The organism is Nonomuraea sp. NPDC054003 (genome assembly GCF_055585125.1).
Map to the genome: position 1 here is coordinate 673,392 of NZ_JBVJKR010000001.1, position 57,671 is coordinate 731,062.

The window sequence follows — 57,671 nt, forward strand, 5'->3', positions numbered from 1 at the left end:
GTGGGCCGACACCCGCGAGGCCTACCCGCCGCTGCTCGCCGCCGGGGTGCGGGTCTCCCGCTGCCACGACCTCGCACTCACCGAGGCCCTGCTGCTCGCGTACGAAGGGCGTCACGGGGAGCCGCGCTCGGCCAGGGCCGCGCACGCCAGGCTGCACGGCCGGCCCGTCCCCGACGACGCGCCGGAAGATCCCGGCACGCTCTTCGCGCCCGAGCCGCTGCCCCCGGAGGCGGTGGCCGAGGTGCTCGCCGACCAACTCGCCCGGATCGCGGCGCTGCCCGATCCCGGCCGGTTCCGGTTGCTGGCCGCCGCCGAGTCCGCCGGCGCGCTCATCGCCGCCGAGATGAGCCACGACGGCATGCCCTGGCGCAGGGACGTGCACGACGCGCTGCTCGCCGAGATGCTCGGGCCCCGGCCGGTCCACGGCATGCGGCCGGCCAAGCTGCAGACGCTGGCCGACCGGGTGTCGGCGGCGTTCGGCCATCCGGTCAACCCCGACTCGGTGCAGCAGCTGGTCAAGGCGTTCAAGGGGGCCGGGGTGGCGATCAAGTCCACCCGGTCCTGGGAGCTCAAGCAGGTCGGCCATCCGGCGGTCGAGCCGCTGCTCGCCTATAAGGAGCTGGCCAGGCTCCACAGCTTCCACGGCTGGGCGTGGGCCGACCAGTGGGTGCGCGGCGGCCGCTTCCGGCCCGAATACGTGGTCGGCGGCGTGGTCTCCGGCCGCTGGGCGACCAGCGGCGGCGGCGCCCTGCAGATCCCCAAGGTGCTGCGCAGGGTGGTGGTGGCCGACGACGGGTGGGCCCTCGTCGTCGCCGACGCCGCCCAGCTGGAGCCGCGGGTGCTCGCCGCGATGGCGGGCGACGCCGGGCTGGCCGCCGCGGCGGGGGAGATCGACCTCTACTCGGCGCTGGCCGGCTCGTTCGGCGGCCAGCGCGACCACGCCAAGATCGCGATGCTGTCGGCGATGTACGGCGGCACCAGCGGCGACGCCGCCCGGCTGCTGCCCGTCATGCGCCGGCGCTTCCCGAAGGCCTACCAGTTCGTCGAGGACGCCGCCAAGGCCGGGGAGGAGGGCCGGCTCGTGCGGTCCTGGCTCGGGCGCACCAGCCCGCCGCCGTCCGCGTCGTGGCGCGAGCTCGTCTCCGGCCCCGAGGGCGGCCGGGCGGCGCGCGACCGGGGCAGGTTCACCCGCAACTTCGTGGTCCAGGCCACGGCCGCCGAATGGGCGCTGTCGCTCATGGGGGTGCTGCGCGGCCTGCTGCCCGGCCCGGCCAGGCTGGTGTTCTTCCAGCACGACGAGGTCATCGTGCACTGCCCGCTCGACCTGGCCGAGCAGGTGGCGGACGCAGTGGGCGCCGCGGCGGCCGAGGCGACCCGGCTGCTGTTCGGGGCCACTCCGGTGCGCTTCCCGATGGAGGCGGTCGCGGTCAGCTGCTACGCGGACGCCAAATAGCGCCCGACCGGCGGGCCGCCAGCGCCAGCCACACCCCGGCCAGCGCCACCATCACGCCCACGCCCGAACCGAGCACCCCGTACGACAGACCGCCCACGATCACGCCGGCCAGCACCGTGCCGGTCGCCCCGCACACGTTCATGAGCAGGTCCGACAGCCCTTGGACGGCCGTGCGGCCGTCGATCGAGACCGACTCGCTGACCAGCGCGGAGCCGGCCACCAGCCCGCACGACCAGCCCAGGCCGAGCACGAACAGCGCCACCGTCACCTGCCACACCTGGTGGCCCGCCGTGGCCGCCAGCACGGCGGAGACCAGCAGCAGGCTCATGCCGAGCAGCAGCACCGGCACCCGGCCCGCCTTGTCCGCCAGCCAGCCGACCACCGGCGACATCACGTACATGCCGGCGATGTGCAGGCTGATCACGATGCCGATCACGTCCAGCTCGGCGCCGTCGTGGTGCAGCTTGACCGGGGTCATCGACATGATCGACACCATCGCGGTGTGGCTGACGGCGATCATCACCAGGGCCTGGCGGGCCATCGGCGTGGTGCGCAGGATCCGCCACGCGGTGCGGACCGTCCGGTTGCCCGCCTCCGTCGAGGGCTTCCTGCCGTCGTGCTCCCTGGCCAGCTTGAGCGGGTCGGGGCGCAGTCCGGCGAAGACGATCAGCAGCGCCAGCGCGAACGCCAGCGCGGCGAACGCGAACGGCCCGGCCTTCCCCACCAGCCCGGCCTCCATGCCGATCCGGTCGGCGGGCTCGGCCAGGTTGGGGCCGGCCACCGAGCCGACAGTCGCCGCCCACACCACCAGCGACAGGTGCCGGGCGGCGTGGTTCCTGGGCGACAGGTCGGTGGCCGAGTAGCGGGCCGCCAGGTTGCCCGCGCTGCCGCCGCCGACCAGCACCAGCCCGGCCAGCAGCAGCTGCCAGTTGCCGAGGTTGATGGCGACGACCGAGATGGCGCAGCCGAGCAGCGCCGCCAGGTACGCCAGCGCCAGGCCGGACCGCCTGCCGCCCTTGCTCGACGCCTTGGCCGTCGGCAGGGCGAGCAGGGCCGCCCCCAGCACCGTCGCGGTCCCCGCGAAGCCGCTGATCATCGTCGACCCGGAGAGCTGGTCGACCACCACCGAGCTGAGCGCCAGGCCGACGGCGACTCCGACGCCGCCCACGATCTGCGCGGCCGAGAGCACGATCAGAGTGCGGCGCTGGACGGCCCGGAGATGGGCGGAGGGCGAGGCGTCAGCGGTCGTGGGGGTGCTGGTCACCCGTGAAGTCTCGCATAGCCCCAGAGATCACCCCAAAACGTTGTTTTTGGGACTACAGCACTGTGACGGGGTCACCTCGCCTGATCACGCCCGTGCCGTCGGGGATCAGGTTGACGCCGAACCACACCTTGCCGTCCCACCTGCGGTGACGGCTCAGGGTGCGGATCGGCTCCTTGCCCTTGGCGTAGGTGTCCGGGTCGACGGTCGTCAGCACGCAGCGGTCGCATCCCTTGGCGGCCCGGAACTCCACCTCGCCGATCCGCAGCCGCCGCCATCCGTCCTCGGCGAACGCCTCGTCCGCGCCCTCCACCACCACGCTGGGCCGGAACCTGCGCATGTCCAGCGGCCGCGGGATCTCCTCGCCCAGCTCGGCCGCCGTCTCCGCGACCCAGTCGCCGAGCCGGGCCAGCGAGGCCGTCGTGGTGAGCAGCAGCGGGTAGCCGTCGGCCAGGCTCACCCGGTCGCCGGGCAGGCCGTACGCGGGATCGACCGGGCGCCGGGTGGGGTCGTCCAGCCAGGCCAGTCTGGCGGGCCGCCCGATCAGCGCGGCCATCCACGCGGCCGCGTCGTCCCCGCAGTCGGTCACCTCCACCGGCGTCCCCCAGACGTTCGCCGTGAACCTGCGCGAGGTGGGGACGACGCGCAGCGGGTCGGCGTGCGGGCCGGTGAGTTTGATCGCGGCGCCGTCGGCCAGGGCCACGCAGGCCAGCATGATCGGATGCTCGCGGGCGGTGATCGGCTCGCCGCGCTCGTCCACGACGAGGTAACGCCGGTCGCCGGCCAGCCCCCACGGCTGCACCTCGGCCTCGGCCACCTCGTGCCCAGAGGTGGATTTGATGGGATAGAAGAAGATGCTCCCCAGCCTCATGTGCAGACCGTACAACATCACGATCTGACTTCCGGGCCTTCCACCAGGAAGGACGCCGGGTCAGGTGGACTGGCGGAAGGTGTCGAAGAAGACCTTGCGGGCCCCGGACTGGTCGTCCCAGACGAGCTCCGGCATGTCGAAGGTGATCGTGAAGGCCGTCTTGTCATCGACGGTGACGAACCGGGTGAGCGCGTGCATGGGCACCTCGTTCTCGGCGGCGTAGGTGTACTCCCAGTCGGTCGCCTTCCAGCCGCGGTAGTCGGTCTCCTGCAGCTGCACCTGGATGTAACCGTCCCTGCCGCCGTCCGCCTCCTCGCGGGTCAGCTCCGACAGGCCGCCGTCGGCCTGGGGCGCCACCTGGGCGACGATCACCTCGATGCCCGAGTCCTTCGGCCCGGTGATCGTGGTCTGGCCGCCCGAGGTGCTCAGCTTCCAGCCCTCGGGCACGCCCACGCTGAACCCCGGCGGGGTCTCCTCGACGTACCCGTCGGGCACCGGGGAGGCCTCGGCCCGCGACGGAGCGCTGCTGGCGACCGAGAGCGGGGTCGTCACGGGCTCGACGGAACCGCTCGACGCGTAGATCATCAGCGCGGCCACCACGGCGACCACGGCCGCCACGGCGGCGACGATCAGCAGCGGCGTCGGCCGCCCGTCGCGCACCCAGGCGTTGCCGTTCTCGTCCGGGGTGCGCCGGCTGGTGGTGGGCCGGCCGGCGGAGGTCCGATGGGGACCGCCGGGCAGCTGGGCCAGGCGGCTGCGGCCGACGTCCTTGGACAGCCTGTGCGACTGGTCGCGCAGGTCGTCGTCGGTCGCCAGCGGCCACCGGCCGGAGGCGCTCACGCTGCGGCTGTCGCTGGTCAGCGGCAGGATGGGCGGCGCCGGTTGCTCACCGGAGTCACCCGGCCCCCGCGTGCGGCCCCCGCCGGGGAAGGACAGGCCGTCCGGCTCCGGGTAGGCGCCGGACGCCCCGCCCGGCGTCGCGTACGGTCCGGACGCGCCTCCCGGCGTCGCGTAGGGGCCGGACGCGCCTCCCGGCGTCGCGTAGGGGCCCGACGTCTCCTGTCCCGGCAACGGGTACGGGCCGGACGTGTCGTGTCCGGGCAGCGGGTACGGGCCGGACGTGCTGCCCGGTGACGGGTAGCCGCCCGGGGCCGGGTCCGACAGCGACCTCGGGGCCGCCGAGCCGCCGAGCCCCGGAAGGGAGTGCGGGCCCGAGGAGAACGCGTCGAACCCCGGCTGCCGCACCTGGTCGGTCCGGTGACCGGACGTCGTGTCGTAGGAAATGCCGTACCCGTCGGAAGGGTTGTTCTCCGGGTCGTACGGGACGCGCACCGGGCCCGAGGGGGTCTCCACGATCCGCGAGGGCAGCGGCCCCGACGGCGGCTCCAGCGGCGGCAGCAGCCCGGCGGGCGTCGAGTCGCCCAGCGTGGGCAGCGGCGCGGGCGTCTCCGGGGTGCGCGGCCGTACCGAGCCGTGCGCGAGCAGCACCCGCTCCAGCCGGTCGGCGACCTGGTCGGCGGTGAGCCGCGCGGCCGGGTTCTTCTGCAGCAGCCCCTCGATCACCGGCAGCAGCGCGCCGGCGCGCTGCGGCCTGGACGGCTCCTGCGTGAGCACCGCGCCCAGCACCGCGACCGCGTCAGGACCCTCGTACGGGGGACGGCCCTCGACCGCCGCGTACAGCGTCGCCCCGAACGACCACAGGTCGGCCGCCGCCGAGATCGGCTGCCCCGACAGGCGCTCCGGCGGGATGTACGCGGGCGAGCCCATGAGCAGCCCGGTCTGGGTGATCGTGACGTCGCCCTCGACGGCGGCGATGCCGAAGTCGGTCAGCACCACCCGGTCGGCGGTGAGCAGCACGTTGCCCGGCTTGACGTCGCGGTGCAGGATGCCGGAGGCGTGCGCGTGCCGGAGCGCGTCGAGCACCCGGATGGCGATCTCGGCGGCCTGGATCACCGGCAGCGGGCCGCTCTGCCGCACCGCCTGCTCCAGCGACCAGGCGCGGACCAGCTCCATGACGATCCACGGGCGGCCGTCCTCCTCCACCACGTCGTGCACGGTGACGATGCCCGGGTGCTGCAGCCGCGCGGCCGACCTGGCCTCGCGCAGCACCCGCCGGTGCGCCGCCTGCTTGCCCGCGTGGTCCAGGCCGAACGGCAGGATGAGCTCCTTGACCGCCACGTCCCTGTCGAGCAGCACGTCGTGGGCGTGCCACACCATGCCCATGCCGCCCCGGCCGACGGGCGACATCAGCCGGTAACGCCTGCCGACGAGCTTGCCCTGGCTCTGTGGAGTGCCGCCTTCAGCGCCGGGGCCGCTGAGCACGCGGTCGGCTGCCATGTCCCGCCCCCATCTCCAGCCTCAAAGGTCACACAAGTCACGCCGTGGTTTCACATCATGGGATTCGTCACCATATAGGCACGTGAACCGGGGCGAAACCATAGTGTCGCTTTTCGGGGGTTGACGTGCGGTTTCGCTATACCTCGAAAGGATCAGCCACCGCGTCCGACAGCGCCCGCAGAGCCGCCGTGAACGCCTCCGCGGGAGGGCTGACGAGCCCCGCGCCGACCTGCCCGGTGCCCGCGATCCTGCCCGCGATGCCGGTGTTCACCACGGGCAGCAGACCGGTCCTGGCGACGAGCGTGACGTCGATGCCGGTGGGCGTGCCGCGGAAGCCGAGCCCCGGGATCTGGTAGGCGGGATGCTCCGCCAGCGTGATCTCGTACATCGACCGCGTGGCGGCCACCGCGTCCGCGACCTCACCGCCCACGAACCGGACGATGGCCGGGGCCGCCGCCATCGCGAACCCGCCCAGCCCGGACGTCTCGGTGATGGTGGAGTCGCCGATGTCCGGGTTCGCGTCGCCGGGCCCGTACGCGCCCAGGTACAGCCCGTCCGGCACCCCGGCCGGCCCGGTGAACCACCGGCCGCCGAGCCCCGACACCTGCACGCCGAAGTCCGTGCCGTTCCGCGCCATGGCCACGACCAGGGTCGAACCCGGCACGTCCCGGGCCGCGTCGGTGCTCACCTTGGCCGCGGCCATCCCCGCGTTGAGGAAGAAGTGGTCGTTGCCGGCGATGAAGCGCAGCACCTCCGACGCGTGCCCTGGGGCCGCGTCCGAGATCGCCGGGGCCAGCTCGCGCAGCAGCAGCGAGGTCGCCGCCCGGTTGCGGTTGTGCAGCTCGTCGCCCATCTGCAGCGCCTGCGCGATGAGCGACCGCAGGTCCAGCGGCCCGGTCAGCCCGATCGCCGCCGACAGCGCGGGCCCGAGCACGCCGTCCATCCAGCGCAGCCGGTCGAGCACCTCGGGCCCGTACGCGCCGTAGCGCAGCACCTTGCCCAGGCCCTCGTTGAGCGAGCAGTACGCGGTGCCGCCGTGCTCGGTGTCGCGCACCTCGAACAGCCACATGGACGGGCTGACGACGCCCGCCATCGGGCCCACGGCCGCGTGCTGATGGCACGGCTCCAGCCGCACCTCCCCGGCGGCGAGCCTGGCCGTCGCCTCCCGCTCGTCGTCCGCGTACCCCTCGAACAGCATCGCGCCGATCAGCGCGCCGCGCATCGGGCCCGACGCCCGCTCCCAGGTGATCGGCGGGCCCGCGTGCAGGAACGTGCGCTCCGCCGTCCGCAGCACCTCCGACGCCCGCCGTACGCCGGCCAGCTCCGGGCGGGCCGAGACCAGGCGGCGCACCGCCAGGTCGTTGGCCGCCTGCCTGCGCGGGTCGGCGAGCACCCTGGCCAGGGCGTCCGCGGTGCCCGCCAGGGGCGGGCGCCAGGAGACGCCGGTGACGGCGGCGGCCTGCTCGCGCAGCGCGTCCGCGAGCAGGCCGGCGCCGGCCGTGATGACATGGGGCGGGCCGTCGAGCAGTGTCATAGCGAGTCCCTGGCGTGCCGGGCGGCTTGCGCGTTGGAGGTGAACACGACGGCGCCGGCGTCGCGGAAGGCCGCGGCCTGCCGGAGCAGGTCCTGCGGGTCGGCCTCGGTGCCGATCAGCGCGACCACCACGGCGGCGGGCAGGGCGGCGATCGCGGGGGCGAGCCGGGCGGCGGGATCGGGGTCGGCGGCGTGGCCGAGCACCACGTCCATGAGCACCACGCCGCCAGGCGGCACCTTGCCCAGGGCCTCCAGCCGCAGCGTGGGGTCGATCATCGGGTGCGCCCGGCCCCGGGTGTAGACGTCGTCCCCGTAGTCGGTGAACTCCCCGGCCCCGGCGATCAGCGCCGCCTCGGCGCACAGCGTCCCACCGGAGTAGATCCCGATCAGCGGCCCGGGATCTTCGCCTGCCACCGTCACGGTTCTCCGGGCGGAGCCGTCCCAGCAGGGCCAGGCGGGCACTGGGCGGCCGAGGGCGCGCAGGGCGGCCTCGGCGGCGGCGGTGAGGTCGATGCCGGAGCCGAGCAGCGCCTCCACGACCGGCGTGCGCAGCGACTCCACGACCTGCCGCACGGTCCCCGCCACGTCCGGGTCCGGCGGCTTGGAGACCAGCACGATCAGCTCCGTGGCCGGGTCCTCGTCCAGCATGCGCAGCGCCCGCACCGTCGAGAGCCCGCCGACCGCCGCCGACAGGTCCCTGCCGCCGACGCCGAGCACGTGGCTGACCCCCACGCCCGCGAGGTCCAGCAGGCAGCTCACCTGCTGGGCGCCGGTCCCCGACGCGGCCACCAGCCCGACGGGCCCGGGACGCAGCACGTTGGCGAACCCCAGCCCCACCCCGCCGACCACGGCCGTGCCGCAGTCGGGTCCCATGACGAGCACGCCGCGCTCGTCCGCGCGCTCCTTCAGCAGCCGCTCCGACCCGACCGGCACCCCGTCGCTGAAGACCATGACGGGCAGCCCGGCCTCGATCGCGTCCATCGCCTCGGCGAAGGCGTGCTCGCCCGGCACCGACACCAGCGCCAGGTCGGCGCCGCCGCCGCGCGCCGCCGAGCGGGTGGTCAGCGGCGGCTGCTCGGCCTCCCGCGCCGGCCCCGCCGAGGAGAGCTCCGCCAGGTGGCGGTCCAGCTCGTGCGCCGCCGCCGCGGTGTCCGGCCCGCGCAGCGCGACCAGCAGGTCGCCCGGACCGGCCGGAGGCAGCTCGAAGCCCAGGTCGCGGGCCAGCTCCAGGTTGAGCTCCGTGGCCATGGCGACGATCGCCACCGCCGTGCCAGGCAGCTCGGACAGCGCCCTGCTCACCCGCATCAGCGCCACCGAGTCGTGGTAGACGCCCTCGCGTACGAAGACCGTGTCGTTCATCCCCGTCCCCCCAGCGCGCGTACGGTCTCCAGCCCGATCGCGATGCCCTGCGCCAGGTCGGCGCCCGAGGTGTGGCCCAGCCCGCACAGCCGGCGCAGCGCCGGCCCCAGCGGCTGCCGCCCGGTCAGGCCGCGCAGCACCGCGAGCACCTCCGGGCACGCCTCGCCGCGCGCCGCGCAGTGCAGCAGCGTCGCGGAGATCGGCGTGGTACGGGTGCGCGCGTCGAACGTGACGGTCGCCCCCAGCCACCCGGCCAGGTCGACCGCCCGCGCGGTGCCGGTCGCCGCCCCCAGGTGGCGCAGCGTCACCAGCAGCCCCGCCAGCACGTCGTCGCCGCTCGGCGTCAGCCCGGGGCCGAGGCCGACCAGCCGCTCGGCCGCCGTCACCGCGCCCAGCAGCCACCCGGAGGCGCAACTGGCCGCGAGCAGCTCGACCGCGTCGTTGCCGTCCAGGCCCGGCGTGCCCCGCCCGGCCAGGGCCGACGGCGGCGGCAGCGTCGCGGGATCGACCTCGCCCAGCCGCGGAGACGGGTCCCACCAGCGGCGGGCGCGCAGGCTCAGCCCGCCGACGTCCACCGAGCCGTCGCCCACGAAGGCCTCGTCACCCATGGTCACGCGCGGCAGCGCTCCGGCGAGCAGCATCGAGTTCGGCAGCCGGGTGGCCGGTCCCGTCACCACGGCGATCACCGCGGGCTCCAGCTCGGTCCTGACCTCCAGGTAGATCCCGGCGGGGAACGCGGCGAGCACCCGGGCGGGCCGCCTCGAAGCCTCCAGGACCGGGCGCACCGCGGTGCTCGCGGCGCCCGTGACGTGCGCGCGTACCCGCCTCACGTGAGTACCGACCGTCACCGGACCTCCCTACCGACCCTGGACCTGACCGTAGAACGGGCCCGGCAACCGCCCGTACGGAGAAATTTGCCAACAGTCAGCGGGAAGACTGGCTCTTCCTGACAGACGGTATGTGGGGCCACAATCTGTACATGGAGCCCCCAGTTCGTCTCGCCAGCACGGGAACGATCATCCACGGCGTGTCCGTCGGAGAGTTGCTGGGCGTGTCGACCCTCGCGGAGGCCCGGCTGATCGCGGGGGAGAGCGGTCTGGGCCGTATCGTGCAACGCCTCAACGTCATGGAGGTGCCCGACATCCTGGCCTGGGTGAAGCCGCACGAGCTGCTGCTCACCACCGGCTACCCGCTGCGCAACACGCCGCAGTCGCTCGGCCGCCTGGTCGCCGACCTGGACGAGCGCGGGCTGGCGGCGCTGGCCATCAAGCTCGGACGGTACGTCGACGAGCTGCCGTCGGCGATGGCAGAGCAGGCGGACCGGCTCGGCTTCCCGCTCATCCTGCTGCCGAACGACGTCGGTTTCGACGACATCCTCAACCAGGTGCTCACCGACATCCTCAACCGGCAGGCGGCCGTGCTCGTCCGCGCCGAGGAGGCGCACCGGGCGCTGGTGCAGGTGGTACTGGCCGGCGGCGGGCTGGACGAGGTCACCACGGAGGTGGCGGCGCTGCTGGACGTGTCGGTGGCCGCCGTCGACGGCCGCGGCCGGGTGCTGGCGTCGGCGGGCCCGCACGAGGCGGCGCTGCGCGAGTCCATCACCCGCGACTGGCCGCCCGGCGCGGCCGCGTCGCCCGGCGCCCGGACCGCGGTGTCGGTGCCGGTGATCGCGGGCGGGCACCACCACGGCCGGATCGTCGCCTACAGCCCGTCCGGGGACATCCGCGACAGCGACGTCGGCATCCTGGAACGGGCCGCCACCGTGGCCGCGCTCGCCGTCACCCGGCAGGAGGCGGTGAACGCGGTCGAGAGCAAGTACCGCGCCGACTTCCTGCGCGACGTGCTCACCGGCCGGGCCGGCTCCGCCGAGCGGGTGGTGGTCAGGGCGCGGGCGTTCGGCTGGGACCTGGAGCGGCCGGTGACCGTGCTGGTGGCCGAGCTCGACCCCGACGGCGACGAGCGCACCGCCCAGGACCGGCTGGTGACCTGCTGGACGGCCGCGATGCGCCGGCACGACCCGCGCGGCGCGGTGGCCGGCTTCTCCCACGAGGTGGTGGCCGTGGTGGACGCCTCGGTGGACGCCTCCCGCATCGCCAAGGACGCCGCCTCGGCCTTCGCCGACACGCCGCCCGTGACGTTCTCCACCGGCACCTCCCGCCCCAGCCGGGGCCCCGAGACGTTACCGGAGGCGTACTCGCAGGCGCTGAAGGCGGCCCGGGTGGGCCGCCAGCTGCACGGGCCCGGCGCCGTCGCGCACTTCGACCAGCTCGGCGTCTACCGGCTGCTGTCCCTGGTCAACGACACCGACGAACTGCACGCGTTCGTCCGGGAGACGCTCGGCCCGCTGGCCTCCGACGACGACGCCGAGAACGCCGACCTGCGCCGCACCCTGCAGGTCCTGCTGGAGACCAACCTCAATGTGGCCGAGACCGCCCGCCGGCTGCACTTCCACTACAACACGCTCCGCTACCGCATCGGGAAACTGGAGCGGCTGCTGGGCAACTTCACCGACGACCCGCACCTGCGGCTCAACCTGACCCTGGCCCTGCACGTGCTGAGGATGCGCGGCATCTAGGGTTGGCAGGCGTGGACTTCGAACTGCGCTCCGACTACATCCCGCTCTGCGACCTGCTGAAGTACTGCGGGGTCACCGAGACGGGCGGCCTGGCCAAGATGCTCGTCGCCGAAGGCATGGTGGAGGTGGACGGCGAGGTGGAGCTGCGCAAGACGGCCAAGATCCGCTCCGGCCAGGTCGTCACCGGTGAGGGCTTCACCATCCACGTCCACTGACGATCACCGGCCCCGCCGGGCAGAAGTGCGCAACGGGACCACTGGTCAACCGGGCAGATTTGGCAGATCATGCCCGTGTACCAGCGCGCCTGCTGGCCTAATGTGCCCGCAAGCAGCGGCCCGGTGAAAAGGGGTTCACATGGCATTCGGGTGGACCAAGCACGGCGACGGCAAGCATCTGGCACCAGGCGAGGTCGTGAGGCCGGACGAACGGCTGAGCTGGCCCCGCATGGTGGGGTTCGGCGCCCAGCACGTCGTGGCGATGTTCGGCGCCACGTTCGTCTTCCCCCTGGTGATGGGGCTCAGCCCGAACATGGCGATCATGATGTCCGGGGTCGCGACGATCCTGTTCCTGCTGATCGTCAAGGGGAAGGTGCCCAGCTACCTGGGCACGAGCGCCTCCTTCGTGGGCGGCGTGCTGGCGATCAGGGCGCTGTTCGGCGGCGACTCGCCCGAGGCCAGCTCCGTCGTGGTGGGCGCGATCCTGGTGGCCGGGTTCGTGCTGGCGCTGATCGGCCTCGCGGTCCACTTCCTCGGCGTCCAGGTCATCAACAAGATCTTCCCGCCGCCGGTCACCGGCGCGGTGGTCATGCTCATCGGGTTCGGGCTCGCGTTCGTGGTCGCGGACGTCTACTGGCCGCAGGACCAGTGGATGGCCCTGCTCACGATGCTGATCACGTTCGTCGTCGTGGTGGCGTTCAAGGGCTTCGTCGGCCGCGTCGCCATCCTCGTCGGCCTCGTCGCCGGCTACGTGCTCTCCTGGGCCGCCGACCGGGTCTTCGGCATGGTGCCCGCCTACGACGACGGCGCCGTGCAGGTCGCCGCGCACTTCCGGGTCGACCTCAGCGGGGTGGCCGAGGCCGACTGGTTCGGTCTGCCGCCCGTCACCTGGCCCAGCTTCCACACCTCGGCCGTGCTGCTGGTCCTGCCCGCCGTCATCGCGCTCGTCGCGGAGAACATCGGCCACGTCAAGGCCGTCGGCGAGATGACCAAGACGGACCTCGACCCGTACATGGGCCGGGCGATCGCCGCCGACGGCGTCGCCACCGTGGTCGCCAGCTCGGTCGGCGGCTCGCCGACCACCACCTACGCCGAGAACATCGGCGTCATGGCCGCCACCAAGGTCTACTCGACCGCCGCCTACTACATCGCCGGCGTCATCGCGATCCTGTTCGGCCTGATGCCCAAGTTCGGCGCGCTGGTCTCGGCCACCCCGTCCGGCGTGCTGGGCGGCATCACGGTCATCCTGTACGGGATGATCGGCCTGCTCGGCGCCAAGATCTGGATCGAGAACAGGGTGGATTTCGCCGACCCGGTGAACATGGTCCCGATCGGCGCGGGCATCATCCTGGCCATCGGACCGGTGAAGCAGTTGATCAGCAGCGACTTCAGGCTTGAGGGCATCGCGCTCGGCACCATCGTGGTGGTGGGCGGCTGGCACCTGCTCCGGGTCATCGCCCGCCGCACCCCCGAACCCGTCAGGATCGAGGCAGGGTGAAGCCGCCGCCGTTCGAGTACCACGCCCCCCGCGACCTCGGCGAGGCGCTGGAGATCCTGGCCGGGGCGGGGCCGCGTGGCAAGGTGCTCGCCGGCGGCCAGAGCCTCATCCCGATGCTCAACATGCGGATCGCCGCGCCGGACCACCTGGTCGACATCAACAGGCTCGGCGCGCTGAGCTCGATCGACGCGGGCCCCGGCGGGGTCACCGTGGGCGCGCTGGCCCGGCACGCCGAGGTGGAGCGGGCCGGCCCGCACCCGCTCATGGTCCAGGCGCTCCGGCTGGTGGCCCACCCGGTGATCCGCAACCGGGGCACCGTGGTGGGCAGCCTCGTGCACGCCGACCCGGCCGCCGAACTGCCCGCCGTGCTCGCCGTACTCGACGGCTCGGTGCGCCTGGCACGCCGCGCGCCCGGCGAGCCGTCGGCGTCCGGCCTGCCGGACGGGGTGGTGACCAGGGACGTGCCCGCGGGCGCGTTCTTCACCGGCCCCATGGAGTCGGCGGCCGAGCCGGGCGAGCTGGCCGTCTCCGCGCTCTTCCCCGCGCTGCCGCCGCGCACCGGCACCGCGTTCCGCGAGATCGCCAGGCGCCACGGCGACTACGCGCTCGCCGGGGTGTGCGCGGTGGTGACGCTCGACGAGGACCTGCACATCAGCGCCGCCCGGGTCGGCTGCGTCGGCGTCGGCCCCGTCCCGGTCGTGGTCGACGTGACCGAGGCCTGCGAACGCCGGCCCGCCGCGACCGTCCCCTGGCAGCGGGTCGCCGGGGCCGTACGGGAGCGTGCCGAGCCGGACGGCGACGTGCACGCCTCCGCGGCGTACCGGCTCCACCTGATCGGGGTGCTGGCCGAGCAGGCGGTCAAGGACGCGGCCAGGGAGGCGGCTGGATGAGCACCGGGACGGATTCGAGCCACGAGATCACCCTCGGCGTGAACGGCACCGCCCGCCGCGTGCGGGTGCCGGGCAGGCGGCTGCTGTCCGACTGCCTGCGCCACGACCTCGGCCTGACCGGCACCCACGTCGGCTGCGAGCACGGCGTGTGCGGCTGCTGCACGGTGCTGCTCGACGGCCGGCCGGTGCGCTCCTGCCTGATGCTGGCCGTCACCGCCGACGGGCACGAGATCACCACCGTGGAGGGGCTGGCCGGGCCGGACGGGATGTCGCCGGTGCAGCGGGCGTTCGGCGAGAGCCACGCCCTGCAGTGCGGCTTCTGCACGCCCGGCTTCCTCTGCACGGTGACGGCGCTGCTGGAGGAGAACCCCGCGCCGACCGACGAGGAGGTGCTGGAGGGCATCTCGGGAAACCTGTGCCGCTGCACCGGCTACCAGAACATCGTCAAGGCCGTCCACCGCGCCGCCGAGCTGAGGGCGGAGGAGTCATGACCACCAGGCTGTTCGGAGAGCCGGTGCAGCGCCGCGAGGACCCCCGGCTGCTCACCGGGCAGGGCCGCTTCCTCGACGACCTGGGCTCCGGCGCGCTGGCCGCCGCGTTCGTGCGCTCCCCGCACGCGCACGCCCGCATCCGCGACGTCGACGTCACCGCCGCGCTCGACGTCGACGGCCTGATCGCGATCTACACCTGGGAGGATTTGCCCGAGCGGGTCGGCCGGCCGCTGCCGCTGCTCATCCCGCACCCGGCGCTCACCCACGGCCGGACCGCCTACCCGCTGGCCAGGGAGACGGTGCGGCACGTCGGCGAGCCCGTCGTCATGGTCGTGGCCACCGACCGCTACCTCGCCGAGGACGCCTGCGGGCTCATCGAGGTCGACTACGAGCCGCTCAAGCCGGTCGTCGGCCTGGAGGACGCCGTGCAGAGCGGCCACCTCGTGCACGAGGACGTGCCCGGCAACATCGGCGCCCACCTGGTGCAGGAGGTGCCCTCCGCGTCCGGGCTGAGCGCGGGGGAGGCGATCGACGCCGCCCCGCACACCCTGTCGTTCCGGCTCGACATCGAGCGCAGCGCCAGCACCCCGCTCGAAGGCCGCGGCGTGTACGCCCGCTGGGACGGCGCCGACCTGCGCGTCTACTCCAGCACCCAGACCTCCACCAGCGTCCGCATGGCCATCGCGGCCGCGCTCGGCCTGCCGCTGACCAGCGTCGAGGTCATCGCGCCCGACGTGGGCGGCGGGTTCGGGGTGAAGATCGTGCACCCGTGGCCGGAGGAGATCCTGGTGCCGTGGGCCGCCATGCTGCTCGGCCGCGAGATCAAGTGGACCGAGGACCGGCGCGAGCACTTCATCTCCTCCGCCCACGAGCGCGGCCAGGTGCAGCACGTGCGGGTCGGCTTCGACGACGACGGCCGGGTGCTCGGCATGGACGTGCGCATCCTGCACGACCACGGCGCCTACACCCCGTACGGGATCATCGTGCCGATCATCACCTCCACCCAGCTGCTCGGGCCGTACAAGCTCGGCGCCTACCGGGTCGAGTTCTCCTCCGTCTACACCAACACCGTGCAGGTCACCCCGTACCGGGGCGCGGGCCGCCCGCAGGGCGTGTTCTGCATGGAGCGGACGATGGACAAGATCGCCCGCCATCTGGGCAGGGACCGCACCGAGGTGCGCGCCGCCAACTTCATCCAGCCCGACGAGTTCCCGTACGACCAGCGCATGACCTTCCAGGACGGCCGGCCGCTCATCTACGACAGCGGCGACTACCCCGAGATGCTCCGCCTGGTGAAGGAGCTGATCGGCTGGGACGACTTCGAGCCCGCGCCCAACCGGGGCATCGGCATCGGCTGCTACGTCGAGGGCACCGGCGTCGGCCCGTACGAGGGCGGGCACGTGCAGATCACCTCGGACGGGCGGGTGCACGTCTCCACCGGGCTCACCTCCCAGGGGCAGGGACACCAGACGGTGTTCGCCCAGATCGCCGCCACCGAGCTGGGCGTGCCGATCGAGCGGGTGTCCGTGGTCACCGGCGACACCCGCAGGTTCGGGTACGCGGTCGGCACGTTCGCCTCCCGGGCCGCGGTCATGAGCGGCAACGCGATCGCGCTCGCCTGCCGCAAGGTGCGCGAGAAGGCGCTGCGCATCGCCGCCGACGCGCTGGAGGCGAACCCGGCCGACCTGGAGATCACCGAAGGCATCGTGCACGTGGTCGGCGACCCGAAGGCGGCCGTCCCGCTGTCCACGGTCGCGGTGCTGGCCAACCCGCTGCGGTACGCGTTCGACGACGAGGCGGCCAAGGCCACCCAGTTCTCCGGCCAGTCGTCGGGCGGGGCCTCGCCCGACCGGCCGCCGGTCGCCGAGGGGGACGAGCCGGGGCTGGAGGGCCGCGACTACTACTCGCCGATCCGCTCCACCTTCGCAGCCGGCATGCACGCGGCCATCGTGGAGACCGACCCGCTCACGGCCGAGATCAAGGTCCTCAGGTACGCGGTCGTGCACGACTGCGGCAAGCTGATCAACCCGATGATCGTCGAGGGCCAGATCCACGGCGGGGTGGCGCAGGGCATCGGCGGCGCGCTCTACGAGCGGATGGTGTACGACTCGCACGGGCAGCTCGTCAACGCCTCCTTCATGGACTTCCTCATGCCGTACGCGACCGAGATCCCGCACGTCGAGACGGCCCACCTGGAGACCCCGTCGCCGCTCAACCCGCTGGGCATCAAGGGCGCGGGGGAGGCGGGGGTGATCCCGGTGTCGGCGGTCATCGCCTCGGCGATCGAGGACGCGGAGGGCGTCGACATCGACCGCATGCCGATCTCCCCGTCGGAGCTGTTCGACCTGCGCGGCTGATCGTCCGCCCGTGGCAGGATCTGCGGCATGCGAACGGACCGGACCGGCGCCGTCCCTGGGCCCCAGACCACAGCGGCAGAACAGGCGGCAGAACCGGCGACCAGACAGGAGGCAGAACCGGCGGCCGGACACGCGGCCGGACACGCGGCCGGACAGGCGGTAGAACAGGCGGCCGAGCTGCGGGCGCCCGGCGCCGGGCTGACTCGGTTCCCGGGCGACGCGGCCGGGACGGCCCGTGTCCGGGTGGTCGACCTGGCCTGGAACGAGCTCACCGAGCTGCCCGCCTGGGCCGGGGAGCTGACCGAGCTGGAGGAGCTGCGCCTCGACGGCAACCGCCTGCGCGCGCTGCCCGACCTGTCGCGTCTGGAGGCCCTGCGCGCTCTCCACGCCGACGGCAACCGGCTCACCGAGGTCCCGCCCCTCCCGCCCGCCCTGGAGACCCTCTCCCTGTACGGGAACGCCGTCGAGCGGCTGCCGGACCGTCTCGGCGACCGGCTGCGCCACCTGTCCGTCGGCGGCAACCGGATCACCGGACTGCCCGCGGCGCTGTGGCGGCTGACCCGGCTGGAGACGCTCAACGTCGCCGAGAACGCGCTCACCGAGCTGCCGCCCGCCGTCGCCGGCCTCACGTCGCTGCGCATGCTCGACGTGGGCCACAACCGGCTCACGTCCCTCCCCGCGGAGCTAGGCGACCTGCCGCTCACCGACTACCTGTACGCGAGCGACAACCTGCTCACCGAGGTACCCGCCGCCATCGGCCGCCTGGACCGGCTCGCCTACCTCGGCCTCACCGACAACCGGCTGCGCGCCCTGCCCGAGAGCCTCGGCCGGATGGCCTCCCTGGTCGAGCTCAGGCTCTACGGCAACCGGCTGGAGTCGCTCCCGGCGGGCATCGGCGGCCTGCGCCGGCTCCGCGAGCTCCACCTGAGGGGCAACCGGCTGGGCGCCCTGCCCCCGTCCATCGCCGGGCTGGGCGAGCTGCGCGTGCTCGACCTGCGCGACAACGTCCTGCGCGAGCTGCCCGACCTGTCGCCGCTCACCCGGCTCACCCATCTCGACCTGCGCAACAACCGGCTGCGCCGCCTTCCGGCGCTGCCGCCCGCCCTGGAGAAGCTCGACCTGCGCTGGAACAAGCTCGACGACGAACCGCCCGCCCTGCGCGACCTGGCCGCCCGCGGCTGCGTCATCCTGCGTTGAACGGGTGAACCGTCCTCACGGATGCTGCGTATCTCGGCACATGACGACTTTTCCACGTCTGGCCGCGTTCGGGCTGCTGGCCGGGCTCCTCGTCGCATGCACCCCCGGCGGCGACGGCGACTACGTCGCCGCGGGCCAGAAGCAGGAGCAACTGCCGGCGCTCACCGTGGAGCAGCTCGCCGACAAGGTGGGCTGCGCCCCGCGCATCCAGGTCGACGCCTCCGACATCCGCACCGGCTACTGCAAGACGGACGACGGCGAGTTCTTCGTGAGCACCTTCGCCACGGAGGACGGCAAGGACGCCTGGATGGACCAGGCGCCCGAGTACAAGCCGCACCTCGTCGGCCCCAGGTGGACCGTGCTCGCCGACCTGGAGGTGCTGGAGGCCCTGCAGATCCCGCTCGACGGCGACCTGCATTTGAGCGACCACCGCGTCAGCCAGTCGCCCGCCCCCGGCGACGACGCCGGCTCCGGCTACTGACCTTGCCCCCGGCGCGACCGAACTCGAAGTGTGCCAGCCCCACCCTTGAGGGACAACATCTGGGACGGCCCGCGCCAGGGGAGGGCGAGTGCGCATCGCGATCAGCGGACACCGGGATCTGAGCATTGAAACGGCGGCCCTGGTGCGGTCGGCGATACGGGAGATCCTCCGGCCTTTCGGCGGCGACATGGTCGGCGTGTCGTGCCTTGCACCGGGGAGCGACCAAATCTTCGCCGACGTCGTCCTCGAACTCGGCGGGCGGCTGGAGGCCGTCGTGCCGGCCCGACAGTACGGCCCAGGGCTGCCGGAGGTCGTGCGGTGCGGGTACGACCTCCGGCTGCGCCTCGCCTCCAGAGTGCTCCGGGCGCCGTTCGACCGGCCCTCTCCGGAGGCGTACGCGTCGGCCAACGCGCTGCTGCTGCGAGACGCCGACGTGCTGGTGGCGGTCTGGGACGGCCGGCCGGCGAGGGGCACGGGCGGGACCGCCGACGTGGTCCGCGACGCCCGGCGCCTGAGCATAGAAGTGCGAATAGTCTGGCCCGAGGGTGCCCTGCGCGAGCCTTGACGCCGAAGGCCGGGCAGGATCGGCTCGGGTGCATGGACCTCGCTCACTTCCCTGAGCTGTTCCACCTGGCGGACCGGAGCGCGATCGCCGGTCAGCGAAGGTTTCTCGCTTCCACGCTGGTGCGCCTGGTCTCCCTCGCCATAGCGGCCGTCTTCGGTACCTTCAGCATCGAGAACGGGCTGCTCAACATCGCGGCCCTGATCACCGGCTCGGCGCTCGCGGTCGCCCTCGTGACCGAGGTCTACCTGCTGACGGCCCGGCCCGAGAGACACTGGCACGAGGCCAGGGCGGCGGCTGAATCCGCCAAGTCACTCGTCTGGCGGTACATCGTCGGGGGACAGCCGTTCGGCATGGCGGACGGGCCAGACGATCCGGACGCGCTCCTGCTGAGCAGGATGATGCACATCGCCACCCGTTTCCGGGGCATCCCCACGCGGTCGCCCGCTGAGGAGGGGGAGGCCGTCACGGAGGACATGCGCAGGATCCGCGCGCTCACCCTCAAGGAGCGGCAAGAGTGCTACCGGCACGGGCGCATCAAGGATCAGCGGCGCTGGTACTGGGTGAAGGCGCAGCGGAACGAGCGGTGGGCGGTGGGCTGGTCCGTGGCACTGGCGTCGATCGAGGCGGTCGGGCTGGTCGCGGCGGTGCTCGGCGCCGCCCGGGTGATCGAACTGGACGTGCCGGGGATCGTGGGGGCGCTGGCCGTGGCGGGGATCGCGTGGACGCAAACCCGGCAGTACCGCTGGCTGGCGCAGTCGTACGCGGTGACGGCCCTGGAACTCGGCGTGATCGCCATCGAGGATCGATGGCCGGTGCTGGAGCGGGACTGGGCGCATTTCGTGGACGAGACCGAGGAGACGATCTCCAAGGAGCACATGCTGTGGGCCGCATCTCACAGCATCGAGGCGATGGATCACTAAGCCATGTCCCCGACCTGGGAAGACGCTGACCCACGGTAACGATTGCTTGCCCCTGGCGATAGACCTATGTCGCCAACCGCTGGTGAACCTCCTATTACAATCCGTGAATTAGGAGTCACTGAAAAGCCATGCCTGCACTTCCAAGCTATGAGACGCTGGGTACCGGTCTTTGACTCGTTTCCCCTCAGGTCGAATCGACGTTCCAAACATTCATATCACCTCAACAAGAACCAGGATTCCATGATGGCCGCACAGCTGCCCACGGGGCTCATTTCGGACGTTGCGCTATTCGCGGATTTGCGGCTCGCCGAGATGGAGGCGGTCGGCGAGGAGGAGCTGGCTCTGGCTCTCAGCCGTGTCGTGCCCAAGGTGGAGGAGGTCCGGCGGGTGCCTGTCGCGGCATTCAGTTCGTCCATCTGAGCGGGCAGGACGAGTCAGGTCATGAGCGGCAGAGGCGCCCCTCTCTCGCAATTCATCATCAAGGTGCACAGTCGCTGTGATCTTGCTTGCGATCATTGCTACGTATACACCAAAGCGGATCAATCTTGGAATTCTCGTCCGCGAGTCGTGTCCGAGGAGATCGTTGCTCGAACGGCGGGCCGGATCGCCGAACACGCGCGCTTCCACCGCCTGGACGACGTCCGCATCGTGCTCCATGGCGGGGAGCCGCTACTCGCCGGACGCCCCCTCTTGGGCAGGCTCCTGAGCATCCTGCGCGACGCCCTGTCGTTCGTACCCGAGGTCGACATCCGGATCCACACCAACGGACTCCTGCTCGACGAGGGGTTCTGCGATCTGTTCGCCGAGCATGGCGTCCGCGTCGGCGTCTCGCTCGACGGGGATCGGCGGGCCAACGACCTCCATCGCCGCTACGCAGACGGGCGCAGCTCTTATGACCAGGTCAGCAGAGCCCTACGGCTGCTCCAGAGCAGGCCCGGCATCTACGGCGGCATCTTGTGCACCATCGACCTGGCCAACGACCCCGCCAACGTCTACCGGGCGCTCCTGCGCTTCGAGCCGCCGCACGTGGACTTCCTGCTTCCGCACGCCACCTGGGACGATCCGCCGCCGCGCCCGGCCGGCCGGCCCGCGCCCTACGCCGACTGGCTGCTGTCGGTCTTCCGTCTGTGGGAGGAGGGCGGCAGGCCGGTTGACGTCCGCCTCTTCAACTCGATCATCCGCACCACCCATGGGAGATCCAGCCTGACGGAGGCGATAGGGCTGGAGCCCAGCGCCCTGGTCGTGATCGAGACCGACGGCACCTACGAGCAGGTCGACTCGCTCAAGGTCGCCTATGAGGGCGCAGCAGGCACCGGTATGAACGTCTTCAGTCACGACCTCGACGCGGTCGCCGCGCATCCGGGAGTGGTGGCGCGGCGGACGGGTCTCGCGGGGCTCAGCCGGATCTGCCGGGAGTGCCCAGTGGTGAGCAGTTGCGGAGGCGGCCTCTACCCGCACCGCTACCGGTCGGGCGCCGGGTTCGACGAGCCCAGCGTCTTCTGTCCAGATCTCTACAAGCTCATCACGAACGTCCGGGGGGAAATCAAGATACAGCGGCACGTCCTGCCGGCTCACACGCTCGACGCTCTGGCCCGCGGACTGGGCGGCGAGCAGGACATACGTTGGCTGGCGGCGTCGCAGCGCAGCCTTCAGCAAGCCCTGATGACCACGCTGCGCACCCGGGAGGACGCCCGCGCCGCCTGGGACGTTCTTGTGGACATGGAGTCCCGCGCGCCCGACGAGACGCGCCGCGTGCTCACCCACCCCTACGTCCGTGCCTGGGCCGTACAGTGCGTGAAGGGGACGAGTCCGGCCCGTTACCTGGCCAACATCGCCGCGGCCGCCGTCGTCCGCGCCGGAGCCGAGGCCGAGCTGCTGGTGCAGGCGCACGACGGCCTCGTCCACCTGCCGACCGTAGCCACCTTGGGACCGGTGCGGGGTGAGACCGCCCTGCTGACCGCCGGGCCGGACGGCATCCTGCTCGACGGGCGCGAGACCGCCAGCCGGTCCGTCCGCACGCTCACCTCGGGGACCGGCTACGAGATCCTGCTGGAGGACTCCGACCCTTACCGCGACTGCCACCAGTGGCCGGTCGCACCGCCGCTGTCAGACGAGCAGGCGGACGCCTGGCAGGCGGCGTTCGACGCCGCCTGGCGGCTGGTCGAGCGGGAGCACCCCAGTTACGCCGAAGGCATCCGTGCCGGGCTGAATACGCTGACGGTCCTGGCACCGCCGCCTCCCGGCCGCGAGGCCAGCTCGGCGGCCCGGCAGGCGTTCGGCGCGGTGGCCGCAGCTCTGCCGCGCGATCCGGCCACGCTGGCGCTACTCCTGATGCACGAGTTCCAGCATGTCAAGCTGGGCGCGATGCTCGATCTGTTCGACCTGTACGACGAGAACGACCCCCGGCGCTTCCCGGCTCCCTGGCGCGACGACCCGCGCCCGCTGGAGGGACTGCTCCAAGGCACCTACGCTCATCTGGCGGTCACCGACTTCTGGCGCGTCCACGAGCCGCGCGGCGAGCGCTTCCTGCGCTGGGGACGCCACACCGCAAGCGCCGTCGAGACGCTCGCTGGGTCCGGATCGCTGACACCGCTCGGCGACCTGTTCGTCGCCCGCATGCGCGAGGCTGTGACGCGGATGATCGCCGAGCCGGGCGGCGCCGGATGAACGTCCTCCTTCGCCGGCCGCCCGTGCGGAGCCTTGCCCTGGACGATCGCCGAGCCTGGCGTGGAACGAGCGTCCTGGAGGGCGAGCTGCGCGAGCTGGGAGTACGGGCGGGACGGGTGCTGGTGGTCCACGCGTCCCTGCGAGGACTCGGGCTCGGTTTTGAAGCCGGCGCCGTGGTATCCGCGTTGCGGTCGTTGCTGGGGGCGGAGGGGACCCTCGTGGTCCCGACCCACACGGCCGGGAACTCCGACACCTCCGCGCTCTTCCGCCGGGCAGTCGAGGGTATGACCACGGCCGAGATCGCCGCTCATAAAGCGGGGATGTCCGCATTCGACCGGGCCACCACGCCATCACAGGGCATGGGGCGGCTGGCCGAGACCGTGCGCGTACTGCCGGAGGCCGTGCGCAGCGCCCACCCGCAGACATCGTTCGCCGCAGTCGGCGCGCGTGCCGCGGAGCTCATGGAAGGGCATGATCCGCGCTGCCACCTGGGGGAGTCCTCGCCGCTGGCCAAGCTGTACGAGGCAGACGCCGACATCCTTCTGCTGGGCGTCGGCTATGACCGGTGCACCGCCTTCCATCTGGGGGAGTACCGATACTGTGCGAGCCCGCCCCGGCGGCGTTACCGCTGCGTGGTCGATTTCGGCCAGGGGGCACAGTGGTGGGAGTACGAGGACGTCGAACTGGACGCCAGTGATATGGCTCAGCTCGGGGCGGAATATGAAAGATCCGGAAATGTTGCCATTGGCCGGGTGGGCCAGGCCGAATGCCGGCTGATCTCCATGCCTGGTGCGGTCGATTTCGCCACTCGCTGGTATGCGATGCGGAGAAAGGTGTAGGAAATAGCACAGCGGAGGGAGGCAGATGTCAGGTGGCGGGAGGCCTCGGCCTTACTTCTTCCTCAGCTACGCACGGTTGCCGCAGCAGCGCTTCAACCCCAGAGCCAACCCGAACAAGCCTCTTACCAGGCTCTTTGGCAACCTCTGCAGAAACATCCTCAACATGACGGATTGCTCTGAATCGGAAGCCGGATTCATGGATCAGGGGATGGATTCGGGCGACCGATGGCCTGACCGACTGGCGGACGCCCTGGCGACCTGTAAGGTGTTCGTTCCGGTATATTCTCCCCGCTATTTCACCAGCGAGGAGTGCGGGAAAGAGTGGGCCGCTTTCCTGCACCGCGTGCACGCGCAACGTGACGCCGAGGGCCGCGAACCGCAGGCGATCGTCCCTTTGGTGTGGCATCCGGTGCCCGTCGAGCAGTTGCCCGTCGTGGCCAGGCCGATCCAGTACTCGTTACAGAACGCCGGCGAGCGCTACCTGCGCGACGGATTCCACGGGCTGACCGAATTGCCACGCCTGTGGAGCCATCTCCGGGACGCGACGTACCAGATCGCCAGAAGGATCGTGACCGTCGCCGAGACCACCAACGTTGCCCCCTGCGAGCCGCTTCCCTACGACCAGCTCACCAGCGTCTTCGGCGACTACGGGGTTCGCCGCCCGCTCAAGGTGACGGTGATCGCGGCGATCGCCGATGCACTGCCCGAGGGGCGCAACGCGTTCTACTACGGCCGCGTGCCCGCGCAGTGGAGCCCGTTCCGCGACCAGGACGATGCCAGGCCGCTCGCCGACCTCGCCTGCGAGCTCGCCGAGGAGCATGGATACCAGGCGGAGGTCGTCGGCTTCGAGCAGTACATGGCACAGATGCTCGGCTCCGGGGAGCCGGAAGGACCGGAGCTGATGCTGCTGGACCCCTGGCAGGTCACGCGTCCCGGCGCCCGGGACGAGTTGCTCCGCCTTGATGCGAGCGACCGGCCGTGGATCAGCGTCGTCGTGCCGTGGAACCGGTCCGACCCGCAGACCAAACAGGTCAAGGGTGACCTTGAGAACCGCTTGCACGAGGCCCTGCCGAGGAAGTACGACAGCCCAGAGTCGCGGGACGTGGTGTCGGTCGAGGCGTTCCGCGACGCCTTCCCGGAGATCGTCGCCCGGGCGGCCAGCCACTTCTTCAGATCGGTCAGAACGTTCCCCCCGAGCGGCCAGAAGGGGCGCCGGCCTCGGCTTTTGGAGGATCAATGACGGAGAGCGAGCACGAGGGTCAGGTCGTGACGTTCTACTCCTACAAAGGCGGGGCGGGGAGGACCATGGCGCTGGCGAACACGGCGTGGCTGCTGGCGAGCAACGGTCTGCGCGTGCTGGCGATCGACTGGGATCTGGAATCGCCCGGACTGCACAAGTACTTCCACCCCTTCCTCGACAGCCGGCTCATCGAGTCGAGCCAGGGAGTCATTGACATCGTCAGCAACTACTCCTGGGAGGCCACCCGCGAGCACGAAGGCGCCGACTGGTATCGCGACTACGCGAAGGTCTCGCCGCACGCCGTTCCGGTCGAGTGGGACTTCCCCGCCGCCGGGATGCTCTACTTCCTCTCCGCGGGTCAGCAGAACCGCGACTACTCCTCCCTGGTGACCACTTTCGACTGGGACAACTTCTACGGGCGGATCGGCGGTGGCTCCTTCCTGGACGCGCTACGCGCCGACATGAAGGCCCAGTACGACTACGCGCTCATCGACAGCCGGACCGGCCTCAGCGACATCGCCGACATCTGCACGATGCAGATGCCCGACATCCTCGTCGACTGTTTCACGATGGCGGACCAGAGCATCGAGGGTGCCGCGAAGGTCGCGCGCTACATCCACGAACGCTACGCCGCTCGCAAGATCCGCATCCTCCCCGTGCCGGCCAGGATCGACGACGGCGAGAAGGAGAAGCTCGACGCGGGCCGGGCGCTGGCCCGCAGCAAGTTCGAGAAGTTCCCGGGAGGCATGTCCCCGGAGGAGGCGCAGCAGTACTGGGGACGGGTGGAGATCCCGTACAAGAGGTTCTACGCCTTCGAGGAGACGCTGGCGGTCTTCGGTGATCTGCCGGGGTCGCCCACCTCGCTGTTGGCGGCGTACGAACGGCTCACGGAGTTCATCACCGAGGGCCGGGTCACCTCCTTCCCGGGCATGGAGGAGGCCACGCGCACCAGGTTCCTGGAGGCGTACACGAGGAAGCAGCCGGTGCAGCAGGCCGACCTGCTGCTCAGCTACGTGCCGGAGGACCGCATGTGGGCGGACTGGGCCGTTGCGGTGCTCACCCACGCGGGCTTCCGGGTGGTGCCGCGGATCGCCGGCAAGAGCGCTCCCGAAGGGGAGGGCTGCGTTCTCGTGCTGCTGTCCGGGGCGTACGCGCGTGTCGCCCGCTCTACCCAGGTGCCGCACCCGCTCGGTGCCGACGCTTTCGGTTCCCGCCAGGTCATCCCGCTCATGGTCAGCGAGTACCGCGGAGCCGTGCCCTTCACCGAACGACCGGCGGTCGACCTGGCCTCACTCGGGGCGGAACAGGCGGCCGAGACGCTGTTGCGGGTCGTGGGCAGGCCGGACGACGTGTCGGGTTACGACATACCGGCCGTGTCACCGTCATTCCGGTTCCCCCTCCACTCACCGGACGTCTGGAGCGTGCCGACCAGGAACGCCTCCTTCACCGGGCGAAACAGGATCTTGGAGTCGCTGCGCGACCGGCTCGTGGGCGGCGATGACCTGGGGTCGCGGCCGCAGGCCCTCTTCGGCCTGGGCGGCGTCGGCAAGACCCAGATCGCTCTCGAGTACGCCCACCGGTTCAAGGCCGACTACGGGCTGGTCTGGTGGGTCCCCAGCAACGATGTCGGTGAGATCAACCGATCGCTCGCGGCGCTGGCCGTGCGCCTCGGCATCCGGTTCGGCGACAGCATCGCCGATGGAGCCAAGGCGGCGCTGGAGGCGCTACGGCGCGGGCAGCCGCACGCTCGCTGGCTGCTCACCTTCGACAACGCCGAGGACGCCGAGGCGCTGCGGCCGTTCCTGCCGGGCGGCCCCGGTCACGTCCTGATCACCTCGCGCAGCCAGGCGTGGTCCAGTGTGGCCGTCCCGCTGGAGATCGACGTGTTCAGTCGCGAGGAGGGCGTCGAGCACCTGCTGCGCCGGGTCCCGAGACTGGCAGCCGATGAGGCTCTGCAGATCGCGGACGCTCTGGGTTACCTGCCGCTGGCGATCGAGCAGGCGGCCGCGTGGCTGGAGGAGACCTCCATGTCGGCGGGCATGTACCTCACCGAACTGGAGACGCAGACGCTCAATACGCTCGATCTCAACCAACCCGATGACTATCCCCACTCGGTGGCCGCGACGTGGGAGATCTCTTTCAACCAGCTCAACGTGCGGTCACCGGCCGCCGGACGCCTGCTCCAGCTCTGCGCCTTCTTCGCGCCCGAGTCGATCTCCCAGTCGCTGGTGTACAGCGATCGGATGCTGGAGGTCCTCAGACCGTTCGACGAGACGCTGCGCGACAAACTCGTACTGGGCCGCATCATCAGGGACATCGGCCGTTACGCGCTGGCCCAGGTGGACCAGGGCAACAACACGATCCAGGTGCACCGCCTGGTGCAGAAGGTCATCCGTTCCCGGATGAGGGAGGAGGAAGCGCTCACGGCGGAGCACGAGGTGCACCGGATCCTGGCCGCCGCCCGCCCCCGGCAGGGTGAGGTGGACGATCCCGAGAACTGGCCGCAGTACGAGCTGCTCTGGCCGCACCTGGGCCCGTCCGGCGCCATCACCTGTACCGAGGAGCAGGTGCGCCTCCTGCTCACCGAGTACGTGCGCTATCTGTACAAGCGCGGCGACTTCGAGAACGCCCTCGCCCGCGGACAGGAGCTGGCGCGTACGTGGGAGGCGGAGTTCGGCGCTGGGGACGGGCAGCGGCTGCACCTGCAGTTTCAGATCGCGAACGCGCTGCGCTCGCTTGGCCGGTTCGAGGAGGCCCGCGAGCTGGACGAGGAGGTGCGCGACGCGCAGCGCTCCCTGTACGGGGACAGCCACTACTACACGATGTTGACGTCGGGTTCGCTCGCCGCCGACCTCCGCGCGCTGGGGCGGTTCGACGAGGCCTTGGCGATGGACAGGGAGACGTACGAGCGGTGGAAGGACGCCTATGGCGAGGATTATCCGCGCACGCTCACCTCGGCCAACAATTTGGCGGTCTCTTACCGCCTGGTAGGCGACCCCTACAGCGCCATGGAACTGGACCAGGAGACGCGCCGCAGAATGCAGGCCAGTTCCGTGATGGGGCCGTCCCATCCCGACACCTTGAACACCACCCAGAACCTGGCGCGGGACATGCGCGAGGCGGGTGAGTACCAGGCTTCGATCGAACTGCTCAAGGGAGCGCTCCCCCTCTACCGGGAGGTGCTCGGCGAGAACTACCTGCACACGCTGCGCGCGGGCAAAAGCCTGGCGGTCTCACTGCGCAAGGCCGGGCAGTACCAGGAGGCGCTCGGTCTCGTGCAGGACACCTACCAGCGCTACCAGCGGCTGTACCCCTCCGCGCCGGAGACCAAGGCGGCCGCGCTGGAGGTCGCCACCTGCATGTCGGTCATGGGTCACAAGGAAAGCGCCCGCGACATGACGGCCAAGGTCGTGGAGGACTACACGGAGTTGCTCGGCGTCGACCATCCCTACACGCTCGTGGCGGCCAACAACCTGATGGTCCTCCGGCGTGCCGTGGGGGATATGGAGCCGGCCCACCGGGAAGGCGAGCGGGTGCTGGAGAGTTTCCGCCATCGGCTTGGCGAGAACCACCCCTTCACGCTGGCGTGCACCGTGAACCTCGCCAATTGCGCCGCCGACCTGGGAGACCTGGAACAGGCCCGGACTCTGGAGGTGCGCGCGCTCGACGGGCTGCGCCGGTGCCTGCGGCCGGAGCACCCGGACAGCCTGATCTGCCAGGCCAATCTGGCTATCACCCTGCGGGAGGTGGGTCAGCGGGCGGACGCCGAGCTCCTGCACGCCAAGGCACTCGACAGGCTCGCCGTCACGCTCGGGGGCAGCCATCCCAGTGTGGTCGCCGCACACGAGTGGGAGAGGCTCAACCGGGATCTGGAGCCTCAGCCGACCTGAGCCACAGCAGCACCTCGGGCAGCACGTCGAGGGCACCGAAGTGGGCGGCGTCGGGCTGTATCCGCACCAGCGCCCCGGGGATCCGGCTGCCGAGCCAGCTGGTGTGGCCGGCGGGAGAGAACACGTCGTCCTCGCCATGCCAGAGCAGTGTCGGGACGGTTATGTCGGCCGGATCGAATCCCCACGCGCTGGTGAGCGCGACCACGTCGTCCACCCAGCCATCCGCCGACTCGCGGAGCCCTTCGGCGAAGTTGCGTACGAGCATGCGCCGGATTCCGTCGTCGGCCACCACCTTGCGGTCCGATTCGGGCACCTGCTCGCGGAGCCCGAGAACCTTGCTGAACGGGTCCGCCCGGATCTGCTCGGCTGCCACGGTCAGCCGGGCGGCCACCGCGATGCGTCCGGTCCGGGCCACGCCGTACTCCACGATGTTGGACTCGTGCATCCCGTCGAACCAGTGGAGCCCCTCGGCGCCTGGCGGCGCCAGGCCGACCAGGGCGGCCGCCCTGGTGATCCGGTGGGGAAGCAGCGCCGCGCAGGCCAGCGCGTGCGGTGCGCCGCCTGAGCGGCCGACCACCCCGAACCTGCCCAGGCCCAGCGCCGCCGCGATCGCCTCGACGTCCGAGGCCACATCGGACACCGTACGGTCCGGCCTGCGCTCCGAGTGCCCGTAGCCGGGCCGGTCGAAGCTGATCAACCGGATGCCGAGCCGATACAGCACCCCAGCCCTGGGTGAGGGGCCGAACCTGCTGCCCGGGGTGCCGTGCAGGAGAACGATCGGGTAGCCGTCAGGATTTCCGCTGTCTTCGACTGCGAGTCTTCTTCCGTCGGATGCGACCACCTCGATGGCCAAGAAGCACCTCCACGCGGTGTGCGGCTCACGGTGGATTTTCCCAGAATCGTGACCGCGGTCACCCGGGGCTTGGCGAGTTTCTCAAAGAGCCGGCCGGACCCGCTTCCTGAACACCCAGTACGTCCAGCCCTGGTAACCGAGCACGAACGGCAGCGCGATCAGGCCGATCCAGCTGAGCATCGTCAGCGTGTACGGGCCGGAGGCCGCCTCCGCCAGCGTCAGCCCCGGCAGCGGGGCGTGCCGCAGCTGGGCGAAGACCGCGACCGACACCAGCACGATCGTGGCCGCCATGGCCACGAACGCCCAGCCCTCGCGGCGCCGCCACACCAGCGCCGGCGCGGCGGCCAGCGCGGCCACCGCCGCGAGCGCCGGGATCGTGCCCATGCCCGACAGCGCCACCACGCCGATCGGCAGCGTCACCGCGCTCAGCGCGACCGCCGCCGACCGGGCCCGCTTGCGCACCGGGCCGTCCGTCTTGAGCGCCAGGAAGATCGCGCCGTGCAGCAGGCACACCGTCAGCGAGAACGCGCCGCCCAGCATCGCCGCCACCGCGCTCCCGTACAGCAGGTCGGCGAAGACCGTGCCCCACACGAACGCGGGCAGCGCGCTGCCGACCACGATGCCGAGGTCGCACCAGGCCGGGTTCTCGACCTTGCCGCGCCACTCCAGGCCGACGCCGCGCACGATCAGGCCGACCAGGACCAGCAGCACCGGCAGGTAGAAGCCGCTGAACATGCCCGCGTACCAGGCGGGGAACGCGGCGAACATGGCGCCCACCGCGGTGATCAGCCACACCTCGTTGCCGTCCCACACCGGCCCGATCGTCTGCAGGCTCTGCCGCTGCTCCTCGCCGTCGCCGCTGACGAACGGCGCCAGCAGCCCCACGCCGAAGTCGAACCCTTCCAGGACGAAGTATCCCGTCCACAGGAAGGCGATGATGATGAACCACAGGTCGATCACGTCTGCTCCTCAGTACATCAGCGACGGCTGGCGCTTCTCGGCCGCGGGAGCGGGCTCGATCTCCTCGGGGCCCTTGCGTACGTGCCGGGCCAGCAGCACGATCTCGGCCACGGTGAGCGCGCCGTACAGCAGGGTGAAGATCGTCAGGGAGATCGCGACCTCGGCCAGGCTCACCCCGGGTGAGACGGAGGCGGCCGTGAGCAGCTCGCCCGCGACCGTCCACGGCTGGCGCCCGATCTCGCTCAGCAGCCAGCCGGCCGTCACCGCGAGCAGCGGCAGCGGGAGCGCCAGCAGGAACACCCGCGACAGCCAGGGCGGCATCGGCCTCCGGCGGCGGGTCAGCCAGAGCCCGAGCACGGACAGCCCGACGGTCGCCATGCCGAACCCGATCATCAGCCGGAACGACCAGAACACGATCGTCTGGTCCGGCCGGTAGTCGCCGGGGCCGAACTCCTGCTCGAAGCGTCGCTGCAGGTCCTCGGTGCCCTGGACGACGGCGTCGGGGTCGTTCGTGGACAGGAAGCTGAGCACCTTGGGGATCTCGATGCCGGGCGCGACCGTGAACGGCGCTCCGGCGGTGTCGCGTTCGAGCCCTTCGGCGGCGGCCAGCTTCATCGGCTGCTGCTCGTACATCAGCTTGGCTGACGTGTCGCCGGTGATCGCGACCAGCGCGCCCGCGACCGCCGTCATCACCAGCGCCGCCCTGGCGGCGCTGCGCCACATCTCCGCCCGGGTCCGCAGCAGCCAGTAGCCGCACACCGCCAGCACGAACCCGCCGGCCACCACGAACGCGGCGGCGACCACGTGCGGCACCTGCGCGAGCGCGGTCGAGTTGGTCAGCACCGCCCACAGGTCCGTCATCCTGGCCTTGCCGTCGACCACCTCGTAGCCGACCGGGTGCTTCATCCACGCGTTGGCGGCCAGGATGAAGTACGCCGACAGGTTGGAGGCCAGCGCCGCCGCCCAGATGCAGGCCAGGTGGAGCCGCTTCGGCAGCCGGTCCCACCCGAAGATCCACAACCCGATGAACGTGGACTCCAGGAAGAACGCCAGCAACGCCTCCAAGGCCAGCGGCGCGCCGAACACGTCACCGACGAACGTGGAGTACTCCGACCAGTTCATGCCGAACTGGAACTCCTGCACGATGCCGGTGACCACGCCCATCGCGAAGTTGATCACGAAGAGCTTGCCGAAGAACTTCGTCAGCCGCAGGTAGTGGTCCTTCCCGGTGCGGTGCCACGCGGTCTGCAGCCCGGCCACGAAGATGCCCAGGCCGATCGTCAGCGGCACGAACAGGAAGTGGTACACGGTGGTCACCCCGAACTGCCACCGTGCGAGATCAAGTGCGTCCATGTCCCCTCATCGGGTCAACGAGCTCTACGGCTTGTAGTACATCTACTTGAAGTAGTACTACACGCTGTAGAGCAATGTGGTGCGACCTTGGTCACACCGGCCCCCTTCAGCCCATCCCACGATGCCGTTCGGGCTCGTCCCGCCGCGTCACCCGCCGGGTGGATTCCCGCGTACACCGGGCGGTGGACCCGGCCACAGGGCGACGCGGGGACGTTGGGCAGGTGTTGCCCTTATCCCGGCGGGCGGTGGCTTTCTAGAGTGACGGTGTGAAAGTCGCAGGCAGCGCCGAGATCGGCGTCGAAAGAGACCGCGTGTGGGCAGCCCTGCAGGACCCGGCGGTCCTGGTGCGCACCATCCCCGGATGCGAGCGCCTGGAGGAGTGCGGGCCCGACACGTACCGGATGACCGTCAACGCCGGGGTGGCCTCGCTCAAAGGGGTCTACCAGGGCGAGGTGGCCCTCGCGGAACCGGCGGCCCCGGTGAGCTTCGTGCTGCGGGCGCGCGGCCAGGGCGCCCCAGGGACGGTGGACGCCACCGTCCTGGTACGGCTGAGCGAGATCGACGGCGGGACCCGGGTCGAGTACGACGCCGACGCGGTCATCGGCGGGATGATCGGCGGGGTGGGGCAGCGGATGCTGGGCTCGGTGGCCCGGAAGACGGCCGGCGAGTTCTTCGCCGCCGTCGAACGCCACCTGTGCACCCCTGCGGAAACCCTGCCTCCAGAAGAAGCCCCGGCCCCTGCGGGAACCCTGCCTTCGGAAGGAGCCCTGGCCCCTGCGGGAACCCCGGCCGCGGTACCGGTCCCACGCCCCACCACGGAAGGCCCCGGGCCTCTCCGGGAGCCCTCCGCCCTGACACCTGCGGCGAGCCGCCCCGCCGTCTACGAGCGCCCCCCGGTCGCGGAGAAGCGCCGTACGGAGACTCCGCCGTGGGTGATGCTGGCCGCCTTCGGCATGGGCGCCGGCGTCGCGCTCGGCAGCGCGGCCATCGGCTGGCTCTTCGGCCGAGCCCGCCGCTGACCCGCCCGCCCTCGGACGGACGGCGCGGGACCGCCCACCCCTCGGACGGGCGGTCCCGGAGAGCCGCTGGCCTGGTCCGTTTCTTGGATGGGGGTGCCGGAGAGTTGATGGCCTGGACCCTTCCTCGGCCGGGCGGTCGCGGAGGGAGGCGAGCCCGATGTGGGCGCGCCGCCTTCGAACCCCGTCCTTTCGTATGCGCGCCCTCCTCGGCCATGTGACGCCGTGAAAGGCGGATCGCGCGTCGAGGAGTGGGTGGTGGACGAGAACGCGGCGGCCGTCCGTGTTCGAGGAAGGCGGGCTCGGCAGGGGAGAGGCGCGCCCTCAGGGGATGCGGGAAACGACCAGGTCAGAGCCTCTCGCGGAAAAGGATCTCCGGGCGTAGCGTGGCAATATGCGGCAGGCTCATGCTGAAGACGCGCGAACCGAGGCCCGGCGGGTTGTCCGCAACCTGCTGGGCGAGGACCACCCCACCGCCGACGCGCTGATCGCCGCAGCCCGGCCGGTCATCGGCGACGAGCGTTGCGACCGGTGCGTCGGGCTGGCGCTGGGCGCGTCCCTGACGCGGCGCTCGGCCGAGCTGGCCGCGCTCGCCGCCCTGCTGGTCGGCACCCGCGAGCTGGGCGAGCAGTGGTGGACCCGGCCCAGGGGCGGCAAGCTGCCCGCGCCCGACGAGGTGCTGCACACGGCGGTGGCGATCGAGCCGTGGACGGACCTGACCGCGCTGGAGATGCTGGCCGCCTGGGTGTCCGACGACGCGGCCGACGAGCTGTGGGGCAGGCCCGTCGCCCAGGTCGACCTGAACTCCTGGCAGGCGGAGGACCGGTTCGGCCTGCCGCCGGGGGTGCGGCCGGGGCAGCGGCTGGTGGTGCACTTCGACGCCGGCGGCCGCCTCGACGCGGTGGTGACGCGCAGGCCTGACGACAACCTGGGCTCCAACCTGGACTTCCACTCGCTGCGCTACTCACGCCCCGCCGAGGCGCAGTGGAGCTGGGGGGTGGCCGCCGGTCTCGGGCCGCACCGGCTGCCGGGGGAGAAGCCCGACCCGTACGCGCGCCGCGTGGACGCTTACGCGGCCCGCGTCCTGCGCGCCTGGGCGCTCAGGCACGGCGCCACCGACCAGCAGCTCGGCGAGCGCTGGGAGACCGTCGGCGACGTGGTGGCCGCGATCGAGCGGGTCGACTGGATGTGGCGCAGCGGCGAGTGGTTCGGCTGGTGGCGCGGCGCGTCGGCGCTGGTGGACGACTCCGCGTACCTTCCCTACCGGCTGGAGGAGCTGGCCGCGGGCTGACCCGGCCCTTGCCCGCGGCTGAACCGGCGGACCGGAATGGACCGCTGTGCCAAGTCGTTGTCAAGAAACATGAAGGTTGAGATTTTCTCCGACGTCGTCTGCCCGTGGTGCTACGTCGGCCATGCCCGCTTCGCCCGCGCCGCGCAGGCGTTCCGCGACAAGGGCGGGTCCATCGAGGTCACCATGCGCCCCTTCCAGCTGAACCCGGACGCGTCCACCGAGGGTGAGCCGTTGCTGCCCGCGCTGGAGCGCAAGTTCGGCGCCGGCGTGGCGCAGATGACCTCCAGGGTGACGGCCGTGGCCGCGGAGGAAGGGCTCGACCTCCGTTTCGACCGGGCGATCAGCACCGGCACGCTGGAGGCGCACCGGCTCGTCGAGGTCGCCACCGGCCAGGGTCTGGGCGAGGAGATGGCCGACCGGCTGTTCCGTGCGCACTTCACCGACGGCCTGAACGTCGGCGACGCCGGGGTGCTCGCCAAGCTCGCCGCCGAGGCGGGCGTGCGCGACACCGGAGAGGGCGCCGCCGAGGTGCGCGAGCAGATCGGCCGCGCCAGGCGGCTGGGCATCACGGGTGTGCCGCTGTTCCTGTTCGAAGGGCAGTTCGCGGTGTCCGGCGCGCAGCCGTACGAGACGATGACGGCCGCGATCGACGAGGTGGCCGACCGCATCGGCGAGACCCCGATCCAGCAGCTCGCCGCCCCCGCCGACGGCTGCGACGACGGCTACTGCGCCGTCTGAGGGGCCGTCTGAGCCGTCCCGCCCCCGACGCCGGTGCCCTCGCCGAGCAGCCCCGCCCGGTGATGGCGGCGGCACAGCACCTGGTAACGCACCGGCGAGGCGTCGGTGTCCCCGATCACCACCTGTTCCCCCGTACGCGCCATCTCCCCGCCCACCACGCGCGCGTTGAGCTGCCCCGGCCGCCCGCACCAGCACAGCACCTCGACCTGCAGCCGGCACACCTCGTCGGCCAGCTCGAACAGCCGCCGCGAGGCCGGGAACAGCACCGAGCGGAAGTCGGAGGCCAGCCCGAACGCGTACACGTCGACGCCGTGCCCGTCGACCAGGTCGGCGAGCTGCTCGATCTGCTCCACCGTGTAGAAGCACGCCTCGTCGCAGATCAGGTAGTCGATCCGGTCGTGCCCGCGCACCAGCTCCACCAGGTCCATCGAGTCCACCACCTCGACGGCCTCCAGACCCAGGCCGATCCTGCTGGTGACCCTGGGCTCGCCCGACCGGTCGTGCTTGGTCAGCACCAGCCCTCTCCTGCCCTGACGGCCGTGGTTGTAGTTCATCTGCAGGGCCAGGGTGGACTTCCCGCAGTCCATCGGCCCGAAGTAGAACTTGAGCACGGCATCACGTGGCGCATGGGGTGCAGGAGACAACGCGGACAGTTCGGTCACGGGGTGCCACCTTAGCGCTTGGCTTGTTCCCTGACCTCATGGGAGATTTCTCCTCTGGAGTATCAGGAGGAAAATCTAGTGGTCACAGATAAACCCCCCACGCTCGACGCCATGATGACGCCGGACGACCTCACCGCCGCCCAGGCCGACGCGGCGCGCTGGCGGTACGGCTTCTACGTGGTGCTGACGGGCATCGTGGCGACCCTCGTCGCGTTCGGCGCGGCCGTGTACGCCACCGGGGAGTCGGCCGCCCTGTTCGCCGGTGTGGCGGGCGTGGTCGGCACCATCATCGGGGCGTACTTCGGCGTGCAGGCGGGCCAGTCGGGTAAGGCCAGGGTGGAGGCCGAACTCGGCAGGACCCAGGAGCTCGTGGTCAGGCTGGCGGCCTACGTCGGCACCGACAACGCGCCCCGGGTCATCGACGAAGTGCTCGGCAAGCGCCGAAGCTGAGGAGCCATGCGTAGCGTCCGAATCGGAGTCGACACCGGCGGCACCTTCACCGACGTCGTGGCGGTGGACGAGGAGACCGGTGAGATCGTCACCACCAAGACCCCCTCGACCCCCGCGAACCCCGCCGACGGGTTCATCGCCGGCATCGAGAAGCTCGGCGAGCTGGATGTCGCCGGCATCGTGCACGGCACCACCGTGGCCACCAACCAGCTGCTCGAGGACCGCATCGCCGGCCTCGGGCTGATCACCACCGAGGGCTTCGAGTACATCCTGGAGATCGGCCGGCAGAGCGTGCCCGACGGCTACGGCAACTCCTACTTCTGGGTCAAGCCGTCCCGCATCGTGCCCGTCCACCTGGTCAAGACCGTCGGCGGCCGGCTCGACCACCAGGGCGGCGAAGTGCGCCCCTTCGACGAGGCCCAGGCCGTCGAGGTCGCCCGCTGGTACCGTTCCCGCGGCATCACCACGCTCGGCGTCTGCTTCCTCCACTCCTACGCCAACCCCGAACACGAGCGGCGCATGCGCGAGGTCCTGGCCCGCGAGTTCCCCGAGGCGGTCGTGTCGCTCTCCAGCGACGTGCTGCGCGAGTACCGAGAGTACGAGCGGGCCGTCACCACGCTGGTCGACGCCGCGGTCAAGCCCGGCATGCGGGCCTACATCGCCAACCTGTCCAGCCGCCTGGGCCGCCCGTTCTCGGTGATGAAGTCCAACGGCGGCGTGCTGTCGGCCCGCGAGGTCGTCAACCAGCCCATCACCACCGTCCTGTCCGGCCCCGCCGCGGGCGCGCTCGGCGCGGCGCTGATCGCCGCCACCGCCGGCCACCGGAGCGTGATCACCCTGGACGGCGGCGGCACCTCCACCGACGTGACCGTGGTCGTCGACGGCGACCCGTCCGTCACCACGGAGGGCAGCGTCGGCCGCTTCCCGTGCAAGATCCCGATGATCGACATCGTCACCGTCGGCGCGGGCGGCGGCTCGATCGCGTGGATCTCGCCCGAGGGCACGCTCAAGGTCGGCCCCCGCTCGGCCGGCGCGGACCCCGGCCCGATCTGCTACCGCCGCGGCGGCACCGAGGTGACCGTCACCGACGCCCACGTCTACCTGCGCCGCATCCCTCCGCACCTGCTCGGCGGCGAGATCCCGCTCGACTACGACGCCGCCAGGATGGCCGTCGAGGCACTGGCCGACAAGCTCGACCTCACCCCCGAGCGGACCGCCGCCGGCATCCTGGAGATCAGCGCGTTCAACCAGAGCAACGCCATCCGCCAGCTCACCGTCAAGCGCGGGCTGGACGTGCGCGACTTCCCGCTGGTGACGTTCGGCGGGTCCGGGCCGCTGCTGGCCTGCCGGCTCATCGACATCCTCGACCTGCCCGCGGTGATCGTCCCGCCCGAGCCCGGCAACGTCTCCGCGTTCGGCCTGCTCACCGTCGACGTCAAGAACGACTACGTGCGCACGTACGTCACCCGCGACCTCGCGCTGAACAAGGCCGCGCAGATCTTCGGCGAGCTGGAGAGCCAGGCCGCCGACGAGCTCGAACGCGAGGGCTTCGACGAGCCCGTCTTCGCGCGCAGCGCCGACCTGCGCTACTACGGGCAGGCGTACGAGGTCCGGGTGCCCGCCCCGGCCGGCCCCCTCGACGAGGACTGGCTGCGCGAGGTCACCGGCCGCTTCCACGACGCGCACGAGAAGCTGTACGGCTACGCCTACCGCGACGACCCACGCCACGCCGTCGAATGGGTCAACCTGCGCGTCTCCGGCATCGGGCCGATCAACCGGCCGGTGATCCGGCGCGACCCGTACCCGAAGACCGAGCCCGTCGAGGCGAGCCGGCGCGTGATCTTCGACGAGCCGCACGACACCCCGATCCTCCAGCGCGCCGCGCTGGAGGCCGGCGCCGTCGTCCACGGCCCGGCCGTCATCGAGGAGTACGGCTCCACCATCCCCCTGCACCCCGGGTTCACCGCCACGGTGGACGAATACGGCAACGTGGAGATCCGTCGTGACTGACCCGATCCTCATCGAGATCGTCGAGGGCACCCTCGCCTCCGTGGAGAAGGAGGTCGAGACCGCCATCGCGCGCACCGCCCGGTCGCCCATGATCCGCGACGCGCACGACTTCCGCGCCGGCATCCACGACAGGAAGATGCGCAAGCTGACCGGCCGCTCCTACAGCGCGCTCGTCCAGCCGGTCGTCCGCGACTTCCCGATCGAGACGATGAAGCCCGGCGACGTCTACTTCCACAACGACGTCTACCTGTCCGAAGGCGGCATCGGCCACCTGCCCGACCTGTGCGTCACCGTGCCCGTCTTCCACCGCGACGAGGTGGTGGCGTTCGTGCAGGCGTTCGGTCACCACGACGACATCGGCGGCGCGGTGCCGGGCTCGATGCCGTCGCACGCCCGGTCGGCGTTCGAGGAAGGGCTGATGGTCCCGCCGATCAAGCTGTGGGACCAGGGCGTGCCCAACGAGGCCGCGCTGCGCATCATGACCCGCAACTCCCGCATGCCCGACTCTCTCGCCGGCGACCTGGACGCGGAGTGCTCCGCCTGCCTCATGGGCGCGCGGCGGCTGGGCGAGCTGTTCGACCGGTACGGGCGCGACGAGGTGGAGGCGTGCTTCGACGCCATCATCGGCAAGACCACCGAGACGTTCCGGCGCGAGCTGCTGTCCAAGATCCCCGAGGGCACCTACGTCTGGGAGGACTACGCCGAGCACGACGGCGTCGACGAGCCCCGCCTGCACACCCAGCGCATCACCCTCACGGTCGACCACGCCGCGGACGCGCCGCTCACCATCGACTTCACCGGCACCTCCCCGCAGGCCAAGGGGCCGATCAACCACGCGGGCGACTACGCCGACGGCGTCTTCCTCAAGAAGTGGCTCGCGCCCATCCTGCGCAACCTGGCCGACACGCCCGAGCGGATGGCCGAGCTCGACGTCAACGAGGGCGTCGTGCCGCTCATCAAGATGGTCTTCCCGGAGAAGGGCACCCTGCTCACCCCGGTCTTCCCCGCGCCCACCAACGCCCGCACGTTCGTCATCCTGCGCCTGCTCGGCGTGCTGGCGGGCGTGCTGGCCAAGGCCACCGGCGGGCGGATGCCGGCCGACCAGGAGACGATCCGCTACACGGGCGTGTACGGCACGGACGCCGGCGGGCAGCCCTACCTGATGCGGGAGGTGCTCGGCGGCGGCTCCGGCGGGCGCTGGTACGCCGACGGCGAGGACACCATCCACGTCGTCCCGGACTCGCGCAACATCCCGGTCGAGTTCGCCGAAGCCCGCTGGCCCTTCAGGGTCGAACGCCTCGGCCTGGCCTGCGACTCGGGCGGGCCCGGCATGTTCCGCGGCGGCCTCGGCTACGACAAGCACATCCGGATGCTGCGCGACGCCTCCTACATGTCGATCGCCGACCGTTCCATCCTGTCCTGCTGGGGCGTCAACGGCGGCCTCGCCGGGCGGCCGTTCCGCGTGGAGATCGCGGGCAAGGAGATGGAAGGCCTGGTCGACGACCACCCGGTCCAGGCGGGCGAGACCATCCGCATCCGCACCACGGGCGGCGGCGGCTGGGGCTCCCCGTACGACCGCGACCCCCGCGCGGTGGCGGCCGACGTCCGCGACGGCAAGGTCTCGATCGCCGGCGCGCTCGGCGACTACGGCGTCGTCCTCGACGGCGACCGCATCGACGAGCAGGGCACCGCCGAACTCCGCGCCCGCCTCCGCCCTCCGGCCGACCGCTTCTTCGACCGCGGCCCCGGCTACCCGAAACTGTCCGGCGGCCGCACCTTCGCGGAGGTAGACGAACTGTAAGAAGGCAATCACCGTACGTGATCGCCGGGGATAACATGACCCCTCATGAACCCCCCGTTCTCCGCCTATGTCGATGAGTCGATGCGGTTGTCCCACGGCCTCTACCTGATGGCCGCGGTGCTCGTCCCGCCGGCGCAGGCGGACTTCCACCGAGCCGCGCTGCGCGGGCTGCTCCTGCGTCGCCAGCGGCGGCTGCACTGGCGCGACGAGAACGCCAAGCGGCGGACTCTCATCATCGAGACGGTCGCCGGCCTGCGGCCGTCCGCGCTCGTCGTCGTGGGGACGGGCCTCGACGCCAGGCGGCAGGAGCGGGGCCGCCGCAAGTGCATGGAACACCTGCTCTGGGAGCTCGGCCGGCGGCCGGTGACGGAGATCTTCTTCGAGTCACGCGGCCCCTGGCTGGACGCGGCCGACCGCAAGCTGATCGACATCCTGCGTACCCGTCATGCCATCAGCCCGAGGTTGCGCGCCTTGTGGGTGCCGGCCGTGGAGGAGCCTCTGACGTGGCTGCCCGACGTGGTGGCGGGAGCGGCGTCGCTGGCCGCCTCGGGGGAGGCCGAGCTCTGGGAAGGGCTCGGCGCGGGGGCGGAGATGGTCTTCGTGGCGGCCGGCTGAGCCCGGACAGCGCAAAGCCCGGGCTCCTGTCGTCCGGCAGTCCACCCGGGCTCACTTCCGGCCCATCAGCGATGGGCGGCAGTCGTAAGCGTACCCGTCTGCGTACCCAGTGTCACCTGAATGCGGTGGCTGCCATGATGGGCGCGTTTCGTGAAGTGCGACATCGGAGGACATCGTGCGCATCGCTCTCGCCGGGCTCGCCACCAGCCACCCGTACACCGACGCCAGGACCCTGGCCAGGCATGCCGAGCTTGTGGTGTGGGAGCCGGACGGGGAACGGCTGCGGAGGTTCACCGAGGAGCACCCGGAGGCACGGGTGGTCGGAAGCCTGGGGGAGGCGCTGGACGGCGGGCCGGACGGGGTGGTGCTGACCGTGCCGAACCCGCGGGTGCCGGAGGCGCTGGCGGCGGTGCTGGAGACGGGGGCGGCGTGTTTCGTCAACAAGCCGGCGGCCGCCACCAGGGAGCAGCTCGACCGGCTGGACCGGCTGCCGATCCACGACCGGGTGATGTCGGGGTCCGTGCTGCGGTTCGCGCCGGCCTTCGCCGGGTGGGCGGCGGATCCGGCCGGGGTGCTGTCGGTGCGCGCGACCGTACGGCATGACGTGGGGCTCTGGGCGACCGGCTACAACGCCTGGCAGGACAACCCGTCCGAGGGCGGCGGGACGCTGGTGACCATGGGGGTGCACGGGGTGGAGCTGCTGGTGGCGCTGCTCGGCCCAGACGTGCGGCTGGCGGGCGCGGCGGGCGCCGTCCGGCACTACGGGACGCTCCGGTCGGAGGACACCGGGGTCATGGCGCTGCGGTGGGGGAGCGGCGTGACGGGCGTGGTGGAGGTCGTCGGCGTGAGCGACGAGGAGTCGTACGCCGTCACCGTCCACCGGCGCGGCGGGGACGAGCACGTGGTGATCGAGGCCGGTGACGACCCGGTGCTGGGCCTCGGTTACGCGGGGACGATCGAGGCGTTCCTGGAGATGGCGGGCGGCGGGCCCAGCCCGGTGCCGTGGGCGGAGACCCGGGCCATCCTCGACGTCCTCGTCTCGGCCCGCGAGAGCGTGCCCGTCCGTTGACAGCGGCAGTCCCTCCCGGTTACGGTCTGGACCGTAAATAAGGACAAAGGGGGACCCCGCGTGCGGACCACAGCGGAACTCGAGGAGCGGCTGGCGCGGCCGAGCGCCGGGCTCGTGGCGGACCTCGCCGCGCTGGACGGCGACATCATGATCCTCGGCGCCGGGGGCAAGCTCGGCCCCAGCCTGGTGCGGCTGGCGCTGAACGCCACCGGGGGCGACCGGCGGATCATCGCCGTCTCCCGCTTCTCCGAGCCCGGACTCGCCGACGCGCTCGCCGGCGCGGGCGCCACCGTGGTGAGCGCCGACGTGGCCGACGACCGCGCGCTGCGCGAGCTGCCCGAAGCGCCGAACGTGGTGTTCCTGGTCGGCGCCAAGTTCGGCACCCAGGGGCGCGAGCACGCCACCTGGTTCACCAACACCTACCTGCCCGGCCGGGTCGCCGACCGGTTCCGCGGCAGCCGGATCGCCGCCCTGTCCACCGGGAACGTCTACCCGCTCGTCCCGGTCGCCGGCGGGGGCAGCGTCGAGGACGACCCCGCCGGGCCCGTCGGCGAGTACGCGATGAGCTGCCTCGGGCGGGAGCGCACGCTGGCGCACTTCGCCGAGACGCACGGCACCCCGATGGCGCTGATCCGGCTCAACTACGCGGTCGAGCTCCGCTACGGGGTGCTGGTCGACCTGGCGCAGAAGGTCCTGGCCGGCGAGCCCGTCGACCTGACGACCGGTCAGGTCAACGTGGTGTGGCAGGGGTACGCGAACGAGGTGACGCTCCGCTCCCTGCGGCTCGCCGCGACCCCGCCGTACGTGCTCAACGTGACGGGCCCCGAGCGGATCTCGGTACGGTGGGCCGCGCTGGAGCTGGGCGCGCGGCTCGGGGTGGAGCCGGTGTTCACCGGCGAGGAGGCGCCGACGGCGCTGCTGTCGGACGCGTCGCGGTGCCACCGGCTGTTCGGGTATCCCGGGATCACGCCGCTGGAGCTGATCGACCACATCGCCGGCTGGGTGGCCGGCGGCGGGCCGCTGCTGGGCAAGCCCACCAAGTTCGAACGCCGTGACGGCCGTTTCTGAGACCGGCGACATCACATGACGAGGGGGACCCACGTGCTCAGCACGGCTCCAGAGGCCAAGACGTCCGCGCGCGACCTGTTCAGGCGCGGCCTGGTCATCCCGGCGCACCCGCTGGCGCTGACCGCGGACCGGACGTTCGACGAGCGCCGCCAGCGCGCCCTGACCCGCTACTACGTGGAGGCGGGCGCCGGCGGCCTCGCGGTGGGCGTGCACACCACGCAGTTCGCCATCCACGGCACGGACCTGCTGCCGCCGGTGCTGGAGCTGGCCGCGGACACCGCCCGCGAGTCGGAGCGCGAGGTGCTGCTGATAGCGGGCGCCACCGGGCCGACCGCCCAGGCCGTGGCCGAGGCCGAGCTGGCCCGGTCGCTCGGCTACCACATGGTGCTGCTGAGCCCGTACGCGGAGCTCGGCGAGGACGCGCTGGTGGAGCGGGCGCGGGCGGTCGGCGAGGTGCTGCCGGTGATCGGCTTCTACCTGCAGCCCGCGGTCGGCGGGCGGCCGCTGTCGCGGGACTTCTGGACCAGGCTGGCGGCGGTCGAGTCGGTGGCCGGCATCAAGGTCGCGCCGTTCGACCGCTACCGCACGCTCGACGTGCTGCACGGCGTCGTGCGCGCGGGGCGGGCCGAGGAGGTCGCGCTCTACACCGGCAACGACGACCACATCCTGGCCGACCTCATCACCCCGCACCGGGTGGTCGTGGACGGGCGGGAGGTGGAAGTCGAGTTCGTCGGCGGCCTGCTCGGCCAGTGGGCGGTCTGGGTGCGGCGGGCGGTCGAGCTGCTGGAGGAGGCCAGGCGGGCCAGGGCGGGCGACGACGCGGCCGTCCGGCGGCTGCTGACGCTCGACGGGCACCTCACCGACGCCAACGCGGCCATCTTCGACAGCGTCAACGGCTTCCACGGGTGCATCCCCGGGATCCACGAGGTGCTGCGCCGCCAGGGTCTGCTGGAGGGGCGCTGGTGCCTCGACCCGGCGGAGGAGCTGTCGCCGGGGCAGCTCGCGGAGATCGACCGGGTCTGGGCGGCCTACCCGTGGCTCAGGGACGACGACTTCGTGGCCGAGGGCCTGGCCCGCTGGCTGTCCTGACGGCTTCCGTCCACGAGCGGGAGGAGGCCGCGGGGTGTCACAGTGTCAGCCGGTACAGCGTGAGCGGCCGCCCGCTGGACCCGCTGGTCAGATTCCCGGTGCGTTCGGCGAGGCCGGCGAGCTCCAGGCGGTGGAGCATGCGGCGGGCGGTGCGCTGCTGGACGGCGAGCCGGTCGGCGATCTCCCGGGTCGTCAGCGGCTCGTCGCCGGCGGCCCTGCGCGCCTCCAGGAGCTTCTCCAGCGTGGGCACCGACAGGCCGACGCGGCGGGCGATGACGGAGAGGTTCTGCTCGCCGGCCTGCCCGGTGGGAACCGACTCCAGCACGATGTCGGTGTCGGCGCGCAGCGACAGGACCGCCGCGACGTCGCCGATGCGGCGGGCGCGGGCGAGCGCGCGGCGGGCCAGGCTCTCCGCCTCGGCGGCGCTGCGGCCCAGGCCGAAGCCGACGCGCACCACGCTGTTCTGGACGGCCAGGCGGGCCAGCAGCGGCAGACCGGTGAAGCCGCCGGTGGCGTCGTGCAGCGGGCCCCGGGTGGTCACCAGCAGGTGGGTGCCGCCCCGGAAGGCGGCCACGGTGCCGCCCAGCGCGGTGGCCTCGCGCAGCAGGCCCTCGTCGTTCACCACCTCGACGAGGCCGAGCGCGATCTGCGCGTCCTCCTGGGCCTGGCCCTGCGCGGTCAGCAGGAGCTGGCGCAGCGCCACCCGCACCGAGTGCGTCGACGGGGCCAGCCGCAGCACGCGCATGTCGTCGCGGAGGGCCTCGTGGACGCTGCTCAGACAGGTGATCACCGGGTGGGCGGGGCCGCGCCGGTGGAAGGCGACGGCCTTCTCCGACGTCATCTCCGGCCGGTAGGGGAGCGTGCGCAGCTCGCCCGTGGGCAGCCCGGCCTCGGCGAACGTGGCGACGACGTCGGCGGCCGGCAGCGTGTCGATGGACAGCCGGGTCACGTCCACGCCCTGGTGCTGGAGTCGTACCAGGGCGCTGAGCAGTGTCGCGCCCGTGTAGTCGACGAACGCGGCGGGGCGGGTCAGCGCCTCGGCGTCGCGGGAGAGCATGTACGGCACGATGCCGGTGAACAGCCATCCCTCGACGGCCGCGGTGTGCGCCTCCACGATCGCGGGCGCCTGCGACTCGTGGTCGTAGTCCAGCCGCAGGGCGCTGACGCCCGGCTGCTCCTCGCAGGTGGCCGCGACCTGGTCTACCAGGTCATGCGGGCCGACGACGCCGATGACGATCGCCACCCATGCTCCCCTCTCGCTTATTACGGTCAAGGCCGCAATCTTATCCTGTGAGGTGCTCTGTGAAGTTCCCGTCCATGGCCGAGCCGGAAGGCCGCACGCTCGGCGACGAGGAGGTGGCCGCCCTGGAGCGGGTGATCCGCTCGGGCATGCTCAACTCCGTCTGGGGCGCCGAGGCGCGGGCGCTCGAACGCGAGATCGCCGAGCTGCACGGCGTGCGCCACGCGATCGCGTGCAGCTCGGGCACCGCAGCCCTCCATCTCGCCGTCGTGGCCGCCGCGCCGGACCCCGGCGACGAGATCATCACGACACCGATCACGGACTTCGGCACTGTGGCCCCCATCTTGGCGCAGAACGCCGTCCCTGTCTTCGCCGACGTCGATCCGTCCGACGGCAATCTCGACCCGGCCGCCGTCGCGGCGCTCATCGGGCCGCGCACGCGGGCCATCATGGCGGTGCACCTGTTCGGCGCACCGGCGCGGGTGGACGAGCTGCGCGCCCTGGCGGACGCGCACGGCCTGGCCCTGATCGAGGACTGCGCCCAGGCCTGGCTCACCGAACTGCCGGACCCGGCGGGCGGAGGCGGCAGGGACGTGCGGCTCGCCGGGACGGTCGGCGACGTCGCCTGCCTGAGCCTGCAGCAGTGGAAGCACATCACCTGCGGCGACGGCGGCCTCACGCTGACCGGCGACGACGAGCTGGCCCGCCGGATGCGGCTGTTCTCCGACAAGGGCTGGGACCGCTCGGCGGGCCGTTCGCACGCCGCCTTCGGGCTGAACTACCGCATGACCGAGCTCCAGGCCGCCGTCGCGCGGGCCCAGCTCGCCAAGCTGCCCGGGGTGGTCGCCGCCCGCCGCCGTACGGCCGTACAGCTCCTGGAGGCCTTGCAGGGGCTTCCAGGCGTACGGTTGCCGCGCCCGGAGGGGCACGCCTGGTGGCTCTTCCCTGTCGTGCTCCCCGGCGGCGGCGCGGCGGAGCTGGCCGGGAAGCTGCGGGTGGCCGGGATACCGGCGCGGGCCGGATACCTGGACGAGCCGCTGAACCACGCCCCCGTATGGCAAGGGCCGATATACGGGGCCTCTCGCTACCCTTTGCAGGGGTACGCCCCCCGGCCCTGCCCGGAGGCCGAGCGGATGGTCGCGGAGACCTTGATGGTCATCGACTGGAACGAGAACTACACACCCGATCACGTCCACCTCATCGCGCGGGAGATGACCAGATTTCTGGCCCCGTCCTCGTCACGGTCGGATATCGGGGATTGACCCGAGGAGGATCGCGTTACTAGGTTTCGGTCAGGACCGGTATTAAGGAAAGGTTGCCGCCGATGAGAAAGACAGCGACCCTGGGCGTCGCGATCGCGCTGAGCATCGCCGCCGCCGGGTGCGGATCGTCCAGCGGTTCGGACAAGAGCACGGTGACCCTGTGGATGTATCCGGTCATCGGCGACCAGGCCAAGAGCCAGGCGTTCTGGCAGAAGGTCGAGAAGGACTTCGAAGCGAAGAACCCGGACGTCGACGTCACCGTCGACCAGCAGCCGTGGGAGGGCCGTCAGGAGAAGGTCACCACCGCCCTGGTCTCGAAGAAGGGCTTCGACCTGGTCGTCCTCGGCCCCGACCAGATCCCGCAGTACGCCCAGCAGGGCACGATCGAGCCGGTCGACGACGTGGTGGCCGAGGCGAAGGACGCCTACCTGCCCAGCTCGCTCACCGCGCTGACCGTCGACGGCAAGCTCTACGGCGTGCCGATCTACCAGACGATCACCGCGCCCATCTACAACAAGAAGCTGTTCGCCGAGGCGGGCGTCGAGAAGATCCCCGAGACGCTGGACGAGCTCAAGGCGGCCGCCCCCAAGCTCGCCGCGAACAAGGTCGCCGTGCTGGACTACCCGGGCAAGCCCGAGGTCAGCCTGAACCAGAGCTTCTACCCCTTCCTGTGGGCCAACGGCGGCACCGTGTTCGCCCCCGACGGCAAGAGCGTGGCGTTCAACGGCCCGGAGGGCGTGGCGAGCCTGCAGCTCCTGCTCGACCTCAAGGCCGCGGGCGGGCTCCCGGAGAACACCGCCAGCAAGGGCAACGACATCGAGGGCGGCGCGCTGGCGGCGGGCAAGACCGCCATGTACCACGCGGCCACCGCCGGGCAGGCCGTCCAGCTCGGCGCCGTCATCGGCGAGGAGAACGTCGGCATCGGCCTGCCTCTCGAAGGTGCCAAGCGGGTCGCGTTCGGCATCCCCGGCGGGGTCGTGCTGGCCAAGCACTCCGAGCACAAGGACGCCGCCAGGAAGCTGGCCGGCTACCTGGCCTCGCCCGAGGTCACGGGAGAGCTGGCCAAGGAGTCCGGCTTCTTCCCGGCCCGCACCGACGTCACCGTGCCGGACCAGTCGGAGTCGGCCAAGGAGTTCGCCAAGTCCCTGGAGTACGCCTTCCCCGGCGACACCCACCCCCAGGCCCGCCAGGTCATGGGCCTCATCGCGCCGCACATCCAGGCGGCCCTGCTCGGCCAGGAGGACGCCAAGCAGGCCCTCGACGCGGCGGCCGAGGAGGCCAACGCGCTGCTGGCCAACGGCGGCTGAACGAGAAAGGAACGCCGTGCGTCATCGCTTGCGTGACCCGGTCACCGGGCTGCTGTTCGTGCTGCCCGTGTTCGTGCTCTTCCTGATCTTCCGGATCTTCCCCTCACTGGGGGCGGCGGGCATGAGCCTGACGAACTGGAACATCGGCGGCGAGTGGAGCTTCGTCGGCGCGGACAACTACGCCAGGCTGCTCGGCGACGTCAACTTCTGGCTCAGCCTGCGGGTCTCGCTGGTGTACGCGGCGATCTACGTGCCGCTCACCGTCCTGGTGGCGCTCGGCACCGCGCTGCTGCTCAACCAGGTGGTGTTCATGCGCGGCCTGTTCCGCGGCATGCTCTTCCTGCCGTACGTGACCAGCTTCGTGCTGGCGGGCATCGTCTGGCGCTGGATCTACGAGTTCGACGGGCTGATCAACGGCCTGATCGGCAAGCTGGGGCTCGGCCCGGTGGCGTTCCTGGAGCAGGCGTCGCTGGTGCTGCCCGCGCTGGCCGTGGTGTCGGTGTGGAAGGGGTTCGGCTACTCGATGCTCATCCTGCTGGCCGGTCTCAAGTCGATCCCGGCCAGCTACCTGGAGGCCGCCACGGTCGACGGGGCCGGCGCCTGGCAGAAGTTCCGCCGGATCACGCTGCCGCTGCTCAAACCGACGCTCTTCTTCGTCCTGGTGATCGAGACCATCAGCGCCTTCCAGGTGTTCGACACCATCTACGTGATGACCGGCGGCGGCCCGGCGCGGGCCACGTACACGCTCATCTACGGCATCTACGACCACGGCTTCCGCTCCTTCGACTTCGGCTACGCCGCGACCTGGGGCGTGGTGCTGTTCGCGATCGTGCTGGCCGTGTCGCTGATCCAGCGCCGCTTCCTGGACCGGGGGAACACGTGACGCTCACCGCATCCAGGCCGCTCGCCCGCGACCGCGCCGCCGGACGGGCGCCGCGCCGACGGGCCAGGTGGCCGCTCGCCGTCCTGCTGGCCGTGCTGTCGGTGCTGACCGTCGCGCCGTTCCTGGCCATGCTGATCGTGGCGCTGTCGCCGGCGGGTCAGCCGACGCTGCCCGCCCAGTGGCCCGAGACGCTCACGCTGGACAACCTGACCAGGGTGCTGTCGGCGTCCGGGTTCGTGGAGTGGACGGTCAACTCGCTCGTCTACTCCGTCGTGTCCGTGGTGGTCATCCTGCTCACCGCGTCGATGGCCGGCTACGCGTTCGCCAAGAAGCGCTTCCCCGGCCGCGACACGATGTTCTGGACGTTCCTGGCGACCATGATGGTGCCGTTCCAGGCCACGCTCATCCCCACGTTCGTGCTGGTCAACAGCTTGGACGGGGTGGACACGTTCTGGGGCCTGATCGTGCCGACGCTGGCCAACTCGCAGGCGGTCTTCCTGATGCGGCAGTTCATCATGGGGCTGCCGGACGAGCTGTTCGACGCGGCCAAGGTGGACGGGGCGTCGGAGCTGCGGGTCTATCTGACGATCGTGGTGCCGCTGACCCGGCCGATCATGGCCACGCTGGGCGTGTTCGTGTTCCTGTGGCACTGGAACGACTTCCTCTGGCCGCTGGTCGTCGGCCAGAGCGACGCCACCCGGACGCTGACCGTGGGACTGACCACGCTGCGCACCGAGGAGATGCAGCTGTCGATGCTCATGGCGTCGGCGACGATCTCGGTGATCCCGTGCCTGCTGGTGTTCTTCCTGCTGCAGCGGTATCTGGTGAACAGCATCGCGATGACCGGGTTCAAATAAGCTCATTTATGTGGATATTGCTGCACGTGAGCTCCGGGATCGCCTCCGCGGCGCGCTGATCGCCGCCGCGGCCACGCCCATGACCGCCGCGGGCGAGGTGGACCCGGCCGTCGTGACCCGCTACCTGGCCTCCCTCGTCGCGGACGGCGCCGGCGCCCTGGCGGTCCTCGCCCACACGGGCCGCGGCCCCTTCCTGACGCCGGACACGCGCGCCGCCGTGATCGGGCGCGCGGTCGCCCTCGGCGTCCCGGTCCTGGTCGGCGTGGGCGGCACGCCCGAACAGGGCACCATCCGGAGGGACGGCGGCGGGCCTGCCGGCGTCGCGGAGCAGGCGAGGCTCGCAGCGGAGCTGGGGGCCACCGGGGTGCTGGTGTTCCCGTCGCCCGGTGACCGGCTCGCGCACCATGACGCCGTCTGGCGGGCGGCCCGGCTCCCCATGATCGCCTTCGATCTCTACACCCGGCCCTGCCCGCCCGAGGTGATGCGCGGCCTCCTCGCCCATCCCGGTGTGGCGGGCCTCAAGACGGCCCTGCTCTCGGACGCGATGGGCTGCCAGCGCGCCATCGCCCTCACCAGGGACGCGGGCAGGCTCGCGATCACCGGCGAGGACCGCATGTTCGCCCCGTCCCTGCTGTGGGGTGCCGAAGCGGCCCTGGTGGGCATCGCCGCCGCGCAGGTCGGGCTGACCGCCGCCGTGATGCGCGCCTTCCGGGGGCCGGACCTGCCCGCCTTCCACGAGGCGTCGTCCCGCCTGGACCGCATGGCGGCGGCCACGTTCACCGACCCCATGGAGGGCTACGTCCAGCGCATGCTCTGGCTCGCCGCCGCCGAAGGCCGCATCCCTCCCGATCACGCCCATGACCCGTACGGCCCCGCCCTGCCGGTCGGAGAGCGCGAGACCGTACTCCGATCTGTCACACCACCAGCGGACAAACCAGACAGCTAGCATCGGATCATGCGCGATGCGGAAGCCGGAACGATCAGGCAGCTCTCGACCAAGGTGGTCTACGCCAACGCGTGGATGAAGGTCCGGGAGGACGAGATCGAACGTCCCGACGGATCACGCGGCACCTACGGCTACGTCGACAAGCCCGACTTCGCCCTGGTCATCCCGATGGAGCGGGACGGCTTCCACCTGGTGGAGGAGTACCGCTACCCGGTGCGCCGCCGGTCGTGGAGCTTCCCGCAGGGTTCGGCCGCCGAGCCCACCCCCGAGGACGTCGCGCGGACGGAGCTGGCGGAGGAGACCGGCCTGCGCGCGCGGACCTGGACCCCGCTGGGCGCGCTCGACAACGCCCACGGCCTGGCCACCCAGCGGCTGCACGTCTACCTCGCCACCGGCCTGGAGGCGGGGGCCGCCGAGCGCGAGCACACCGAGCAGGACATGCGCCGGCGGTGGGTGAGCCGGGCCGAGTTCGAGGACATGCTCCGCGCCGGCGAGGTGGGCGACTCGGGGTCGGTCGCGGCCTACACCCTGTGACCCTGCACGAGCGCGTCACGCCAGCGTCTGGGTGATCTCGCCCTGCCCTCCGGCGTACGAGACGCGCGCGCGGGCGCCGTTGACCAGCGGCAGGTACGGCGGGACATGACCGCACTCGACGTCGGCGATGATCGGCACGCCGAGCCCGCCGAGGGCGTCGAGCACCGCCTCGTGCTGGGTCAGCGTGAGCAGGCCGGGGGCGCGGGTGCGCCCGGCGAGGATCGCGGTGGCGCCGTCGAAGAACCCGGCCAGGCGCATCCCGTGCAGGTGGCGGCAGATGGTGCCGGCGTCGTGCTGGTCCGCCTCGACGTACACGATGAGCCCGTCGGCGGACAGAGAGGAGGTGTCGGCGTACCGCGTCCCGGCGACGTTGCACAGCGTCTCGACACAGCCGCCGATCAGCCGGCCCTCGGCCGTCACCGGGCCGTCGCCGTCCAGCCGGGTCCAGCCGCCGGGCGTGTCGAGGGTGAACTCGTCCGCCTCGGGAGAGATCTGCCACTCGTCGAAGCCCTGCGCCCGGTAGCGGCCCGGCGGCGTCTGGGTGAACGTGGCGCCGGACGGCAGCGCCACGATGTCGAGCCAGCCGAGCAGCCCGTCCGGCACCCGGTACGGCGTGTCCATGAGGTTGTTGCCGTGGATCGTCGCCACGCCGGTCAGCAGGGTCAGCGGGGTGATGATCGTCGACAGGTCGGAGTAGCCCACCACCCAGGTCGGCTCCGCCGCGCGCAGCGCCTCCCAGTCGAGCAGGGGGAGCAGGTCGATCGCGGTCTCCCCGCCCCACGGCGGCACCACGGCCTTGATCGCGGGGTCGGTGAGCATGTCCGTCAGCTCGCGCGCCCGCTCGGCCGCGGGCGCGCTGACGTGGCCGGCGCCGTCCATGCACGACCCGGTCACGACCTCGTAGCCGCGCGCCTCGACGGTGCGGATCGCGACCTGCAGCCGGTCGTGCAGGGTCTTGTCCACGCCGCTGGACGGGGAGGTGACGCCGATCCGGTCACCGGGGCGCAGAGGGGATGGATATCGCATCCCCTCGTCCTATCACCCGTGGATCATCCGAAACCACAGGATTCACGCCGCCTCATCGGCGGCCGGTGATGGCGATGCGGACCAGGTCGCGGCCCTTCACCCCGAACAACGCCTTGCGCGAGGGATCCAGCGCCAGCTTCGGCTCACCGCCGAACCACTGCCCGGCCAGGCCCTCGGCGATCGGCTTGACGGTGAACGTGACCAGGTTGATCTTGTACACCTTGTCGCCGTCCGTGCAGTAGGCCACCCGGCCGACGACGTGCAGGTCGCTGCCGCGGTTGCTGACCTTGAGCGTCCTGGTGACCTTCTTGCGCAGCAGGTCGAACTCGAACACCTCGCCCGTGCTGGAGATGCCGTACAGATTCAGGACGCCGAGCGAGAGCGAGATGATCGAGCGGGCGCCGGGCAGGGGTTCGAGCTCCCACAGCAGCTTGCGCCGGACGAGGTCGTAGGCGGCCAGGCGGGCGGTGGTGGTGACCGGAGGCAGCCCGAGGCCCTCCTGGATCAGGGTGCCGAGGTAGGCGGTGCCGTGCCTGGTGGCGACCGAGTAGACGGTCTGGCGTTCGACGACGGGCCGCTGGACGGTGTACTCGCCGGTGCGGCGGGAGTAGAGGGTCAGCGCGCCGTTCATGTGGCCGGGCTCCGGCTGGGAGGGCATCACGATCAGGCCCGTCCTGGCGTCGTAGGCCAGGTCGCGCGGGCGGTCCTGCTGGTTGCCGGCCCGGGCGAGCAACTCCGCCTCGGCCTGGCCTGAGCGGTGCGCGTAGAGCGCGGCCTGGGTGTAGACGCCGAGATAGGTGGTGTGGCCGAGCGTGAGCATGGTCTTCGGCTCGCCGGGGATGGCGAGCCTGGTGACCTCGCCCGTCGCCAGGTCGTGGATGTCGGCACCGCTCTTGCCGCCCACGTAGACGCGCCGGCCGTCGCTGTGCACGGACATCGGCTCCTCGGGCGCGGCCCTGAACCCGCGCTGCACCAGGTTGCGGTAGTCGATGGCGCCGGTCTCGGGGTCGTAGACGAACACCGCGTTGTCCTGCACACCGTAGATCCGGCCCTCGTGGGCGAGGATGCGGTGGGTGGCGGCCTCGAAGTACGGCACGCCGAGCACCTCCAGTTCGCCGGAGTCCAGGCGGCAGCGGTAGAAGGTGCCGGAGGGGCGGCCCGCGAAGTACACGTAGCCGTCGTGGATGAGCACCGAGACGATGTACTTCTCGCCCGGAGCCGTGGCCTTGACGACCTTGTGGTCGGAAGGGTCGGATTTGCTGAGGATCAGCAGCTCGGCCAGGGAGTTCATGCCGCCGGCGATGTGCGTGCCGGAGACGCTCATGCTCGACACCCAGTCGCGGTCGGCCAGCTCGGGCGGCAGCAGGTCGCGCCGCTCGCCGGTGACCCGGTCGATGGCGATGAGGTGGGCGTTGGCGCCGACGCCGGCGTAGACGTAGCGGTCGTCGGCCTGGACGGCGCGCACGTACGCCTCGCCGGGCGCGGCCTCACCCAGGTCGCGCACGACGCCCGTGGCCGGGTCGTACTCCTTGACCCTGCCCGGCTCGGAGGTGCCCAGATAGACCTTGCCGTCGGGGGAGGCGGCCAGGCTCCAGATGAAGTGGTCGGGCACCGAGGCGACCTTGGTCAGCGTGCCCGCCACCGTGTCGAGCTTGTAGAGGTCGGACTTGGAGTGGGTGCCGACGTAGACGTCGGTTCCGGTCTTGCACATCGCCCACACGCCGATGCCCGTCGGGATGTCGAAATGGGCGGTGACCGAATCCTCAGTGAGATCGTACGCGCCGACCACGTTGGGCGACAGCCCGCGCGAGCCGGCGTAGAGCACGCCGCCGACGAACTCGGCGTTGCCGAGCGGGCTGGCGACGCTGGCGGGACCCAGGTCGGTGAGGGTCCCCTCGGGGACCGGCGCAGCGTGCGCGGATGCGGCGGGCAGCGCGGCGGGCAGGGCGGCGGCCACCGTGGACGCGGCGGCCGCCTGCAGGAATCGACGGCGGGGGATCATGTGCGGCTCCCAGGTGAAGTTTCGCCGCACGCTATAACGGACTGGGCCGTAATGTCTATATCTTGAACAGCTCGGCGGCGTTGCGCCAGGCGACCCGCTCCGCCGTCACGCCGGTCAGCCCGGCCGCGGCCACCGCGCCGAACGCCGACGACGGGTCGATCAGCGTCGAGTCGGTGCCGAACAGCAGCTGCCGGTCGGGCACGGCCGCCACCACCTCGGCGATCCGGCCCGCCGGCGCGTGCGACCAGCAGGGCTCCAGGTAGAGGCGGTCGCAGGCGTTGGCGGCCTCGATCGCGTGGCGGTGACCGTCGGCGCCCATGTGACCCGCGATCACCCGCAGCTCCGGGATGTCCAGGCACACCTGGGCCAGGTCCAGCACCGAGGCGCCCCAGGTGTGCACCAGCGCCGGAAGGCCCGCCTCGGCGGCCAGCTCCAGGGCGGCCCGCATCCGCGGCGAGGTCACCGGGGAGCCCGTGTAGTCCGTGTGGATCTTGACCCCCACCCACGGGCCGGTCAGCTCCCGCAGGTCCCCGGCCGCCTCGCCGAGCCGCCGCGGGTTGACCGTGACGTACCCGTACAGCCGGTCCTGCCCGTCGAGCACCCTGGCCAGCGCCCGGTTGCCCGCCGGGGCGTCGTAGATCACCGCCTCGGTGGCCGACACGATCGCCTTGCCGATGCCGTAGCGGTCCATGGTGGCCAGGCTCGCCCCGGCCACGTCCATGGTGAAGAACCACGGCCCCCAGTGCGCGTGCACGTCGATGATCATGAAAGCAGCCTCCTCGCGTTGCCCCCGGCCACGGCGGCCACCTCGTCAGGTCCCAGCCCGCTCGTCGCCAGCCGGAGCAGCGGCACGATCGGCTCGTAGTGCGGCGCGCGGGTGCCGTGCAGCAGCCGCTCCGCGCCGACCTCGGCGGCCACCGTCTCCAGCGCGTCGGGGGAGTTGAGCAGCCGGGTCGAGGTGTGGAACCCCGGCTCGTCCAGCGCCGCCACCAGGAAGTCGCCCAGATGGTAGAAGTGCGTGTCGAGGAAGACGACCCGGGCGCCGAGCCCCGCGAACGGCTGCCAGAAGCGGCGCACGTCCCCGCCGGTCAGCACCACCAGCCCGAGTTCCGCGGCCCGCCGGGCGACATGCCGGACCGACGGGAACGACGCCTCCACGCCCTGCTCGTCAGGGAACAACCGCACCGCCCGCACCCCCGCGCCCGCCAGCCGGTCGAGCTCGCGGCCCGCGCCGATCGGGTCGCGCAGGTCCACCGTGCCGACGGGCAGCCAGCGCGGGTCGCCGCCCAGGGCCAGCACCTCGTCGTTGCCCGATCGCATGTCGAACAGGGCCGCCCGCAGGCTCGCCACCGCCCCGGCCGCGGTGCGGTGCTCCGCCAGCAGGCCGCCCACCGACTCCGCGGCGCCGGGCGGCCCGTCGCGGTCGGGATAGGCCCCGACCAGCACGTCCACGTCCAGCGCCACCTCCAGGTCGCCTATGAGACTCCACGCGTCGAAAGCCATGGCGGCCCCCTCCTCCATCGACATGCGGGCCATCATGCCATTGACGTATCCCGTTCATAAAGTTACGGTCTGGCCCAAAATCAAGCACGAATGAACGAGGTATGGGCATGATCCGATCCCTGCTCGCCGTGGCGGCGGTCCTGTTACCCGCGCTCGTCTTCCCGGCGCCCGCCTCCGCCGCGCCGTCGCGCTGCGGCGACCCGGCGGTGACCACGTACGGGCCCGCCTCGGTGACGGCCGCCATCGTCGGCGCCGCCGTCCACGAGGGCCGCGCCTACCTCGTCAGCCGCGGCCCCAAGCCGCCGGTGCTGGCCGAGCTCGACCTGGCCACGCGCAAGGTGATCAGAAGCGTCACGCTGCCCGACGGACCGGCCACGGGCGAGCCCGAGGGCGGCTGGGCGGTCGCCGTGTCCGGCGGCAAGGTGTACGTCGGCACGTATCCGGTGCCCGACCTCTACAGCTTCGACATCGCCACCGGCGAGGTGGCGCACCTGCACTCCTTCGGCGCCGTCGGCGGCTTCGTGTGGAGCCTGGCCGCGGCCCCCGACGGCACGCTCTACGCCGGCACCTCCTCCGACGGCCGTGTCTGGGAGTACGTCCCGGGCAGCGGCGCGGTCCGCAGGTTCGGCGTGCTGGCCCCGGGCGAGCACTACGTCCGCGCGGTGGCGGCCGACGACACCCACGTGTACGCCGGCCTGCTGGAGAAGCGGCTCCTCATGCGGATCGACCGCGCGAGCGGCGAGATCAGGCAGCTCGCCGACGCGGGCGCGGCGTTCGGGGTGGTCACGCTCAACGGCGACCGGGTGCTCGCGGCCGCCGGCGGCGAGCTCATCGACGTCCGCAAGGACGGCACGGACCTGCGGCGCGTCACCGTCGAGTCCGGCCTGCTCGACGCCCTGACCGTGACCGCCGACGGCACCGTCTACGCCGCCTCGCGCCCCGACGGCACCGTCTACCGCTACCGGACCGGCGACACCGCGCTGACCCGCGTGGTGGACCCGCCGTCCTACGGGGACGAGACCCGCCTGCTCCACGTGACCGGCGAGGACACCCTGCTGTCGTTCGCGGGCAGCGGCGGACTGTGGTCGCTGGACGCCCGCACCGGCGCCGCCGAGTTCACCGACCTGATCGACGCGGGGATGCCGGCCGGCGCCGAACGGCCGCAGAGCATGGTGCTCGTCCCCAACCGGGCCCTGTACGTCGGCGGCCACTTCGCCATGGACGTCCGCGCGCTCCGCACCGGCGAGCAGCGCAGGATCCGCGTCCCCGGCGAGCCCAAGGCCATGGTCAGGCACGGGAACAAGATCTACGCCGCCATGTACCCCACCGGCGAGATCGTCTCCGTCGACATCCGCACCGACGAGGTGCGCAGCCTCGGCTACCTGGGCCACGAGCAGAAGCGGCCCTGGGACATCGAGTACGACCCGCGCACCGGCAAGCTCCTGGTCGCCACCTCGTCGCTGTCGGCGTCCATCCCCGGCGCGCTGTCCGTCGTGGACCCCCGCACCGGCGAGGCTGACGTCTACCAGGACGTCATCCCCGGCCAGAACCTCATGAGCCTGTCACTCGACGCGGACGAGGGCGTGGTCTACCTGGCCGGCGACGTGTTCGGCACGAGCACGCCGACCGCGTCCATCGCCGCCTTCGACCTGCGCACCCGCACCGTCCTGTGGCAGGCCGACCCGGTGCCGGGCCACCGCACCTTCCAGGACGTCCTGGTGCACGACGGACTCCTGTACGCGTCGTACAAGCGGGACTCCGGCGCCTGGATCGCCCTGGACCCGGCCACCCGGCAGATCGTCAAGCAGGGCAGACTGTCCGGGTACGGCGAGCTGACCGTGCACCGCGGGCGGGTCTTCGCCTCGGTGTTCCGGGAGGGAGGCAACGCCTACGAGCTCGACGCGGAGCGCGGCGCCACGCTGCTCGCCACCGGTCTCGGCGACGAGTGGCACACCAACCCGCAGCTCCACTTCGAGCCCGGCTCCTGGCACGCCTGGGCGATAGCGGGCCGCGACCTGGCGCGGATCCGGCTGGACCCGCGCTGCCCCGCCTTGACGGTTCCCACTCCCGGGTCTTAGATTTCGGTCTGTGCCGAAATTGATCGTGGACGCCCACCGGCTGGCCGGCCCCGTGCCGTTCGACGACCTGCCGGTGGACCCGCGGCCCGACCTGGACCGTCTGGGCATCGCCAGGGCGCTGGTGACGCACACCCTCAGCCTCTACTCCGACGCGGAGGCGGGCAACGACGCCCTCTTCGCGCTCGGCGACCCCCGGCTCGTCCCGGTGCCCGTCGTGGTGCCCGGCGTGCCGGGGGCGTGCGCGCCCGCCACGCCGGACGCCGTGCGGGCGTGGGGGGTGGGCATGGTGCGGCTCTGCCCGGAGCGCCACCGGTTCGACCTGACCGGCCCGGTCGCGCTCCGCTGGCTCGCCGCCCTGGGCGCGGGGGCGGCGCCCGGCCCGGCCGTCGCCGTCGACCTCGACGAGACCTCGACGGCGC

General features: G+C 71.8%; 49 protein-coding genes (2 of these 49 cut by a window edge). 34 read left to right on the forward strand and 15 right to left on the reverse strand.

All coding sequences use genetic code 11. The features are described from left to right. Positions 1-1,453, forward strand: partial view of a bifunctional 3'-5' exonuclease/DNA polymerase gene (locus tag ACZ6YG_RS02810; protein ID WP_466017038.1) — the 3' portion only. The gene continues 107 nt to the left of window position 1, outside the view; only the last 1,453 of its 1,560 coding nucleotides appear in the window; its start codon lies off the left edge, out of view; it ends in the stop codon at positions 1,451-1,453. Here the strand turns inward: ACZ6YG_RS02810 and ACZ6YG_RS02815 are convergent. From ACZ6YG_RS02815 to ACZ6YG_RS02840, 6 genes are all read right to left on the reverse strand, one after another. Further along, positions 1,428-2,717: an MFS transporter gene (locus ACZ6YG_RS02815; protein WP_466017039.1), complete on the reverse strand. Its 1,290-nt coding sequence runs from the start codon at positions 2,715-2,717 to the stop codon at positions 1,428-1,430. The genes ACZ6YG_RS02810 and ACZ6YG_RS02815 overlap by 26 nt on opposite strands. Before the next feature lie 52 nt (positions 2,718-2,769). Continuing rightward, on the reverse strand, positions 2,770-3,585 hold the full coding sequence (locus tag ACZ6YG_RS02820) for an MOSC domain-containing protein (protein ID WP_466017040.1): 816 nt from the start codon (positions 3,583-3,585) through the stop codon (positions 2,770-2,772). A 60-nt stretch (positions 3,586-3,645) separates the two neighbouring features. Beyond that, positions 3,646-5,922, reverse strand: coding sequence for a serine/threonine-protein kinase (locus ACZ6YG_RS02825; RefSeq protein WP_466017041.1), 2,277 nt, complete (start codon positions 5,920-5,922; stop codon positions 3,646-3,648). 136 nt (positions 5,923-6,058) lie between these two features. Next, positions 6,059-7,456, reverse strand: coding sequence for a YlbE family protein (locus tag ACZ6YG_RS02830; RefSeq protein ID WP_466017042.1), 1,398 nt, complete (start codon positions 7,454-7,456; stop codon positions 6,059-6,061). Continuing rightward, the gene (locus ACZ6YG_RS02835) at positions 7,453-8,814 is read right to left on the reverse strand and encodes an FdrA family protein (RefSeq protein WP_466017043.1); all 1,362 of its coding nucleotides are present in this window, start codon (positions 8,812-8,814) and stop codon (positions 7,453-7,455) included. The genes ACZ6YG_RS02830 and ACZ6YG_RS02835 overlap by 4 nt, the downstream gene beginning before the upstream one ends. Then, positions 8,811-9,662 carry an oxamate carbamoyltransferase subunit AllH family protein gene (locus tag ACZ6YG_RS02840; RefSeq protein WP_219543227.1) on the reverse strand — a complete coding sequence of 284 codons (852 nt, stop codon included), beginning with the start codon at positions 9,660-9,662 and terminating at the stop codon, positions 8,811-8,813. Before ACZ6YG_RS02840 ends, ACZ6YG_RS02835 begins: the two co-directional genes overlap by 4 nt. 131 nt (positions 9,663-9,793) lie before the next feature. Between ACZ6YG_RS02840 and ACZ6YG_RS02845 the strand changes: the two genes are divergently transcribed. The 15 genes from ACZ6YG_RS02845 to fxsT all read left to right on the forward strand — a co-directional run bounded on the left by ACZ6YG_RS02845 (position 9,794) and on the right by fxsT (position 28,639). After that, positions 9,794-11,389, forward strand: a complete 1,596-nt coding sequence (locus ACZ6YG_RS02845) for a PucR family transcriptional regulator (RefSeq protein ID WP_148030436.1) — start codon at positions 9,794-9,796, stop codon at positions 11,387-11,389. A gap of 11 nt (positions 11,390-11,400) precedes the next feature. Beyond that, positions 11,401-11,604, forward strand: a complete 204-nt coding sequence (locus tag ACZ6YG_RS02850) for an RNA-binding S4 domain-containing protein (protein ID WP_148030437.1) — start codon at positions 11,401-11,403, stop codon at positions 11,602-11,604. Positions 11,605-11,743: 139 nt separating this feature from the next. Continuing rightward, complete coding sequence (locus ACZ6YG_RS02855) at positions 11,744-13,102, forward strand: uracil-xanthine permease family protein (RefSeq protein WP_219543228.1); 1,359 nt, start codon at positions 11,744-11,746, stop codon at positions 13,100-13,102. Further along, positions 13,099-13,992: an FAD binding domain-containing protein gene (locus ACZ6YG_RS02860; RefSeq protein ID WP_466017044.1), complete on the forward strand. Its 894-nt coding sequence runs from the start codon at positions 13,099-13,101 to the stop codon at positions 13,990-13,992. The genes ACZ6YG_RS02855 and ACZ6YG_RS02860 overlap by 4 nt, the downstream gene beginning before the upstream one ends. Then, on the forward strand, positions 13,989-14,483 hold the full coding sequence (locus tag ACZ6YG_RS02865; protein ID WP_148030440.1) for a (2Fe-2S)-binding protein: 495 nt from the start codon (positions 13,989-13,991) through the stop codon (positions 14,481-14,483). Before ACZ6YG_RS02860 ends, ACZ6YG_RS02865 begins: the two co-directional genes overlap by 4 nt. Then, positions 14,480-16,840, forward strand: a complete 2,361-nt coding sequence (gene cutA, locus ACZ6YG_RS02870; RefSeq protein ID WP_148030441.1) for an aerobic carbon-monoxide dehydrogenase large subunit — start codon at positions 14,480-14,482, stop codon at positions 16,838-16,840. The genes ACZ6YG_RS02865 and cutA overlap by 4 nt, the downstream gene beginning before the upstream one ends. Before the next feature lie 27 nt (positions 16,841-16,867). Continuing rightward, positions 16,868-18,037, forward strand: a complete 1,170-nt coding sequence (locus ACZ6YG_RS02875) for a leucine-rich repeat domain-containing protein (protein ID WP_466017045.1) — start codon at positions 16,868-16,870, stop codon at positions 18,035-18,037. Between the two features lie 40 nt (positions 18,038-18,077). After that, entirely contained in the window at positions 18,078-18,518 is a 441-nt protein-coding gene (locus ACZ6YG_RS02880; protein WP_466017046.1) for a hypothetical protein, read from the forward strand. A gap of 88 nt (positions 18,519-18,606) precedes the next feature. Continuing rightward, complete coding sequence (locus ACZ6YG_RS02885; protein ID WP_466017047.1) at positions 18,607-19,083, forward strand: hypothetical protein; 477 nt, start codon at positions 18,607-18,609, stop codon at positions 19,081-19,083. 32 nt (positions 19,084-19,115) lie between these two features. Then, a complete protein-coding gene (locus tag ACZ6YG_RS02890) occupies positions 19,116-20,003 on the forward strand; it encodes a DUF4231 domain-containing protein (RefSeq protein WP_364229877.1) in 888 nt (295 codons plus the stop codon). A 240-nt stretch (positions 20,004-20,243) separates the two neighbouring features. After that, the gene (gene fxsA / locus ACZ6YG_RS02895; RefSeq protein ID WP_271274945.1) at positions 20,244-20,423 is read left to right on the forward strand and encodes an FxSxx-COOH cyclophane-containing RiPP peptide; all 180 of its coding nucleotides are present in this window, start codon (positions 20,244-20,246) and stop codon (positions 20,421-20,423) included. Between the two features lie 21 nt (positions 20,424-20,444). Beyond that, the gene (locus ACZ6YG_RS02900; protein ID WP_466017048.1) at positions 20,445-22,670 is read left to right on the forward strand and encodes an FxsB family cyclophane-forming radical SAM/SPASM peptide maturase; all 2,226 of its coding nucleotides are present in this window, start codon (positions 20,445-20,447) and stop codon (positions 22,668-22,670) included. Then, positions 22,667-23,509: an AAC(3) family N-acetyltransferase gene (locus ACZ6YG_RS02905; RefSeq protein ID WP_271274943.1), complete on the forward strand. Its 843-nt coding sequence runs from the start codon at positions 22,667-22,669 to the stop codon at positions 23,507-23,509. Before ACZ6YG_RS02900 ends, ACZ6YG_RS02905 begins: the two co-directional genes overlap by 4 nt. Positions 23,510-23,534: 25 nt before the next feature. Continuing rightward, positions 23,535-24,749, forward strand: a complete 1,215-nt coding sequence (locus ACZ6YG_RS02910; protein WP_271274942.1) for a TIR-like protein FxsC — start codon at positions 23,535-23,537, stop codon at positions 24,747-24,749. Further along, on the forward strand, positions 24,746-28,639 hold the full coding sequence (gene fxsT / locus ACZ6YG_RS02915) for an FxSxx-COOH system tetratricopeptide repeat protein (RefSeq protein WP_466017049.1): 3,894 nt from the start codon (positions 24,746-24,748) through the stop codon (positions 28,637-28,639). Before ACZ6YG_RS02910 ends, fxsT begins: the two co-directional genes overlap by 4 nt. Here fxsT and ACZ6YG_RS02920 read toward each other — a convergent pair. From ACZ6YG_RS02920 to ACZ6YG_RS02930, 3 genes are all read right to left on the reverse strand, one after another. Continuing rightward, a complete protein-coding gene (locus tag ACZ6YG_RS02920) occupies positions 28,608-29,492 on the reverse strand; it encodes an alpha/beta fold hydrolase (protein WP_271274940.1) in 885 nt (294 codons plus the stop codon). The two genes, fxsT and ACZ6YG_RS02920, sit on opposite strands and share 32 nt — an antisense overlap. An 81-nt stretch (positions 29,493-29,573) precedes the next feature. Then, entirely contained in the window at positions 29,574-30,452 is an 879-nt protein-coding gene (cydB, locus tag ACZ6YG_RS02925) for a cytochrome d ubiquinol oxidase subunit II (protein ID WP_364229870.1), read from the reverse strand. 9 nt (positions 30,453-30,461) lie between these two features. Next, complete coding sequence (locus tag ACZ6YG_RS02930; protein WP_466017050.1) at positions 30,462-31,805, reverse strand: cytochrome ubiquinol oxidase subunit I; 1,344 nt, start codon at positions 31,803-31,805, stop codon at positions 30,462-30,464. Positions 31,806-32,071: 266 nt separating this feature from the next. Between ACZ6YG_RS02930 and ACZ6YG_RS02935 the strand changes: the two genes are divergently transcribed. From ACZ6YG_RS02935 to ACZ6YG_RS02945, 3 genes are all read left to right on the forward strand, one after another. Then, complete coding sequence (locus tag ACZ6YG_RS02935) at positions 32,072-32,824, forward strand: SRPBCC domain-containing protein (protein ID WP_466017051.1); 753 nt, start codon at positions 32,072-32,074, stop codon at positions 32,822-32,824. Positions 32,825-33,215: 391 nt separating this feature from the next. Beyond that, positions 33,216-34,112 carry a hypothetical protein gene (locus tag ACZ6YG_RS02940; RefSeq protein ID WP_466017052.1) on the forward strand — a complete coding sequence of 299 codons (897 nt, stop codon included), beginning with the start codon at positions 33,216-33,218 and terminating at the stop codon, positions 34,110-34,112. Positions 34,113-34,181: 69 nt separating this feature from the next. Then, the gene (locus ACZ6YG_RS02945; protein WP_466017053.1) at positions 34,182-34,850 is read left to right on the forward strand and encodes a DsbA family oxidoreductase; all 669 of its coding nucleotides are present in this window, start codon (positions 34,182-34,184) and stop codon (positions 34,848-34,850) included. Here ACZ6YG_RS02945 and ACZ6YG_RS02950 read toward each other — a convergent pair. Next, positions 34,835-35,512: a thymidine kinase gene (locus ACZ6YG_RS02950; protein WP_466017054.1), complete on the reverse strand. Its 678-nt coding sequence runs from the start codon at positions 35,510-35,512 to the stop codon at positions 34,835-34,837. The two genes, ACZ6YG_RS02945 and ACZ6YG_RS02950, sit on opposite strands and share 16 nt — an antisense overlap. A gap of 111 nt (positions 35,513-35,623) precedes the next feature. On the opposite strand from ACZ6YG_RS02950, the gene ACZ6YG_RS02955 reads away from it, so the two are divergent. From ACZ6YG_RS02955 to ACZ6YG_RS02985, 7 genes are all read left to right on the forward strand, one after another. Continuing rightward, the gene (locus ACZ6YG_RS02955) at positions 35,624-35,962 is read left to right on the forward strand and encodes a hypothetical protein (protein WP_246639159.1); all 339 of its coding nucleotides are present in this window, start codon (positions 35,624-35,626) and stop codon (positions 35,960-35,962) included. A 6-nt stretch (positions 35,963-35,968) separates the two neighbouring features. Further along, entirely contained in the window at positions 35,969-37,972 is a 2,004-nt protein-coding gene (locus tag ACZ6YG_RS02960; RefSeq protein ID WP_397197549.1) for a hydantoinase/oxoprolinase family protein, read from the forward strand. Further along, complete coding sequence (locus ACZ6YG_RS02965) at positions 37,965-39,773, forward strand: hydantoinase B/oxoprolinase family protein (RefSeq protein WP_148030451.1); 1,809 nt, start codon at positions 37,965-37,967, stop codon at positions 39,771-39,773. The genes ACZ6YG_RS02960 and ACZ6YG_RS02965 overlap by 8 nt, the downstream gene beginning before the upstream one ends. Before the next feature lie 45 nt (positions 39,774-39,818). Next, positions 39,819-40,388: a hypothetical protein gene (locus ACZ6YG_RS02970; RefSeq protein ID WP_466017055.1), complete on the forward strand. Its 570-nt coding sequence runs from the start codon at positions 39,819-39,821 to the stop codon at positions 40,386-40,388. Between the two features lie 175 nt (positions 40,389-40,563). Then, on the forward strand, positions 40,564-41,457 hold the full coding sequence (locus ACZ6YG_RS02975; protein ID WP_466017056.1) for a Gfo/Idh/MocA family protein: 894 nt from the start codon (positions 40,564-40,566) through the stop codon (positions 41,455-41,457). 60 nt (positions 41,458-41,517) lie between these two features. Then, positions 41,518-42,525, forward strand: coding sequence for an NAD-dependent epimerase/dehydratase family protein (locus ACZ6YG_RS02980; protein ID WP_466017057.1), 1,008 nt, complete (start codon positions 41,518-41,520; stop codon positions 42,523-42,525). Between the two features lie 15 nt (positions 42,526-42,540). Beyond that, entirely contained in the window at positions 42,541-43,614 is a 1,074-nt protein-coding gene (locus ACZ6YG_RS02985; protein WP_466017058.1) for a dihydrodipicolinate synthase family protein, read from the forward strand. Between the two features lie 37 nt (positions 43,615-43,651). Here the strand turns inward: ACZ6YG_RS02985 and ACZ6YG_RS02990 are convergent, their stop codons facing one another. Then, complete coding sequence (locus ACZ6YG_RS02990; protein WP_466017059.1) at positions 43,652-44,857, reverse strand: hypothetical protein; 1,206 nt, start codon at positions 44,855-44,857, stop codon at positions 43,652-43,654. A gap of 59 nt (positions 44,858-44,916) precedes the next feature. Here ACZ6YG_RS02990 and ACZ6YG_RS02995 point away from each other — a divergent pair, with 59 nt between their 5' ends. The 6 genes from ACZ6YG_RS02995 to ACZ6YG_RS03020 all read left to right on the forward strand — a co-directional run bounded on the left by ACZ6YG_RS02995 (position 44,917) and on the right by ACZ6YG_RS03020 (position 50,643). Further along, positions 44,917-46,116, forward strand: a complete 1,200-nt coding sequence (locus ACZ6YG_RS02995) for a DegT/DnrJ/EryC1/StrS family aminotransferase (protein WP_466017060.1) — start codon at positions 44,917-44,919, stop codon at positions 46,114-46,116. Positions 46,117-46,178: 62 nt separating this feature from the next. Then, positions 46,179-47,423 (forward strand): ABC transporter substrate-binding protein, encoded by a 1,245-nt coding sequence (locus ACZ6YG_RS03000; protein WP_219543243.1) that lies wholly within the window; start codon positions 46,179-46,181, stop codon positions 47,421-47,423. A gap of 16 nt (positions 47,424-47,439) precedes the next feature. Then, complete coding sequence (locus ACZ6YG_RS03005) at positions 47,440-48,306, forward strand: carbohydrate ABC transporter permease (protein ID WP_148030458.1); 867 nt, start codon at positions 47,440-47,442, stop codon at positions 48,304-48,306. Next, the gene (locus tag ACZ6YG_RS03010) at positions 48,303-49,163 is read left to right on the forward strand and encodes a carbohydrate ABC transporter permease (RefSeq protein ID WP_397197542.1); all 861 of its coding nucleotides are present in this window, start codon (positions 48,303-48,305) and stop codon (positions 49,161-49,163) included. The genes ACZ6YG_RS03005 and ACZ6YG_RS03010 overlap by 4 nt, the downstream gene beginning before the upstream one ends. Positions 49,164-49,173: 10 nt before the next feature. After that, positions 49,174-50,109: a dihydrodipicolinate synthase family protein gene (locus ACZ6YG_RS03015; RefSeq protein ID WP_466017061.1), complete on the forward strand. Its 936-nt coding sequence runs from the start codon at positions 49,174-49,176 to the stop codon at positions 50,107-50,109. A gap of 9 nt (positions 50,110-50,118) precedes the next feature. Further along, positions 50,119-50,643, forward strand: coding sequence for an NUDIX domain-containing protein (locus tag ACZ6YG_RS03020; protein WP_466017062.1), 525 nt, complete (start codon positions 50,119-50,121; stop codon positions 50,641-50,643). Between the two features lie 15 nt (positions 50,644-50,658). Here the strand turns inward: ACZ6YG_RS03020 and ACZ6YG_RS03025 are convergent, their stop codons facing one another. Genes ACZ6YG_RS03025 through ACZ6YG_RS03040 form a run of 4 tightly spaced genes read right to left on the reverse strand, consistent with a single transcriptional unit; the run spans position 50,659 to position 55,198 of the window. Beyond that, on the reverse strand, positions 50,659-51,669 hold the full coding sequence (locus ACZ6YG_RS03025) for a S66 peptidase family protein (RefSeq protein ID WP_397197540.1): 1,011 nt from the start codon (positions 51,667-51,669) through the stop codon (positions 50,659-50,661). Positions 51,670-51,721: 52 nt separating this feature from the next. Further along, positions 51,722-53,671 carry a PQQ-binding-like beta-propeller repeat protein gene (locus tag ACZ6YG_RS03030; protein ID WP_466017063.1) on the reverse strand — a complete coding sequence of 650 codons (1,950 nt, stop codon included), beginning with the start codon at positions 53,669-53,671 and terminating at the stop codon, positions 51,722-51,724. 55 nt (positions 53,672-53,726) lie between these two features. Further along, a complete protein-coding gene (locus ACZ6YG_RS03035; RefSeq protein ID WP_466017064.1) occupies positions 53,727-54,437 on the reverse strand; it encodes an amidohydrolase family protein in 711 nt (236 codons plus the stop codon). Beyond that, entirely contained in the window at positions 54,434-55,198 is a 765-nt protein-coding gene (locus ACZ6YG_RS03040; protein ID WP_397197538.1) for an amidohydrolase family protein, read from the reverse strand. The genes ACZ6YG_RS03035 and ACZ6YG_RS03040 overlap by 4 nt, the downstream gene beginning before the upstream one ends. Positions 55,199-55,281: 83 nt before the next feature. Here ACZ6YG_RS03040 and ACZ6YG_RS03045 point away from each other — a divergent pair, with 83 nt between their 5' ends. Then, positions 55,282-57,252, forward strand: coding sequence for an outer membrane protein assembly factor BamB family protein (locus ACZ6YG_RS03045; RefSeq protein ID WP_466017065.1), 1,971 nt, complete (start codon positions 55,282-55,284; stop codon positions 57,250-57,252). 10 nt (positions 57,253-57,262) lie between these two features. Beyond that, positions 57,263-57,671, forward strand: the 5' portion of a protein-coding gene (locus ACZ6YG_RS03050) for an amidohydrolase family protein (protein WP_397197536.1). Its footprint extends 320 nt past the window's final position; 409 of the gene's 729 nt are visible here — the first part of the coding sequence; its start codon is at positions 57,263-57,265; the stop codon falls past the right edge of the window.

Coding starts and splice junctions, on each gene's coding strand:
- ACZ6YG_RS02820 (WP_466017040.1), bottom strand. CDS start 3,585: ATGAGGCTGGGGAGCATCTTCTTCTATCCCATCAAATCCACCTCTGGG.
- ACZ6YG_RS02825 (WP_466017041.1), bottom strand. CDS start 5,922: ATGGCAGCCGACCGCGTGCTCAGCGGCCCCGGCGCTGAAGGCGGCACT.
- ACZ6YG_RS02830 (WP_466017042.1), bottom strand. CDS start 7,456: ATGACACTGCTCGACGGCCCGCCCCATGTCATCACGGCCGGCGCCGGC.
- ACZ6YG_RS02835 (WP_466017043.1), bottom strand. CDS start 8,814: ATGAACGACACGGTCTTCGTACGCGAGGGCGTCTACCACGACTCGGTG.
- ACZ6YG_RS02845 (WP_148030436.1), top strand. CDS start 9,794: ATGGAGCCCCCAGTTCGTCTCGCCAGCACGGGAACGATCATCCACGGC.
- ACZ6YG_RS02855 (WP_219543228.1), top strand. CDS start 11,744: ATGGCATTCGGGTGGACCAAGCACGGCGACGGCAAGCATCTGGCACCA.
- ACZ6YG_RS02865 (WP_148030440.1), top strand. CDS start 13,989: ATGAGCACCGGGACGGATTCGAGCCACGAGATCACCCTCGGCGTGAAC.
- cutA (WP_148030441.1), top strand. CDS start 14,480: ATGACCACCAGGCTGTTCGGAGAGCCGGTGCAGCGCCGCGAGGACCCC.
- ACZ6YG_RS02875 (WP_466017045.1), top strand. CDS start 16,868: ATGCGAACGGACCGGACCGGCGCCGTCCCTGGGCCCCAGACCACAGCG.
- ACZ6YG_RS02880 (WP_466017046.1), top strand. CDS start 18,078: ATGACGACTTTTCCACGTCTGGCCGCGTTCGGGCTGCTGGCCGGGCTC.
- ACZ6YG_RS02890 (WP_364229877.1), top strand. CDS start 19,116: ATGGACCTCGCTCACTTCCCTGAGCTGTTCCACCTGGCGGACCGGAGC.
- fxsA (WP_271274945.1), top strand. CDS start 20,244: ATGATGGCCGCACAGCTGCCCACGGGGCTCATTTCGGACGTTGCGCTA.
- ACZ6YG_RS02900 (WP_466017048.1), top strand. CDS start 20,445: ATGAGCGGCAGAGGCGCCCCTCTCTCGCAATTCATCATCAAGGTGCAC.
- ACZ6YG_RS02905 (WP_271274943.1), top strand. CDS start 22,667: ATGAACGTCCTCCTTCGCCGGCCGCCCGTGCGGAGCCTTGCCCTGGAC.
- ACZ6YG_RS02910 (WP_271274942.1), top strand. CDS start 23,535: ATGTCAGGTGGCGGGAGGCCTCGGCCTTACTTCTTCCTCAGCTACGCA.
- fxsT (WP_466017049.1), top strand. CDS start 24,746: ATGACGGAGAGCGAGCACGAGGGTCAGGTCGTGACGTTCTACTCCTAC.
- ACZ6YG_RS02930 (WP_466017050.1), bottom strand. CDS start 31,805: ATGGACGCACTTGATCTCGCACGGTGGCAGTTCGGGGTGACCACCGTG.
- ACZ6YG_RS02940 (WP_466017052.1), top strand. CDS start 33,216: ATGCGGCAGGCTCATGCTGAAGACGCGCGAACCGAGGCCCGGCGGGTT.
- ACZ6YG_RS02945 (WP_466017053.1), top strand. CDS start 34,182: ATGAAGGTTGAGATTTTCTCCGACGTCGTCTGCCCGTGGTGCTACGTC.
- ACZ6YG_RS02955 (WP_246639159.1), top strand. CDS start 35,624: ATGATGACGCCGGACGACCTCACCGCCGCCCAGGCCGACGCGGCGCGC.
- ACZ6YG_RS02960 (WP_397197549.1), top strand. CDS start 35,969: ATGCGTAGCGTCCGAATCGGAGTCGACACCGGCGGCACCTTCACCGAC.
- ACZ6YG_RS02970 (WP_466017055.1), top strand. CDS start 39,819: ATGAACCCCCCGTTCTCCGCCTATGTCGATGAGTCGATGCGGTTGTCC.
- ACZ6YG_RS02985 (WP_466017058.1), top strand. CDS start 42,541: ATGACGAGGGGGACCCACGTGCTCAGCACGGCTCCAGAGGCCAAGACG.
- ACZ6YG_RS03000 (WP_219543243.1), top strand. CDS start 46,179: ATGAGAAAGACAGCGACCCTGGGCGTCGCGATCGCGCTGAGCATCGCC.
- ACZ6YG_RS03020 (WP_466017062.1), top strand. CDS start 50,119: ATGCGCGATGCGGAAGCCGGAACGATCAGGCAGCTCTCGACCAAGGTG.
- ACZ6YG_RS03025 (WP_397197540.1), bottom strand. CDS start 51,669: ATGCGATATCCATCCCCTCTGCGCCCCGGTGACCGGATCGGCGTCACC.
- ACZ6YG_RS03030 (WP_466017063.1), bottom strand. CDS start 53,671: ATGATCCCCCGCCGTCGATTCCTGCAGGCGGCCGCCGCGTCCACGGTG.
- ACZ6YG_RS03035 (WP_466017064.1), bottom strand. CDS start 54,437: ATGATCATCGACGTGCACGCGCACTGGGGGCCGTGGTTCTTCACCATG.
- ACZ6YG_RS03040 (WP_397197538.1), bottom strand. CDS start 55,198: ATGTCGATGGAGGAGGGGGCCGCCATGGCTTTCGACGCGTGGAGTCTC.
- ACZ6YG_RS03045 (WP_466017065.1), top strand. CDS start 55,282: ATGATCCGATCCCTGCTCGCCGTGGCGGCGGTCCTGTTACCCGCGCTC.